48 protein-coding genes, 4 tRNA genes and 3 pseudogenes (2 of these 55 cut by a window edge) are annotated in these 56,717 nt (G+C 69.3%); 25 read left to right on the plus strand and 30 right to left on the minus strand.

All coding sequences use genetic code 11. From position 1 onward, the window contains the following. A protein-coding gene (locus tag ACWD6R_RS09730) for an SDR family oxidoreductase (RefSeq protein WP_451818212.1) crosses the window boundary here: on the minus strand, positions 1-500 show its 5' end (the start). It extends 1,282 nt beyond the left edge of the window; only the first 500 of its 1,782 coding nucleotides appear in the window; it begins with the start codon at positions 498-500; its stop codon lies off the left edge, out of view. After that, a complete protein-coding gene (locus ACWD6R_RS09735; RefSeq protein WP_451818213.1) occupies positions 497-1,348 on the minus strand; it encodes a M24 family metallopeptidase in 852 nt (283 codons plus the stop codon). The genes ACWD6R_RS09730 and ACWD6R_RS09735 overlap by 4 nt, the downstream gene beginning before the upstream one ends. A 272-nt stretch (positions 1,349-1,620) precedes the next feature. Here ACWD6R_RS09735 and ACWD6R_RS09740 point away from each other — a divergent pair, with 272 nt between their 5' ends. The 6 genes from ACWD6R_RS09740 (at position 1,621) to ACWD6R_RS09765 (ending at position 6,584) form a co-directional block, all read left to right on the plus strand. Next, positions 1,621-2,634 carry an ABC transporter ATP-binding protein gene (locus tag ACWD6R_RS09740; protein ID WP_451818267.1) on the plus strand — a complete coding sequence of 338 codons (1,014 nt, stop codon included), beginning with the start codon at positions 1,621-1,623 and terminating at the stop codon, positions 2,632-2,634. Further along, positions 2,624-3,532, plus strand: coding sequence for an ABC transporter permease (locus ACWD6R_RS09745; protein ID WP_451818214.1), 909 nt, complete (start codon positions 2,624-2,626; stop codon positions 3,530-3,532). Before ACWD6R_RS09740 ends, ACWD6R_RS09745 begins: the two co-directional genes overlap by 11 nt. Next, a complete protein-coding gene (locus ACWD6R_RS09750; protein WP_327245346.1) occupies positions 3,529-4,440 on the plus strand; it encodes an ABC transporter ATP-binding protein in 912 nt (303 codons plus the stop codon). Before ACWD6R_RS09745 ends, ACWD6R_RS09750 begins: the two co-directional genes overlap by 4 nt. Before the next feature lie 30 nt (positions 4,441-4,470). Then, positions 4,471-5,190 carry an ABC transporter permease gene (locus tag ACWD6R_RS09755; RefSeq protein WP_451818215.1) on the plus strand — a complete coding sequence of 240 codons (720 nt, stop codon included), beginning with the start codon at positions 4,471-4,473 and terminating at the stop codon, positions 5,188-5,190. 296 nt (positions 5,191-5,486) lie between these two features. Continuing rightward, complete coding sequence (locus ACWD6R_RS09760) at positions 5,487-6,182, plus strand: hypothetical protein (protein ID WP_451818216.1); 696 nt, start codon at positions 5,487-5,489, stop codon at positions 6,180-6,182. Positions 6,183-6,496: 314 nt separating this feature from the next. Beyond that, positions 6,497-6,584: transfer RNA gene (locus tag ACWD6R_RS09765), tRNA-Ser, on the plus strand. 315 nt (positions 6,585-6,899) lie between these two features. On the opposite strand, the gene ACWD6R_RS09770 is transcribed toward ACWD6R_RS09765, so the two are convergent. The 9 genes from ACWD6R_RS09770 to ACWD6R_RS09810 form a co-directional block, all read right to left on the minus strand. Then, positions 6,900-7,697 (minus strand): HAD family hydrolase, encoded by a 798-nt coding sequence (locus ACWD6R_RS09770; RefSeq protein ID WP_451818217.1) that lies wholly within the window; start codon positions 7,695-7,697, stop codon positions 6,900-6,902. Next, a complete protein-coding gene (serS, locus tag ACWD6R_RS09775) occupies positions 7,694-8,983 on the minus strand; it encodes a serine--tRNA ligase (RefSeq protein ID WP_451818218.1) in 1,290 nt (429 codons plus the stop codon). The genes ACWD6R_RS09770 and serS overlap by 4 nt, the downstream gene beginning before the upstream one ends. 663 nt (positions 8,984-9,646) lie before the next feature. Then, positions 9,647-10,582: a prephenate dehydratase gene (gene pheA / locus ACWD6R_RS09780; protein ID WP_451818219.1), complete on the minus strand. Its 936-nt coding sequence runs from the start codon at positions 10,580-10,582 to the stop codon at positions 9,647-9,649. Positions 10,583-10,609: 27 nt separating this feature from the next. Next, entirely contained in the window at positions 10,610-11,920 is a 1,311-nt protein-coding gene (gene efeB, locus ACWD6R_RS09785; protein ID WP_451818220.1) for an iron uptake transporter deferrochelatase/peroxidase subunit, read from the minus strand. A 26-nt stretch (positions 11,921-11,946) separates the two neighbouring features. After that, positions 11,947-13,893, minus strand: coding sequence for a copper resistance CopC/CopD family protein (locus tag ACWD6R_RS09790; protein WP_451818221.1), 1,947 nt, complete (start codon positions 13,891-13,893; stop codon positions 11,947-11,949). A 14-nt stretch (positions 13,894-13,907) separates the two neighbouring features. Continuing rightward, positions 13,908-14,357, minus strand: a complete 450-nt coding sequence (locus ACWD6R_RS09795; protein WP_406420970.1) for a copper chaperone PCu(A)C — start codon at positions 14,355-14,357, stop codon at positions 13,908-13,910. After that, positions 14,354-15,007 (minus strand): SCO family protein, encoded by a 654-nt coding sequence (locus ACWD6R_RS09800; RefSeq protein WP_451818222.1) that lies wholly within the window; start codon positions 15,005-15,007, stop codon positions 14,354-14,356. The genes ACWD6R_RS09795 and ACWD6R_RS09800 overlap by 4 nt, the downstream gene beginning before the upstream one ends. A 151-nt stretch (positions 15,008-15,158) precedes the next feature. Then, positions 15,159-15,905, minus strand: a complete 747-nt coding sequence (locus ACWD6R_RS09805) for a YcnI family copper-binding membrane protein (RefSeq protein WP_451818223.1) — start codon at positions 15,903-15,905, stop codon at positions 15,159-15,161. Between the two features lie 181 nt (positions 15,906-16,086). Continuing rightward, positions 16,087-16,908, minus strand: a complete 822-nt coding sequence (locus ACWD6R_RS09810; protein ID WP_451818224.1) for a hypothetical protein — start codon at positions 16,906-16,908, stop codon at positions 16,087-16,089. A gap of 227 nt (positions 16,909-17,135) precedes the next feature. On the opposite strand from ACWD6R_RS09810, the gene ACWD6R_RS09815 reads away from it, so the two are divergent. Further along, a complete protein-coding gene (locus tag ACWD6R_RS09815; protein WP_451818225.1) occupies positions 17,136-17,684 on the plus strand; it encodes an ATP-binding protein in 549 nt (182 codons plus the stop codon). 40 nt (positions 17,685-17,724) lie between these two features. Here ACWD6R_RS09815 and ACWD6R_RS09820 read toward each other — a convergent pair whose 3' ends face one another. Both ACWD6R_RS09820 and ACWD6R_RS09825 read right to left on the minus strand, forming a co-directional pair. Then, positions 17,725-19,197 carry an aminopeptidase P family protein gene (locus ACWD6R_RS09820; protein WP_451818226.1) on the minus strand — a complete coding sequence of 491 codons (1,473 nt, stop codon included), beginning with the start codon at positions 19,195-19,197 and terminating at the stop codon, positions 17,725-17,727. Between the two features lie 125 nt (positions 19,198-19,322). Beyond that, a complete protein-coding gene (locus tag ACWD6R_RS09825; protein ID WP_451818268.1) occupies positions 19,323-20,810 on the minus strand; it encodes a PP2C family protein-serine/threonine phosphatase in 1,488 nt (495 codons plus the stop codon). 476 nt (positions 20,811-21,286) lie between these two features. On the opposite strand from ACWD6R_RS09825, the gene ACWD6R_RS09830 reads away from it, so the two are divergent. Next, positions 21,287-21,970: a bifunctional DNA primase/polymerase gene (locus tag ACWD6R_RS09830; RefSeq protein ID WP_451818227.1), complete on the plus strand. Its 684-nt coding sequence runs from the start codon at positions 21,287-21,289 to the stop codon at positions 21,968-21,970. 357 nt (positions 21,971-22,327) lie between these two features. Then, positions 22,328-22,828: a hypothetical protein gene (locus tag ACWD6R_RS09835; RefSeq protein ID WP_451818228.1), complete on the plus strand. Its 501-nt coding sequence runs from the start codon at positions 22,328-22,330 to the stop codon at positions 22,826-22,828. A gap of 250 nt (positions 22,829-23,078) precedes the next feature. On the opposite strand, the gene ACWD6R_RS09840 is transcribed toward ACWD6R_RS09835, so the two are convergent. The 3 genes from ACWD6R_RS09840 to ACWD6R_RS09850 form a co-directional block, all read right to left on the minus strand. Further along, positions 23,079-24,044: a DUF5926 family protein gene (locus tag ACWD6R_RS09840; protein ID WP_451818229.1), complete on the minus strand. Its 966-nt coding sequence runs from the start codon at positions 24,042-24,044 to the stop codon at positions 23,079-23,081. 272 nt (positions 24,045-24,316) lie between these two features. Next, complete coding sequence (locus ACWD6R_RS09845) at positions 24,317-24,916, minus strand: ATP-binding protein (RefSeq protein ID WP_451818230.1); 600 nt, start codon at positions 24,914-24,916, stop codon at positions 24,317-24,319. Between the two features lie 53 nt (positions 24,917-24,969). Continuing rightward, positions 24,970-25,797, minus strand: a complete 828-nt coding sequence (locus ACWD6R_RS09850) for a glycerophosphodiester phosphodiesterase (protein WP_451818231.1) — start codon at positions 25,795-25,797, stop codon at positions 24,970-24,972. Positions 25,798-25,994: 197 nt separating this feature from the next. Here ACWD6R_RS09850 and ACWD6R_RS09855 point away from each other — a divergent pair, with 197 nt between their 5' ends. Next, positions 25,995-27,455: a S1C family serine protease gene (locus ACWD6R_RS09855; protein ID WP_451818232.1), complete on the plus strand. Its 1,461-nt coding sequence runs from the start codon at positions 25,995-25,997 to the stop codon at positions 27,453-27,455. Between the two features lie 230 nt (positions 27,456-27,685). Here the strand turns inward: ACWD6R_RS09855 and ACWD6R_RS09860 are convergent. The 3 genes and pseudogenes from ACWD6R_RS09860 to ACWD6R_RS09870 form a co-directional block, all read right to left on the minus strand. Then, a pseudogene (locus tag ACWD6R_RS09860) lies at positions 27,686-27,781 on the minus strand (NUDIX hydrolase); the annotation flags it as partial. A gap of 71 nt (positions 27,782-27,852) precedes the next feature. After that, complete coding sequence (locus tag ACWD6R_RS09865; RefSeq protein ID WP_451818233.1) at positions 27,853-28,122, minus strand: hypothetical protein; 270 nt, start codon at positions 28,120-28,122, stop codon at positions 27,853-27,855. 6 nt (positions 28,123-28,128) lie between these two features. Then, on the minus strand, positions 28,129-28,470 hold the full coding sequence (locus ACWD6R_RS09870) for a hypothetical protein (RefSeq protein WP_451818234.1): 342 nt from the start codon (positions 28,468-28,470) through the stop codon (positions 28,129-28,131). Positions 28,471-28,812: 342 nt separating this feature from the next. On the opposite strand from ACWD6R_RS09870, the gene ACWD6R_RS09875 reads away from it, so the two are divergent. Beyond that, positions 28,813-28,899 (plus strand) — tRNA-Ser (locus tag ACWD6R_RS09875). Positions 28,900-28,961: 62 nt separating this feature from the next. Here the strand turns inward: ACWD6R_RS09875 and ACWD6R_RS09880 are convergent. Then, the gene (locus tag ACWD6R_RS09880; protein WP_451818235.1) at positions 28,962-29,861 is read right to left on the minus strand and encodes a bifunctional DNA primase/polymerase; all 900 of its coding nucleotides are present in this window, start codon (positions 29,859-29,861) and stop codon (positions 28,962-28,964) included. 369 nt (positions 29,862-30,230) lie between these two features. On the opposite strand from ACWD6R_RS09880, the gene ACWD6R_RS09885 reads away from it, so the two are divergent. The 8 genes from ACWD6R_RS09885 to ACWD6R_RS09920 all read left to right on the plus strand — a co-directional run bounded on the left by ACWD6R_RS09885 (position 30,231) and on the right by ACWD6R_RS09920 (position 38,569). Next, on the plus strand, positions 30,231-30,542 hold the full coding sequence (locus ACWD6R_RS09885; RefSeq protein WP_451818236.1) for a hypothetical protein: 312 nt from the start codon (positions 30,231-30,233) through the stop codon (positions 30,540-30,542). 202 nt (positions 30,543-30,744) lie between these two features. Continuing rightward, complete coding sequence (locus ACWD6R_RS09890) at positions 30,745-32,016, plus strand: acyl-CoA dehydrogenase family protein (protein WP_451818269.1); 1,272 nt, start codon at positions 30,745-30,747, stop codon at positions 32,014-32,016. After that, positions 32,013-32,966, plus strand: coding sequence for a bifunctional MaoC family dehydratase N-terminal/OB-fold nucleic acid binding domain-containing protein (locus ACWD6R_RS09895; RefSeq protein ID WP_451818237.1), 954 nt, complete (start codon positions 32,013-32,015; stop codon positions 32,964-32,966). The genes ACWD6R_RS09890 and ACWD6R_RS09895 overlap by 4 nt, the downstream gene beginning before the upstream one ends. Before the next feature lies 1 nt (position 32,967). After that, complete coding sequence (locus ACWD6R_RS09900; RefSeq protein WP_451818238.1) at positions 32,968-34,128, plus strand: acyl-CoA dehydrogenase family protein; 1,161 nt, start codon at positions 32,968-32,970, stop codon at positions 34,126-34,128. Then, a complete protein-coding gene (locus ACWD6R_RS09905; protein WP_451818239.1) occupies positions 34,125-34,520 on the plus strand; it encodes a MaoC family dehydratase in 396 nt (131 codons plus the stop codon). Before ACWD6R_RS09900 ends, ACWD6R_RS09905 begins: the two co-directional genes overlap by 4 nt. Then, the gene (locus tag ACWD6R_RS09910; protein ID WP_451818240.1) at positions 34,517-35,683 is read left to right on the plus strand and encodes a lipid-transfer protein; all 1,167 of its coding nucleotides are present in this window, start codon (positions 34,517-34,519) and stop codon (positions 35,681-35,683) included. Before ACWD6R_RS09905 ends, ACWD6R_RS09910 begins: the two co-directional genes overlap by 4 nt. A 168-nt stretch (positions 35,684-35,851) precedes the next feature. Beyond that, positions 35,852-36,496, plus strand: a complete 645-nt coding sequence (locus ACWD6R_RS09915) for a SigE family RNA polymerase sigma factor (RefSeq protein ID WP_451818241.1) — start codon at positions 35,852-35,854, stop codon at positions 36,494-36,496. 381 nt (positions 36,497-36,877) lie between these two features. Beyond that, complete coding sequence (locus ACWD6R_RS09920; RefSeq protein WP_451818242.1) at positions 36,878-38,569, plus strand: long-chain fatty acid--CoA ligase; 1,692 nt, start codon at positions 36,878-36,880, stop codon at positions 38,567-38,569. 267 nt (positions 38,570-38,836) lie between these two features. Here the strand turns inward: ACWD6R_RS09920 and ACWD6R_RS09925 are convergent, their stop codons facing one another. From ACWD6R_RS09925 to ACWD6R_RS09935, 3 genes are all read right to left on the minus strand, one after another. After that, complete coding sequence (locus ACWD6R_RS09925) at positions 38,837-39,058, minus strand: winged helix-turn-helix domain-containing protein (protein ID WP_451818243.1); 222 nt, start codon at positions 39,056-39,058, stop codon at positions 38,837-38,839. Positions 39,059-39,699: 641 nt separating this feature from the next. Further along, positions 39,700-43,779 carry a PAS domain-containing protein gene (locus ACWD6R_RS09930; RefSeq protein ID WP_451818244.1) on the minus strand — a complete coding sequence of 1,360 codons (4,080 nt, stop codon included), beginning with the start codon at positions 43,777-43,779 and terminating at the stop codon, positions 39,700-39,702. 204 nt (positions 43,780-43,983) lie between these two features. Beyond that, positions 43,984-44,457, minus strand: coding sequence for an SSI family serine proteinase inhibitor (locus tag ACWD6R_RS09935; RefSeq protein ID WP_451818270.1), 474 nt, complete (start codon positions 44,455-44,457; stop codon positions 43,984-43,986). A 196-nt stretch (positions 44,458-44,653) separates the two neighbouring features. Here ACWD6R_RS09935 and ACWD6R_RS09940 point away from each other — a divergent pair. Together ACWD6R_RS09940 and ACWD6R_RS09945 are read left to right on the plus strand one after the other, a co-directional pair. Then, positions 44,654-44,744, plus strand: a tRNA-Ser gene (locus ACWD6R_RS09940). Between the two features lie 205 nt (positions 44,745-44,949). After that, positions 44,950-45,022, plus strand: a tRNA-Arg gene (locus ACWD6R_RS09945). Here the strand turns inward: ACWD6R_RS09945 and ACWD6R_RS09950 are convergent. Further along, positions 44,981-46,042 carry a tyrosine-type recombinase/integrase gene (locus tag ACWD6R_RS09950; protein WP_451818271.1) on the minus strand — a complete coding sequence of 354 codons (1,062 nt, stop codon included), beginning with the start codon at positions 46,040-46,042 and terminating at the stop codon, positions 44,981-44,983. The genes ACWD6R_RS09945 and ACWD6R_RS09950 overlap by 42 nt on opposite strands. Between ACWD6R_RS09950 and ACWD6R_RS09955 the strand changes: the two are divergent. Beyond that, a pseudogene (locus ACWD6R_RS09955) lies at positions 45,980-46,819 on the plus strand (hypothetical protein); the annotation flags it as partial. The gene ACWD6R_RS09950 and the pseudogene ACWD6R_RS09955 overlap by 63 nt on opposite strands. Positions 46,820-46,832: 13 nt before the next feature. Here ACWD6R_RS09955 and ACWD6R_RS09960 read toward each other — a convergent pair. Beyond that, complete coding sequence (locus ACWD6R_RS09960; protein ID WP_451818272.1) at positions 46,833-47,336, minus strand: NUDIX hydrolase; 504 nt, start codon at positions 47,334-47,336, stop codon at positions 46,833-46,835. A gap of 137 nt (positions 47,337-47,473) precedes the next feature. Between ACWD6R_RS09960 and ACWD6R_RS09965 the strand changes: the two are divergent. After that, positions 47,474-47,617, plus strand: a pseudogene (locus ACWD6R_RS09965) (tRNA pseudouridine(38-40) synthase TruA); the annotation flags it as partial. Between the two features lie 56 nt (positions 47,618-47,673). Here the strand turns inward: ACWD6R_RS09965 and ACWD6R_RS09970 are convergent. From ACWD6R_RS09970 to ACWD6R_RS09990, 5 genes are all read right to left on the minus strand, one after another. Continuing rightward, positions 47,674-49,701 carry an acyltransferase family protein gene (locus ACWD6R_RS09970; RefSeq protein ID WP_451818245.1) on the minus strand — a complete coding sequence of 676 codons (2,028 nt, stop codon included), beginning with the start codon at positions 49,699-49,701 and terminating at the stop codon, positions 47,674-47,676. A gap of 47 nt (positions 49,702-49,748) precedes the next feature. After that, positions 49,749-50,849, minus strand: a complete 1,101-nt coding sequence (locus ACWD6R_RS09975; protein WP_451818246.1) for a sugar phosphate nucleotidyltransferase — start codon at positions 50,847-50,849, stop codon at positions 49,749-49,751. A gap of 16 nt (positions 50,850-50,865) precedes the next feature. Beyond that, a complete protein-coding gene (locus tag ACWD6R_RS09980) occupies positions 50,866-52,086 on the minus strand; it encodes a glycoside hydrolase family 113 (RefSeq protein WP_451818247.1) in 1,221 nt (406 codons plus the stop codon). Positions 52,087-52,106: 20 nt separating this feature from the next. Next, on the minus strand, positions 52,107-53,558 hold the full coding sequence (locus ACWD6R_RS09985) for a glycosyltransferase family 2 protein (protein ID WP_451818248.1): 1,452 nt from the start codon (positions 53,556-53,558) through the stop codon (positions 52,107-52,109). A gap of 247 nt (positions 53,559-53,805) precedes the next feature. After that, positions 53,806-55,182 (minus strand): glycosyl hydrolase, encoded by a 1,377-nt coding sequence (locus tag ACWD6R_RS09990; RefSeq protein ID WP_451818249.1) that lies wholly within the window; start codon positions 55,180-55,182, stop codon positions 53,806-53,808. Between the two features lie 542 nt (positions 55,183-55,724). Here ACWD6R_RS09990 and ACWD6R_RS09995 point away from each other — a divergent pair. Then, positions 55,725-56,615: a DUF2797 domain-containing protein gene (locus ACWD6R_RS09995; RefSeq protein ID WP_451818250.1), complete on the plus strand. Its 891-nt coding sequence runs from the start codon at positions 55,725-55,727 to the stop codon at positions 56,613-56,615. Between the two features lie 40 nt (positions 56,616-56,655). Next, positions 56,656-56,717: the 5' end (the start) of an amidohydrolase family protein gene (locus ACWD6R_RS10000; RefSeq protein ID WP_451818251.1), read on the plus strand. Its footprint extends 817 nt past the window's final position; 62 of the gene's 879 nt are visible here — the first part of the coding sequence; it begins with the start codon at positions 56,656-56,658; the stop codon falls past the right edge of the window.

Here is a 56,717-nt window from a genome sequence, read left to right on the forward strand (position 1 = left end):
TTGGCCCCCTGGCCGAGCAGCTGACCGACCCGGCGCGGGGTGGGCCGCGTCATCCGCTGCTTGATCCAGTGACCGAAGTGGTCCAGGGAGGGACCCGACATCGACGTGAAGGAGGCGATCCGGCCCTCGGTGCGTATGACCGTCGCGAACTCCCACGACTGGACCGAACCCCAGTCGTGCCCGACCAGGTGCACCGGCCGGTCCGGACTCACCGCATCGACGACGGCCAGGAAGTCGTCGGTGAGCTTCTCCAGAGTGAACCCGCCTCGCAGTGGCTCCGGAGCCGTCGACCGGCCGTGGCCGCGCACGTCGTACAGGACGACGTGCCACCGCTCGGCCAACCGCGCCGCGACCTGCGTCCAGACTTCCTTGCTGTCCGGATAGCCGTGCACCAGCACGACCGTCGGACGCGTCTCGTCGCCCAGCTCGGCGACGCACAGCTCGATCCCGCCCGTACGCACCCGGCGTTCGCGGAACCCCGGTACATCCTGCAGACTCACGCCGCCACCCTCTCCTCGGCCCAGCGCCGCACATGCGGCAGATCGTCGTCCAGCCAGAAGGCGCTCTGCTCGGGGTCCTTGGAATCGGTGACGACCAGGATCTCCTCGAACTTCGCGCCCGTACCCCGGAATCCGAGATGGGGTTCGACCGCCCACAGCCCCGGCTGCGGCGGGTGGTCGGAGAAGCGGTACGGACTCCACAGCGGAGACCAGCCGTCCCGGTGCCCGTGCACCGCATCGCTGACGAGGCCCTTGAGCGACTGCGTACCGAACCCGAACACCCGCGGTGACCAGCGGCGCTCAGCCACGCGGTCGACCTTGTGGGCGATGACGCCGAAGGGATAGGTGCGGTGCCTGTTGGCGTACCCCTGTTTGATCATCAGGCGCTCGACGTCCTCATAGATCTCGCGCAGCGGACGTCGCTCACGCACCTCGTCCAGGATCAGTGCGCGGTGGACCTCAAGATCGGCAAGGAGCTTGTCGTGCAACGGGTTGAGCCCGAGACAGCCGGAATATCCGATGTCCGCCGTGAACCCCTTGTACACCGGAGCCATGTCGAGGATGAACGGCATCCCGGGCTCCAGCTTCCGGTTGGTCGGGAAGAACTGCAGCGGCACCTTGAAACCGGCGAACGCCGTGCGGTCCCCGAACCAGGCGAACGGGAGATGGAACCAGTCACGGACCCCTCGCTCGCGCAGCCACTCCCGCTGCATCCGGGCTGCCTCGCGCTCCGTCACCCCCGGTTCGAGCCGTGCGGCGACCGCCTCCGCGCAGGCGTACGCGAGGCGTTGCACCTCTCTGAACCCCTGGAGCTCCTGGGGCCGTCCGTCCTTCACCGGTGAGGCCATGCCACCGTCCGTCCCATGCCGTGCGGTACGCGCTCGTAACGTGACACTGATGAATGTGACAATGTCCGGCGGCTGCGTCAAGGGGTGCGCAAGACCTGTGGACAACTCCCCGAGCTCTCCCCTCAGGCCCTGTTCCCGGTCACCGCCCCTACCTTCGTCGTCCTCCCTCGCGGGGTCCCCCTACGGGGCCGTACGACTGGAGGCTGACGCGGATCCAACCGCCTGGTCTGACGACTGGTGTGGCCCGCGCCACTACTGTCGAAGATGTGACTGTGATCGCGACCGAAAGCCTGAGCAAGCGGTTCCCCCGGGTGACCGCGCTTGACCGGCTCTCCCTGGACATCGGGCCCGGTGTAACCGGCCTGGTGGGCGCCAATGGAGCCGGCAAGTCCACACTGATCAAGATCCTGCTGGGTCTGTCCCCCGCCACCGAAGGCCGGGCCGCGGTGCTCGGGCTGGACGTCGCCACCAGTGGTGCGGCCATCCGGGAACGGGTCGGCTACATGCCCGAGCACGACTGCCTGCCGCCGGACGTCTCCGCCACCGAGTTCGTCGTCCACATGGCGCGGATGTCCGGACTGCCGCCGACGGCAGCGCGCGAGCGCACCGCCGACACGCTGCGACACGTCGGTCTGTACGAGGAGCGCTACCGCCCCATCGGCGGCTACTCGACCGGCATGAAGCAGCGCGTGAAGCTGGCCCAGGCGCTGGTCCACGACCCGCAGCTGGTCCTCCTCGACGAGCCGACCAATGGCCTGGACCCGGTCGGCCGCGACGAGATGCTCGGCCTGATCCGCCGCGTCCACACCGACTTCGGCATCTCGGTCCTGGTGACCTCCCACCTTCTGGGAGAACTGGAGCGCACCTGCGACCATGTCGTCGTCATCGACGGCGGCGCGCTGCTGCGCTCCAGTTCCACCAGCGACTTCACCCAGACCACCACGACCCTCGCGGTCGAGGTCACCGACAGCGACGCCCACCCCGACGGCACGGACGCACTGCGCCGGGCGCTCACGGCAGCCGGTGTCAGTCTTCTGGGCCGCGACGGAATCGAGGCGGACGGTCTGCCGGGCGCCGGTCACATCCTGCTGATCGAGGCCACCGGCGAGGAGACGTACGACGTCGTCCGCGACAGCGTCGCCGGGCTCGGACTCGGTCTCGTACGGATGGAACAGCGGCGCCACCACATCGCCGAGGTCTTCCGTACCGAAGGCACCGCAGAGACCGCGGAGACGGTCCTGGCCGGAGCCGCACAGCAGAAGGGGAGCGGTCGCGATGAGCACTGAGACCGGGGCCGTGACCGGGAGCGAGACCACCCGGATCCACAACATCGGGTACCGCTCCTACGACGGCCCGCGCCTGGGCCGCGGATATGCCCGCCGTTCCCTCTACTCGCAGTCGTTGCGGGGCTCCTTCGGACTGGGCCGTTCCGCCAAGTCCAAGGTGCTGCCGATGCTGCTCTTCGGCGTGATGTGCCTGGTTGCGCTGATCATCGTGGCCGTCGCGATGGCCACGCCCAACGCGACGAAGCTCGTGATCAAATACACGGACTTCGCGATCTATCTGCAGGCCGTCATCGGCCTCTTCATCGCCTCGCAGGCACCGCAGTCCGTCTCCCGGGATCTCCGTTTCAAGAGCGTCCCGCTGTACTTCTCGCGCCCTATCGAACGGGTCGACTACGTCGTCGCCAAGTACGCCGCGATGGCATCCGCCCTGTTCATCCTCACCGCGACACCGCTTCTCGTGATGTATGTGGGAGCCCTGCTGGGGAAGTTCGACTTCGCCGACCAGACCACGTGGTTCGGACAGGGGCTGGTGTCGGTGGCCCTGCTCTCCGTGCTCTTCGCCGGACTCGGCCTGGTGATGGCCGCACTGACTCCGCGCCGCGGCTTCGGCGTTGCCGCGGTGATCGCCGTACTGACCATCTCGTACGGAGCGGTCTCCACCGTCCAGGCCATCGCCTGGGGGACGGGCTCGGCGGGTGCCGTGCAGTGGCTGGGGCTCTTCTCGCCCATCACGCTGATCGGCGGCGTCCAGAGCGCGTTCCTCGGTGCCACCTCCGCCTTCCCCGGAGGCGAATCACCGGGCGCCGGGACAGGCATGGTGTATCTGATCGTTGTCCTCGCGCTCGTCGCCGGCTCGCACGCCGTACTGATGCGCCGCTACCGGAGGGTCGGGCTGTGACCACCATCGAGATCGACCACACCTCGCGCTGGTTCGGCAATGTGGTCGCCGTCAACGACGTGAGCATGACCGTGGGCCCCGGCGTGACCGGACTGCTCGGCCCCAACGGTGCGGGGAAGTCCACGCTGATCAACATGATGGCCGGGTTCCTCGCACCGTCGACCGGCAAGGTCACCCTCGACGGCGCGCTGATCTGGCGCAACGAGGAGGTGTACCGGCAGATCGGCATCGTCCCGGAGCGGGAGGCGATGTACGACTTCCTCACCGGCCGCGAATTCGTCGTCGCCAACGCGGAACTGCAGGGACTCGACGAGGCTGCCGCGCAGAAGGCGCTGGCCACGGTCGAGATGGAGTACGCGCAGGACCGCAAGATCGCCACGTACAGCAAGGGCATGCGGCAGCGCGTGAAGATGGCGTCCGCGCTGGTCCACGAGCCGTCCGTGCTGCTGCTCGACGAACCGTTCAACGGGATGGACCCCCGCCAGCGGATGCAGCTGATGGAGCTGCTGCGGCGGATGGGCGCCGAGGGCCGTACGGTCCTGTTCTCCTCCCACATCCTCGAAGAGGTCGAGCAACTCGCCTCGCACATCGAGGTGATCGTGGCCGGACGGCATGCAGCGTCCGGTGACTTCCGGAAGATCCGCCGGCTGATGACGGACCGTCCGCACCGCTATCTCGTACGGTCCAGCGACGACCGCGCCCTCGCCGCCGCGCTCATCGCAGACCCGTCGACGGCCGGGATCGAAGTCGACCTGAGCGAGCAGGCGCTGCGTATCCAGGCGGTCGACTTCGGACGGTTCACCACGCTGCTGCCGAAGGTCGCGCGGGAACACGGCATCCGTCTGCTGACCGTCTCGCCGTCCGACGAGTCCCTCGAATCGGTCTTCTCCTATCTCGTAGCGGCCTGAGTAGTGGCCTGAAAGGAGCTGTGAAGCGTCATGTACAACCCCACAGTCGCCCGGCTCACCTACCGGGCCCTGCTCGGCCGGCGCAGGGCTGCGATCCTCTTCGTCCTGCCCGCGCTGCTGATCGTCATCGCCGTCGCGGTACGGGCGTTCGCCGGGGCCGATGACCAGGTCGCCGCCGATGTGCTGGGCGGTTTCGCCATCGCCACGATGGTGCCGCTGATCGGTGTGATCGCCGGTACGGGGGCCATCGGCCCCGAGATCGACGACGGATCGATCGTCTATCTGCTGGCCAAGCCGGTGAAACGGCCGACGATCATCTTCACCAAGCTGATCGTGGCGATCGCCGTGACCATGGTCTTCTCCGCCCTGCCGACATTCGTCGCGGGCATGATCCTCAACGGCAACGGCCAGCAGATCGCGGTGGCGTACACGATCGCGGCGCTGGTCGCCTCCATCGCGTACAGCGCGCTGTTCCTGCTGCTCGGCACGGTCAGCAGGCATGCGGTGGTCTTCGGCCTGGTCTACGCGCTGGTGTGGGAGGCGCTCTTCGGCAGCTTCGTGCCCGGGGCACGCACGCTCAGCGTGCAGCAGTGGTCGCTCGCGCTTGCCGAAAAGGTCGGCGGGGAAGGCGCGATCACCTCAGAGGTCGGACTGCCGCTCGCGACGGTTCTGCTGGCGGCTGTCACGGTGCTCGCCACTTGGTACGCGGGTCAGAAACTGCGCACGCTGAAGCTCGCCGGCGAGGAGTGAGCCGAAGGGCTCTGCTGCCCCTTGTGTCCGTCAACCCCTGCCCTTCGGGCGGGGGTTGACGCATGAACGGACAGTCGTACGCGTAACTGTACGGTTATCGGTTCGTTGTTCAGGGGGCGTGGAGGCAATGAGAATCCGTGGCGTCGTAGCGTTCGTGAAATTGGGGATTGCCGACTCCGGCGAGGCGGTGCCGGCCGGGTCGGTCATTGGGTGAGTGGCAACCGTGAGCGTCCTCCGCCCCTGAAGCCCGGGGAGAGGGCTGTCCATCGTCGTTTTCGCGAACGTAAGGCATGCCCATGCCCACGGAAGTCGCCCTGCTCGAATCGCGCGCGCTGCGCGTCGAGCAGATGGGGCGCGTCGACGTCCTCGACAAGGTCAAGAGCCTTGTCATGCTCCCTGACGGAATTCACGTCCGCACAGAGGATGTGGCTCGTTACTTCGAAGTATCCACAGTCTCTGTCAGAAGGCTGACTGACCGGCACCACAAGGAGTTCGCGGAGAACGGCATGTGCGTGCTGCACGGTGCTGAGCTGCGATCTTTCCATAGCGACATCGAGTCGCTATGGAAGGGTGAGGGGGTGAAAAGTTATCCACAGGCTGCCACTCAGCTGAGGCTGTTCACCCGTAGGACCGTGCTCAATGTCGCGATGCTTCTTCGCGATAGCGACATCGCTCGGTGCGTCCGCACCTATCTGCTCGACGCGGAGGAGGATCTGCGGGCGGGGTACGCCTCGCTCGATCGGCGCGTCACTCGCGTCGAGAGCTGCCTGGCCGGAGTCGGCTCGGCGCTCCAGGAGCTCGGGCCGGTACTCAACCGGATGTCGCACCGGCTCGACAGCCTCGACCGCAGGCTGGAAACCACGAATCGGGTCGTCGGCGCGATGAGTGTCCGGCTCGGGGACATGTCCGAGGACATCGTCCGTATCGATGCGCGGATGGACGACTTCGTCCGTCAGCTCCAGGATCTGCGACGTCACCGTAGGCGCCGCTGATTACCGTCCGCCGCTAGCTGTCCGCCCACGGCCAGGCGTACGTGGGCCGGGGGCGGACAACGAGCACGCCCCGTCGGTCGTCGCCGCTCGAATAATGGGTGGCGGACAAGGACGGCGCCAGGCACAGTGATTGAGGAAGGCACGCCACAGGACCGGGAGAGGAGCGCGACGATGACTGAGAGTACGAGTCCGTCGAGTTCCCACCAGGGCGGGCTGGAGCAGGCGCCGGAGTAACCATCACTTCACTCCGCTGAGCCGCTCCCAGCAGGACGCCCGGGGCGGCTTTTTTGCGCGCATCGCGCGGCCGCCCACCCGGAGGATTGGCCGAGTGGTAAGGCAGCGGCTTGCTAAGCCGTGGTCGGGGCTGTCGACCCCGCGCGCGTTCGATCCGCGCATCCTCCGCACAGACACCCGGCGCGGACAACCCCGCGCCGAGGCCGCACACGATCACGGGCCGGGCGCATGCCTGCACCCGGCCCGTGCTTCTCCGCGTTCACGTGGTCTGCGGAGCCGCCTGGTGCCCCTCCCGGCAGGCTTTGCCCCGTCGCGTCGTCCAGCACGCCCGCTCGCCGCGTTGGCCACAAGCCCTGGTAGCGCCTTCCCCAAGCTCTCAACTTTGTTCGAGCAGGGGAGACCCCACTGGGGGACGTCCGGCCGCCTTGCGATCGCACGCACTGGACGACGCTCCTCATGGGGCAAACATTGCCGGTCACGGCACTAGAGCAGCCGCTCCAGCACCACAGCGATGCCATCGTCCTCGTTCGAGGCGGTGATCTCGTGCGCGACGGCCTTCAGGTCGTCATGCGCGTTGGCCATCGCGACACCCCGCTGCGCCCAGGCGAACATCGGGATGTCGTTGGGCATGTCGCCGAAGGCGAGTGTGTCCGCCGCCTTCACGCCCAGCCGGCGCGCCGCCAGCGAGAGCCCGGTCGCCTTGCTCAGCCCCAGCGGCAGGATCTCCACCACGCCCGGGCCTGCCATGACCACGTCCACCAGGTTGCCGACGGCCCCACGCGCTGCGTTCGCCAGTGCGTCGTCGTCGAGTTCCGGGTGCTGGATGTAGACCTTGTTCAGGGGCGCGGACCACATCTCGATCGCGTCCTTCACGAAGACGGCCGGCAGGGGCCCTTCCTGTACGCGGTAGCCGGGACCGACCAGCACCTCACCGTCGAGCCCGTCGCGGCTCACCGCCAGCGCCAGCGGCCCGACCTCCGCCTCGATCTTGGCGAGCGCGAGGCCGGCGAGCTGGCGGTCCAGCGTCAGCGACGTCAGCAGCTTGTGCTCGCCCGCGTGGTAGACCTGCGCGCCCTGGCCGCAGACCGCGATGCCCTGGTAGCCCAGGTCGTCCAGGATGTGCCGGGTCCACGGGACGGCCCGCCCGGTGACGATGATGTGCGCGGCGCCGTCCGCGGTGACGGCGGCCAGTGCCTCGCGGGTGCGCTCGGAGACCGTGTCGTCGTTACGCAGCAGCGTCCCGTCGAGGTCGGTGGCGACGAGCTTGTACGGGAAGGTCACTTGGCGACCGGTTCCAGGACCTCGCGCCCGCCCAGGTACGGACGGAGCACCTCGGGGACCCGTACCGAACCGTCTGCCAGCTGGTGGTTCTCCAGGATCGCCACGATCGTGCGCGGTACGGCGCAGAGCGTGCCGTTCAGCGTGGCGAGCGGTTGGAGGACCTTCTTGCCGTCGCGGGTGTCGCGCATCCGGACGGAGAGGCGGCGCGCCTGGAAACCGTCGCAGTTCGATGCGGACGTCAGCTCGCGGTACTTGCCCTGGGTCGGGATCCACGCCTCGCAGTCGAACTTCCGGGAGGCCGAGGCCCCCAGGTCGCCGGTGGCCACGTCGATCACCTGGAACGGCAGCTCGAGGCCGGTGAGCCACTGCTTCTCCCAGTCCAGAAGACGCCGGTGCTCCGTCTCGGCGTCCGCCGGGTCGACGTACGAGAACATCTCGACCTTGTCGAACTGGTGGACGCGGAAGATGCCCCGGGTGTCCTTGCCGTACGTACCGGCCTCGCGGCGGAAGCACGGCGAGAAGCCCGCGTAGCGGAGCGGCAGCTTGTCCGCGTCGATGATCTCGTCCATGTGGTAAGCGGCGAGCGGGACCTCGGAGGTGCCGACCAGGTAGTAGTCGTCCTTCTCCAGGTGGTACACGTTCTCCGCGGCCTGGCCGAGGAAGCCGGTGCCCTCCATCGCGCGCGGGCGGACCAGCGCGGGGGTCAGCATCGGGATGAACCCGGCCTCGGTGGCCTGCGCGATCGCGGCGTTGACGAGGGCGAGCTCCAGCAGCGCGCCGACACCCGTCAGGTAGTAGAAGCGCGAGCCGGACACCTTGGCGCCGCGCGCCATGTCGATCGCGCCGAGCGCCTCGCCGAGCTCCAGGTGGTCCTTGGGTTCGAAGCCCTCGGCGCCGAAGTCGCGGATGGTGCCGTGCGTCTCCAGGACGACGAAGTCCTCCTCGCCGCCGACCGGCACGTCCTCGTGGACGATGTTGCCGAGCTGCAGCAGCAGGCTCTTGGCCTCCGCGTCGGCCTCGTCCTGCGCCGCGTCGGCCGCCTTGACGTCGGCCTTCAGCTGCTCGGCCCTCTTGAGCAGCTCGGCGCGCTCCTCGGGAGAAGCCTTGGGGATGAGCTTTCCGAGCGATTTCTGCTCGGAACGGAGTTCGTCGAAGCGGACACCGGACGACCTGCGCCGCTCGTCGGCGGAGAGAAGGGCGTCGACGAGCGCGACGTCCTCTCCACGGGCGCGCTGGGAGGCGCGAACACGGTCGGGGTCCTCACGGAGCAGGCGAAGGTCAATCACCCCTCCAGGCTACCGGTGTGCGCTTCCGTAGCTCGAACCGATATTGCCAAGCGTGTCACTTTGCCCGAATTGCCGGAATTGGTAAAAGGGGGGAATCGTCGCCCGCGATCGATCCCGGCTGTCAATAAGGAGCCCCTATTCCCCTAAATGGGGCAGAAAGGGCTTTCGCCCTTGACGTATCAGCCATGCGCGCAGGGGGAGTTGGGGGCGCTTGTCCACAGGGGTGGGAAGTCCCCCAGGGTTATCCACAGGCTGTGGGGGAGATCTGTGGACACAGGAAGAGATCATTCCGAAAGCCGCATGAGGGCTCATGGAATCCCCGTTCAAACTCACTGCACACACTCATTCGGGTGGGAATTCCTCGCCCTAAGGAGTTGATCAATGGAATTGAGATGACACGGGCGGCCTGTAGCCCTGTGGGTGACTGTGGGGCGAATGGGGCGATTTGTCGACCATGTCATATTGAGGTGTCGACTTGTCCCCAGGTCGAGAACCGCCCCTGTGGATAACTCTTGTGGATTGTGAAAATCGGCAGGTAATACTGGCGATGTGCGCACGCAGCCGGGCAGGGAACCCAACCCCGCTATTGGACCAGGCGTCGGGCCAGGTCGTCAGCGCCGGCCATCACGCCAGGCCAATCAGGCCCGATCGTCCGGTTCCCGGTCAGGCGCGGCCGTCCTGGACCCGGGCCAGCCAGTCCGAGGCGTCCGTGAACTCCCTGTCCGACGTCCCGTCGCGCAGCGGTCGCACGTCCTCCGGCGCCACCCCCGCACGCGGATACGAACCGAGGAACCGCACCTTCGGGCAGATCCGCTTCAGCCCCATCAGCGCCTCCCCGACGCGACGGTCCGCGATGTGTCCCTCGGCGTCGACCGCGAAGCAGTAGTTCCCGATGCCCGCCCCGGTCGGCCGCGACTGGATCAGCATCAGGTTCACCCCGCGCACCATGAATTCCTGGAGAAGTTCGAGCAGTGCGCCGGGGTGGTCGTCGCCCAGCCAGATGACCACCGACGTCTTGTCCGCGCCGGTCGGCGCCGCGGGCCGGGCAGGGCGCCCCACCAGCACGAAGCGCGTCTGCGCGTTCTCCGCGTCGTGGATCTCCGTCACCAGCGGTTCGAGGCCGTAGGTGGCCGCCGCGAACTCACCGGCGAAGGCGGCGTCGTACCGCCCTTCCTGTACCAGCCGCGCACCGTCCGCGTTGGACGCGGCCGACTCCCATACGGCCTCCGGCAGATGGGCCGCCATCCAGTTGCGTACCTGTGGCTGTGCCGCCGGGTGCGCGGTGACGGTCTTGATGTCGTGCAGCTTGGTGCCGGGCCGCACGAGCAGCGCGAAGGTGATGGAGAGCAGCACCTCGCGGTAGATCATCAGTGGTTCGCCGGTGGTCAGCTCGTCGATGGTCGCGGTGATGCCGCCCTCGACGGAGTTCTCGATCGGTACGAGGGCGGCCGCGGCAGCCCCGCTCCGTACCGCGTCCAGAGCCGCCGGTACGGAGACCATCGGGACAAGTTCCCGAGTGGCGGCTTCCGGGAGCGTACGGAGGGCGACCTCGGTGAAGGTGCCTTCGGGACCGAGATAGGCGTAGCGCGTGGCGGACATACCGTCACCCTAATGCGCCTTGCCCGCTCAGGACTCCAGGAGCCGCTGCCCCACGTATTCCCCTTTCGCCGCACCGCCCGGCACTGCGAAGAGGCCGCTCGCCTCGTGCCGGACGAACGGCGACAGCGCATCGCCCCGGTCGAGTTTGCGCTGCACCGGCACGAATCCCTTCAGCGGATCCGCCTGCCAGCAGATGAACAGCAGCCCGGCATCGGGAGTGCCGTCGGCCGCGATGCCGTCGTGGTACGAGAAGGGGCGCCGCAGCATCGCAGCCCCGCTGTTCCGCTCGGGGGAGGAGATCCGGGCGTGGGCGTTGCCCGGGATCAGCAGCTTGCCGTCGGGGCCCGCCTTGTCGAGGTCCATCGGGGTGGTCTCGGTGCCACCGCTCAGCGGCGCGCCGTCCGACCTGCGCCGCCCTATGACCCGCTCCTGCTGCGTCACCGGGAGTTTCTCCCAGTCGTCGAGCAGCATCCGGATCCGCCGTACGACCGCGTAGGACCCACCGGCCAGCCAGGTGTACTGCGCCTCGTCGCCCGCCTTCGGCTGAGACGGTACGAAGATGCGCCGGTCGAAGTCGCTCTCCGAGGGTTTCGGGTTTCCGGTGCCGTCGATCTGCCCCATCAGATTGCGGGCGGTTGCCGGCGCGGCCGTGGCCCCGGGGGTGCGGTTGAAACCGTTCATCTGCCAGCGGACCCGGGCCGTCGTGGCGGCCTCCTTCTGGATGGCGCGCAGCCCGTGGAAGGCGACGAGCGCGTCGTCGGCGCCGATCTGCACCCAGAGGTCGCCGTGGGAGCGCTTGGCGTCGAGCCGGTCGGCGGAGAACGGCGGCAGGGGATCCAGCCCGGGCGGCCGGTGGTCCGCCAGGCCCGTGCGTTCGAAGAAGGTGTGCCCGAAGCCGAAGGTGATGGTCAGCGAGGAGGGGCCGGCATCCAGCGCGATCCCGGTGTCGTGGTCCGTACCGTCCGCGCTGCCCCCACTGAGGGGTTCGCCGGCCATCAGGCGCTGGGCCACGTCCGACCAGCGGCGCATCAGGGCGGCGGCTTCCTTCCGCCCTGCACCGGGCGCCAGGTCGAAGGCGATGAGATGGCCACGTGCTTGAAGCGGAGTGGTGATCCCCGGTTGGTGTTTCCCGTGAAACATTGCCTCGGTCGAGCCGACCGTCGTCAGTGCTGTCGGCTCGTCGGGGCGGGCTGCGGCGTAACCGATCGCACCGCCCGCCGCGCCCAGCACCAGTCCGGTCGCACCGGCCACACCCACGCTGCCGAGCAGCCGCCGCCGGGAGATCTCGCCGGTGGAGCTCTCCCCGTTGCTTCCGGTCTTCTTGATGTCTGTGCTCACGTTGCTGTCTGTGCTCACGATTCCGCTCAGCCGATCTTCACGTTCTTGCCGATGGTGGTCTGATCGATGTCCGACGTACGGACGGTCACCGCGACCTTCCAGTCGCCCGCCATCGGGATCTGGACGCCGCTCGCTGTCCAGTGCCCTTCGGTGAGCCGGTCGGGGAGGATGGGCAGCGGCCCGATGCCCTTGGACTTCAGGGTGAAGGCGAGCTTCACCTCGGGGACGTCCATGGGCTGTCCGTCTGGTCCGTCGATCCAGAGGTGAAGCCCGTTGGCGCCGGTTCGGCCGGGGTCGATGTCCATCCGGACCGTGCCCTTGCCGTTCCGGCCTCCGGTGTCGAACGGCAGGCTCAGCGTGACGGGTCCTTCGGCCGCGGGCGCGGATGCGCCGGTCGAGGCCCGGGCCGCTTCCTCCTCGGTACGTCCCGGCTCGGTCGAGGTCAGTACGGTCGTCACTGCCAACAGCGCCACCGCGACGCCCACTTCCGCCAGCACGGAGCGGCGGAGTCCGGACCGCTCGGAGTCGGCATCGCGGATCCGCTTCTTCGTGGCGGTTGCCACTGCGGCTTTCTGCCGGGCGAGCTGGGCGGCTCGTGACGGGTCCTCGGACTCGTCCGCAGGTTCGCTCTCCACCTCGGCGGAGGCATCCGCGTCCATCTGGGGGTCCACCGCGGTCCCGGCCTCGGTCGGGGCCGCCGTCAGCCGAGCCGTCCATCGCCGCGAGATCCACGCGACCCCGACCAGTACGGCGACGAGTCCCACCTTCGCGAGCAGCAACTGCCCGTACCCCGTGCCCGTGAGCGCGGACCAGGAGCCCACCTGGCGCCAGGACTGGTAGAGCCCGGTCGCGGTGAGCACGAGCACGCTGCCGAACGCGATACGGGAGAAGCGCCGTACCGCCGTGGCTCCGATGTCCGGCGTCCGGTACAGCGCGACCAGGAGTGCTGCGAGTCCGCCCAGCCAGGCGGCGCCGGCGAGCAGATGCAGCACGTCGACCGGCATGGCGATGCCGGGCTGGATCCCGGTCGAGGCGTGCTCGGTGAGCGCCCACGTCCCGGCGATCCCGGCGGCGATGACCGCGCCGCCGATGGCCAGTCCGAACGTGAGGTCCTTCTTCTCCCGCTCGTCCTCGCGTTTCGCGTACGCCCCGAACAGGACGGCGATGAAGAGTGCGGCGGCCCCGAGCAGCAGCAGCCGTGAGACCAACGCGGCCCCGGGCTTGGTGTCGAGCACGGCCTTCAGGCCGTCCAGGTCGAAGGCGTCCGCGAGCTTCCCGGAGCCGGTGTACGGGCTCCGCAGCAACAGCATGGCCAGGGTGGCTGTGGTGAGGGTCAGCCAGCCGCGCACGACCAGACGCTGCAGCGGGCGCGCGCCCGCCCCGCGCTGCCAGCAGGCCAGGACGAAGGCCGCGCCACCGGCCAGCACGATGAACCCGGCGTACGCGGCGTACCGCGCGATGCCGTAGAGCGCGCCGACCAGGCCACCGCCGGCCTGGTCCGACGGGAGGGCGACGGTGGTCTGGGAGGGGGCCCCGATGGAGAAGGTGAAGGCACCGGAGACCGGGTGGCTGTCCGCGGAGACTGCCTGCCAGGCCACGGTGTACGTACCGTTGGGCAGCCCGGAGTGGAGCGTGACGCCGTACTTCACGGTGGAGCCGCTCTGCAGATCACGCGGAGCCGCACCGGTGTCGGCGCGCTTGCCGCCGGGGTCCAGGACCCGGATGGAACCGTCGCCCATGGCGACCTGTTCGGAGAAGGTGAGCGTGACCTCCTTGGGTGCGGTGGCGACCACCGCCCCGTCCTGCGGATCGCTCCCGGTGAGCGCGGCATGTGCGGACGCGGGTGCCGCGCCGCCCAGCAGCAGGCCCGCCACCATGGTGACGAGCGCGGCGAGGAGTGCGGCCGCGGCGAGTGGCCGACGCATCGGGGGCACGGACGGGGACGGCCCGAAGTGCGGGGCGGTGGCTGTCATGGTGTGTCAGTCCCTCACTGCTTCTTCGGGTTGTGGGTGGTCTCCTTCACGGGAAGGTCGACCGTTATCGGGTCGGCCTTCTCGAAGTGCAGTTCCACGGTCACCGTCTCGCCCTGCTTGGGGCGCTCCTTGAGCGCGGTGAACATGATGTGACTCCCGCCGCGCTCCAGATCCAGCTCGCCGTCGGCGGGCACCTCGAAGGACGTCACCATGCGCATCGTCTGGTTCTTCGTCTCGTGGATCGTGACGTGGTCCGAGAGCGGGCTGGTGACCGACGTGAGCCGGTCGGAGCTGCCGCCGGTGTTCCGCACGACGAGGAAGCCCGCCGCCATGTCGCTGACGGGCTGCGGCATGAACGCGCCGGTCACCTTCAGCTCGGGCTTGCTGTCCGAGGCCGAGCATCCCGCAAGCGCCAGCCCGGTGGTGAGGGCGAGGGCGCCGGCGAGGGTGGTGCGGCGGTTCACGGAGTCTCCCCCTTGATGATCTTGGGGAGGTCCTGGGTGTAGTCGTCGGGCGAGGTGTCCTCGCTGTACAGCACGTACCCCTTGTCGGTCTTCGGGGAGAACGCGATGACCTGCGACCCGTGCATCGAGACGACCGTGCCGTCCTTCTCCTTTTTCGGCGGGTCGATGCCGATGCCGATCTGGCGTGCGCCCGCCTGGATGGTCGGGAAGTCGCCGGTGAGGCCGATGAAGGAGGCGTCCTGGGCCTTGAGCCAGCTGCCCAGCGAGGGCGGGGTGTCCCGCTCGGGGTCCGTGGTGACGAAGACGACCCGGAGCTTGTCCTGGTCGGCCTTGGGCAGGGACTTCTTGGCGATGGCGATGTTGCTCATGATCAGCGGGCAGACATCGGGACAGTTGGTGTAGCCGAAGTAGATGAGCGTCGGCCTGCCCTTGGTCTGCTCACGCAGGTCGTACTTCTTGCCGTGGGTGTCGGTCAGGACCAGATTCGGCTTGGTGAACGGCTGGTCGAGCACGGTCGCGGCCTTGGTCTTCGCCTCGGCGGAGACATCGGCGATGGGCTTCTTGGCACTGTCGTCGCCGCTGCCGCAGGCCGACAGGGTGAGTGCGGCCGCGGCGACGAACGCCGCGACCAGCACAGTCTTCTTACGCATGGATCGCTGATTCCTGATGGGTCGGTGAAAACGGGGGGGGGGGGGGGCTCGGGGCCCTCTTCCGGATCAGGCCGGGCTCCTGGGCCCGGGACCGCGTGTCTGCGGCCCGATCCGGAAGAGCGGCCTGATCCGAAAGTGAGGGCCGGGGGTCTCAGACGTTGCGGCGGCGGCCTGCGAGGAAGCCGAAGGCCACCCCCGCGATGCCGATGGCGATGCCTACCACTCCGAGGACACGAGCGGTGGTGTCACTGGAGGACGAGGCGGTAGCAGCTTCCGTGTGCTCGTCCTTCGCCTCGTCGGCGGTCGCCGCACCGCTCTTGTCGTCGGCGGTGCTGCCGTGCTCGTCGGTGGTCGCGGCGGTCAGCTTGAGGACCGGCGCCGGGCTCTCGGGCTCCTCGGCGCCGTCCTTCTGCTCCTCGATCCAGCGGACGACTTCCTTGTTGTCGTACGTCTGGATGGCCTTGAAGACCAGTTGGTCGGCGTCCTCGGGGAGCTGGCCGACGGAGAGCGGGAACTGCTGGAACTCGCCCGGGCGGATACCGAGGTCGTTCTTGCTGCCCTCGGCGGTCCAGGTGACCTTGGAGACGGCCTCGTTGATCTTCTGGCCGTGCATGTCCAGCGGCTTCGCCAGCTTGCTCTTGGTGACGTCGATCTTCCAGCCGGGCACCGGCTGCGGCATTACGGAGGCCAGCGGGTGGTCGGTCGGGAAGTTGACCTCGAGCTTGGTCGTCGAGGCGTCGTCGCGCTCGTTGGGGACCTTGAAGTTGATCGTGGCGTAGCCGCCCTTGGCTGCCTCTCCCTGCGGTTGCACGCTGACGTGCGCGGAGGCCGTACCGGCGAGGATCAGCACGGTGGAGGCGGCGACGCCGCCGACCAGGGCGATGCGGGAAACGTTCATGGCAGGAATCACTCCACAGAAGCACGAAGGAAGGGTGGTCCGCCGCACAGGTGCGCGACGGCATCGCGACACCTCTTCCTCACGTGCGGCGTGCGTGCACCGTGCTGGGCGGGCGCCACCGGGCATGGACCGGGTGATGACCGCGAACGGTTCGTGCGTGCTACAAGCGGAGGGCGTCGCGTCAGGCTGCGAGGGTGAATACGGACGGAGGCCCGCGCCTGATCACCTGGTGCTGCAGTGGATCGCCGGTGACCGGAGCCGGTGCGTCGGCTGCGGTACGGGAGGTGCGCGGCCCGGTCGCCGCCTCAACCGGGAGACCGGCCCGCAGCGCTCGTACGAGAACGAGCGTGGCCCGCAGCGCGCGCAACCGGGCCTCGGCCGCGAGCTGCTGGGCCCCGTACGCGGACAGCCTGGCCAGCTTGAACAAGGCGATCTCGCCGCGCCGCAGCAGCCAGCCCGTGGCCAGCGCGGCCAGCAGATGGCCGAGCAGCATGGGCAGGCTGGGCAGCAGACCCGTGAGCAGCCCGGCGAGGGTGGTCGGGTCGGTTCCGGCGGCGGCCATGGACTGATGGTCCATGCCTGTCACCGTCGCCGGATCGATGCCCGCGTCGCTGACGATGCGGTGGGCTTCGGCGGCGTTCAGCTGCGCCGGTCCGGCGCCGCACACCAGGCTTGCGGCGAACCGGATCAGGGAGCCGTCGTCCGCCGCTGCCTGCGTCGGCGTACCGGACGCGCTGTGCGTGCCCAGCCCGAACAGGGTGTGCAGGACGAGCTGTCCACCGGCCAGGGCGGCGGCGATGGACGGCAGGGAACGCTCGCGTCCGGCGAGCGCCACCACCACCGCGAAGACTCCGAGGAAGCCTGCGAGCAGCGTCCACCAGGGGACGCTGGCGCAGGAGGCCAGTGCATGCCCTGCCGCGGACAGCGCGACACAGACCGCGGTGAACACCGCGGCCCTCAGGAGCCGCAGACCGGCTCCGGCGCGTGCGACAGGCGTAGACATGGCCGGGCCATCATCGCACTGCGCCCCGGGAATCGGTACGGCAGGTCCGGAAGGTCGCCTTCCGCCCGATTGGGTGCGCGGCGTTCCTGCTGTCGGGCCTGGCATACACGGGTGCTCCAAGTGCGGGTATCCGCCGAATGAGCGGTTTCACATCAGGTCTGTGCTTACGAACCGCCCGGTGCGGCAATACGTATCGGTATGTCGAGCCGCAGCCAGGAGGCTGGAGCATGAGCATGTGGTGGTCACTCCATTTGCGGCGCGAAGCTGCGAGCGTTCCGCTCGCCCGTCGTTTCCTGCTCGGCACCATGGAGACCGCCGGCGTGGATCCGGACATCTCCTTCGATCTGTCGGTCGCGCTCAGCGAAGCCTGTGCGAATGCCGTCGAGCACGGCGGGGACCGGAGAGACGCCGGCGACGTCGACGCCCCCGGGGCCCCATGGGACACATGGGACGCCTGGGACGAGCAGTCCGGTTCGGCCTCCGGGCAGTACCGGGTCACCGCGTATCTGGACGGCGAGAAATGCCGTATCGAAGTCGCCGACTCGGGGCCCGGTTTCCCCGCGCGGTGCGCGCTTCGCACTGCTGATCAGCCGCAGTCGGATCAACATCAACAGCAGTTCCTGCCGCCCGTCGGAGCCGAGGACGGCCGGGGGCTCTGTCTGATCGAGCAGCTCGCCGACCACGTCCACTTCGGCAACCGCCCGGGCCGTGGCGCGGTGGTGAGCTTCGACAAGGTTCTGAAATGGCGGGAGGGCGCCCTGCTCATGGTGTCCTGAGCAGGGCGCCCTCCGGCGCACGGGCGCGGATTCCCGGTGGTCAGCCCTTGAGCTGGGCCATCCAGGCCTCGATCTCGTCGGCCTGGCGCGGCAGCTTGTCGGAGAGGTTCCGGTTGCCGTCCTCGGTGACGAGGATGTCGTCCTCGATCCGGACGCCGATGCCGCGGTACTCCTCCGGCACGGTCAGGTCGTCGGCCTGGAAGTACAGGCCCGGCTCGACGGTGAGGCACATGCCGGCCTCCAGCGTCCCGTTGACGTACGTGTCCGTGCGCGCGGTGGCGCAGTCGTGGACATCCATGCCGAGCATGTGGCCCGTGCCGTGCAGGGTCCAGCGGCGCTGGAGACCCAGCTCCAGGACCTTCTCCACGGAGAGGTCGCCCAGCAGGCCCCAGGCAACGAGCTTCTCGGCGAGCACGCGCTGCGCGGCGTCGTGGAAGTCGCGGAAGGCCGCGCCCGGCTTGACGGCGGCGATGCCCGCCTCCTGGGCCTCGTACACCGCGTCGTAGATCTTCCGCTGCAGCGGCGTGAACGTGCCGTTGATGGGAAGGGTCCGGGTCACGTCGGCGGTGTAGAGGTCGTTGGTCTCGACGCCGGCGTCGAGGAGCAGCAGTTCGCCGGAGCGAACGGGGCCGTCGTTGCGCACCCAGTGCAGGGTGGTGGCGTGCGGGCCGGCCGCGCAGATCGAGCCGTAGCCGATGTCGTTGCCCTCGACGCGGGCGCGCAGGAAGAACGTTCCCTCGATGTAGCGCTCGCTGGTGGCCTCGGCCTTGTCGAGGACCTTCACGACGTCCTCGAAGCCGCGCGCCGTGGCGTCGCAGGCCTTCTGCAGCTCTGCCGTCTCGAAGGCGTCCTTGATCAGTCGCGCCTCGGAGAGGTAGATCTTCAGTTCCTCGTCGCGCTCCGCGGTGACCTTGTCGGTGAGCGCGGCCTCGATGCCCGCGTCGTGGCCGCGGAGGTTGCGGACCGGGCCGGTGGCCTCGGCCAGCGCGGCCGGGAGCTCGCGTACATCCTTCGCCGGGAGGCCCAACAGCTGCTCGGCCTCGGTGAGGGAGTGGCGGCGGCCGACCCACAGCTCACCCTGGCCGTCGAGCCAGAACTCGCCGTTCTCCCGGTTGGAGCGCGGCAGCAGGTAGATCGTCGCCTCGTGGCCGTCGTCCTTCGGCTCCAGGACGAACACACCGTCCTGGGTCTGGTCGCCGGTGAGGTACGCGTACTCGGTGGAGGCGCGGAAGGCGTACTCGGTGTCGTTGGCGCGGGTCTTCAGCTTGCCTGCGGGAATGACCAGACGCTCGCCGGGGAAGCGGGCGGACAGTGCGGCGCGGCGGTCGGCGGTGTGACCGGCCTGCGCGATCGGCTCGAGGCCGTGCAGCTCGGTGTCGGCCCAACCCGACTTCATGCCGGCGGCGAGCTCATCGGAGACGCCCGGGTACAGGCCGTTCTTCCGCTGCTTGACCGTCTCGTCTTCTTCGGTCTCCGGGTTCTCCGGGTTCTCCGGGATGAGCTCCTCAGACACGACTTGACTCTCCTTGATACGACACTGGATCTCGTCCATCGTACGGGCGCACGGAAGGGAGCCCAGGGCCGTAGGACCTCTTACACACGGAAGCCGGAAGACACCACTCAGCCGAAATGATCGGTTCAGTCGAAGCGTGCGGCGAGGATCACGACGTCCTCCGTGCCGTCGGCCTGGTCGAGCCCGTCCGGAAGGACGGTCCGCAGGACATGGTCGGCGACGAACCCGGCGTCGTGGCGCAGCGCCCTCGGCACGCTCGCGGCTGCCGAGTGGAGCCGTGCGAACGCCCGGTCCATCGAGTCGCCGGTACGGCGCAACAGCCCGTCGGTGTAGAGCAGCACGGTCTCGCCGGGCGCCGGGGCGATTTCCACGCTCGGCGCTTCCCAGCAGGCAAGCATGCCCAGCGGTGCGGACAACGAGGTCTCGACGAACTCTGTGCGCCGGTCGCCGATCACCAGCGGCGGGGTGTGCCCTGCGCCGGCCAGCAGGATCCTGTGGCGGGCGGGTTCGCAGTAGGCGAAGAGCGCGGTCGCGGACCGGGCGGGTTCGGTCAGCCGCAGCAGCAGTTCCAGATCGGACAGGACGGCGACCGGATCCTCGCCCTCCATCACCGCGTACGCCCGCAGGCCCGCCCGCAGCCGTCCCATGGCGGCCAGGGCGCTCGGCCCGGAACCGCCCACCGAACCGACGGCGAGACCGAGTGCGCCCTCCGGCAGCGCCAGCGCGTCGTACCAGTCACCGCCGCCGCGCGGTGCCGTGCGATGGCGGGCGGCCAGCTGTACGCCGGTGACCCGGGGCAGTCGGCTGGGCAGCAGCTCCTCCGTGATGGTGGCGACGTCGGCCCTGGCCCGTTCCAGCTCCAGCAACCGGGCCAGATGCTCACTCGCGTACCCGGCGTACAGGCCGACGAGATGACGTTGGCGCTCCAGCGGCTCGGCGGGCTCGTCGTACAGCCAGACGGCTGCGCCGAGTCGTCCGGTCGCGTCGGTGGTGATCGGCAAGGCGTAGCTGGCGGCGTATCCGAGCCGGGCGGCGACCTCGCGGTGGCGGGGGTCCACGCTTGCGTCGCCGAGAAGGTCAGGGCTGGTCAGCGGGGTTTCGGTGGCCGGAAGACCATCCAGGATCCGTCCGTACGAGGTGGCGCTGCGCGGCACCGTCTCGATGTGCCCGAGCTCGGCATGGGCGAGCCCGAGACCGATGGTGGAGACCGGGCCGCGACGGTCGGAGGGTTCGAACACGATCAGTCCGCGGCGGGCGCCGACGAGAGCCGCGCCGGCATCCAGCAGTTCGTGCAGTGCGTCGTCGAGGGTGCTGGTTCTGGCCAGTCGCTCGGTGAGTTCATGGAGCGTCGTGAGGTCGGACACCCAGCTGGCCAGACGGTCCTGGATGAAGGCTCCCGGTGCGGCGGCCACATCGGCCAGGGGCCCGGCAGTGTGCGCTGAAACAGGAACCATGGGATCGATTCCAGCCACTTTCGGCAGGTGAGGGGCGCTCATGGCAACCGGCTTTCCGACCAGTGCGTTTCGTCGAATAGCATCGCAAACCCCCATGTCATTCTGCGCCGCTATCAGTGCATCCACATGTACACGCACAAGTGAGCCGATGTCCAGCATTGTCCCTACGGCATTTGTGGTGTCCATGGGACCACCAAGTTGGCCAAAAAATGCACCCTATGGCGGCTAATTGCGGTCGACTGGGTCTGGCTCGACAGGGGGTGCCTGCGGGGTGAAGTCCCGGCGGGAGCGTCATTCCGGGCCTGCGGGGTACGTAATCGGTGAGGAACCACGGGCAGTTCCGGTCGCCCCCGGAACCTGGCAGAGAGCCCGGGCGTCCTCACTACGACGACCGCGCCCCACCCCCGAGTGGCGGGGTTGTGCACCATCGGACGGCAGGCGCGACGCGCGCTGCCCCTCGCCATGCTTTTGGCTGGACCTGGCTCAGCTCGACTCGGCTCACGCTCGGTACCGACGGGTGACCCCGTACCGCAGACATAGAGAGCATGTACGCACGGTGAAGTACTGCACACGTGATGTGACGCACGCGTGATGTGATGTGGCCCTCGGCGTTCAACGGAAAGGAACGAGCGCTCATGCGCGAGATCCTCGGAAGGCGACGCAGGCTCCGGCTCCGGCGCAAGGCAAGGCCCGCTCAGCTCGACGCGGCCCTGACCTGCGCCACTGCATGGCAGTGGCCCGTGCTCCCCGGAGTGGGACTGGACGCAGCCGGTGGCCGCGGTGACCGTGGCCGCGGCTGTGCCTGCCCCGATCCCGAGTGCGCCGTACCCGGCGCACACCCCTTCGACCCCGGTCTCCTCACGGCGACCACCGACGAGCGCATGGTGCGCTGGTGGTGGAACAACCGGCCGACCGCGCCGATCGTGCTGGCCACCGGTGGACGTGCCCCGTGCGCTCTGAGCCTGCCGGCCGTGGCCGGTGCCCGGGCGCTGGCCGAGCTCGACCGCATGGGCATGCGGCTGGGCCCGGTGGTGGCGACACCGACGCGGTGGTCGCTGCTGGTCGCCCCGTACACCCTCGAACGGCTGGGTGAGCTGTTGCATGCCAAGGACTGGGTCCCCAGTTCGCTGCGCTTCCACGGCGAGGGCGGCTATCTCGTCCTTCCCCCGTCGGGGGTGGGCGCGGGACAGGTGCGCTGGGAGCGGGCTCCGCTGCCCGGCTCGGCGACGCCCTGGCTGCCGGACGTCGAAGCCGCCCTGGACGCACTGGTCGAAGCGAGCACCAGCGCTCCCGACGGCGGCAGCCGGCTCGCTTACTGACGGGCGCGGCTGTCGGGGCCGGCGTACGAGCGGTTCGGTGGACGGCCAGGGGCGGATCGGCTCACTCCTTCGGGTGTGAGCCGGTCCGGGTTCTGCGGTGCGCGGGTGTGCTCCACCCGGGTACCCCCATGACGCCGATATCTTCGGCGCAGCGTCAGGAATTCCCGTCGGCCGACAGGTGGGACCACCATGAATCTCCGCATGATCGTTATGGCGGGTGTGGTGGTGCCCGCCGTCGTGCTCCCGCTCGTCGCTTCCGCGGAACCCACGGAAAGCCCCGATTCCGTACCCGGCCATGCAAAGTCTGATGTCGACGGGCTTTCTGATGCACCTTCCGAAAAAGGTTCGGAGGGTGTTATGGGCACTGCCGCAAAGGGATCTTCGGACGGGAGTTTCGGTGTCGGACTTCTGTCCGATATTGACCGCTCCCGTGAGGTCGGTGAGGCCAGGGTGGTCCCCGGATTCGGCGTCGCCACCGGCCCCGGCACTGCCGGTTCCGCTCCGCGGATCGTTGCCCGCTGCGGACCCGAGCTGATTTCCCCCGAGGGCGTCGAGGCGCAGACCTGCGTCATGACCGAAGGCCGGGACGCCTGGGCGCGCAGCTCGTACCGCAATTCGACGGGTGGCGAACTCCGGTCCGTACTCATCCTGATGGGGCCCGGCGGCCGGACCGTCGAAGTGCGCTGCACAGTGGACGCACAGGATGAGCCGGGGGTCTGCGAAACGCCTCGCCGCTCGTCGCACGGAGGTCCCGACGCGTACACGGCAGTGGCTGAGTACGCGGGTGAGGGGGCGGCCGAGGAGGCTCCGCTCCTGCTGAGGGCCGGTTCCAATCCGGCGTCCCCTGCGGCGGGTTGACGCCGGTCCGCAGCTGCTGTGCGCCGGGCGCCGTCCGCTCCGTGGACCGCGCCGCGCGCCGAGTCCGGGCATGAGAATGCCCGATCGCTGGCGACGGGGGATGCACCAGCGACCGGGCTTCTAGAACCGTAACAAGAGATCTGCCGTTCGCAAATTCGATCTCGCTTATTCGGACAGCGATTTACCTGCGGGTACGAAAGGTGTGACGTGAGTCACCGGGCGGCCCGCGGCGGTCGTCACATCCGCACGGTCAGCTGAGCGTCACCTGGCGGTTGGTGAGCCCGCCACGGGCCCGGCGCTCCTCGGCGGTGAGCGGGGCGTCCGAGGCGAGCGCCGTCGTCAGCCGCTCCGCGAGCTCGGCTGCGGGCTTCTCGCACTCCTCCGCCCCCATCGCGCTCGGCAGGTCCCAGACCGGAACCATCAGCCCGTGCGCGCGGAAGGAGCCGACCAGCCGGGTCCCTTCGCCGAGCGAGGAGGTGCCGGCGGCGTGCAGCCGGGCAAGCGCGTCGAGCAGCTGCTCCTCGGGGTGCGGCATGACCCAGCGCAGGTGGTTCTTTTCCGGGGTCTTGCACCAGTACGCGGCGTCCACCCCGGAGAGCAGAACGGTCGGGATCGCCGCTTCGTTCGCGCGTTCCAGGGACGCGGACACCTCGGGCGTGGCGTTCTCCGCGTCCGGGACCCAGAACTCGAAGCCGGAGTGGACGACCGGCTCGAACGCCGCTTCCGGGTCGAGCAGGTCCTGCAGGCGCGGACCGTCGGCCGGCACGCGGCGGGCGGCGACGGGCGAGCCGGGCTCGGCGGCCAGTGCACGCTGCAGGGTGTCCGCGAGGTCTCGGCTGAGGTCACCGGAGGAGGTGTCGTTCTGCAGGGCGACAAGAACGGAACCATCGTCGCGGCGCAGCGCCGGCCAGGCCATCGGCAGCACGGTCGCGAGCGTCACGGACGGCACACCCTCGGGCAGCCCGTCCTTGAGTGTCAGTTCGACCGTGGCGGCGGGCACCAGCTCGCGCAGGGCGACCCAGTCGCACTCACCCGCCAGGCCCTCGAAGGGGCGGTGGACCAGCTCGGTCACGGCCTGGGCGGCGGCGCGGCCGTGACACGCCTTGTAGCGGCGGCCCGAACCGCACGGGCAGGGCTCACGAGCCCCGACCACCGGGATCTCGCCGTCCTTGAGTTGCTGCTTCCCGGCCTTGGTCTGAGGGCGCTTCTTGGCCATGGTGGGCTTTCTCCCGATTGCGAAAGTGCGGTCTGGGCCGCGAGCCTAGCCGCCCGTGTCGGGTACGGGGCACAGACGCCCGGGTGCCTGCGTGTACATACGCCGGAAGGTCGGCCGGGACACCGGTCGGCACGCGTGCCGGTACGCGGTCCGCCTGCCGGTACGCGGTCCGCCTGCCGGTACGCGGTCCGCCCGCCGGTCCGTACGGGGGTCCGTCCGCCGGGTGGCGCCTCTGCCTTGCGTCCGGGCGGCGCGCAACGGATGTGTCGGCGTCAGCCCGCGTCGTCGAAGGCGTCGGCGAAGTCCAGCCCGTCGAGCCCCGGCACGTGTCCGTTCCCGGCTCCATGGCCCTCGCTGACCACCACCCAGACGGTGACCTCGCCGGACGAGCTGTCGCGTACGCCCCACTCCTCGGCGAGCGCGCTGATGATGTTGAGCCCGCGTCCGCCGCGCGCCGTCACTGAAGGAGTGGCCGGAATCGGTCTGGTGGGACCGCCTCCGTCCGTCACCTCGACGGTCAGTCCGCCTGTTCTGTCGACGCGCCATGCGGCGCGGACGTCACCGTCACCCACATCCGTGTGCCGCCCCAGCGGCCTGCCGTGTCGACAGGCATTGCTGAGAAGTTCGGAAAGGATCAATACGGCATCGTCGACGACCGAATCCGACACCCCGTAGCTGCGCAATTGCTCGCGCATCCGGTGCCGCGCCTGGCCCACGCCCGCAGGGCCATGGGGTACGGCCATGCTCGACGACGTGGGCACTTCCTGTGCCACCACCAACGCCACCCCCGAGACCTCCTTTGCCCCACGCCACGGAGTGAATGCCCTCCTGGGCTGGGCCGGAAACCGGCCAATGGTCTGCCAGTGACGCACTCGCAACGATCGAATACGGACCGAATGCGCCGGTGTACTCCCTGTAACTGATGTTAAAGATGACCCAGTTGCGACAGGACTTGTTTTGGGCGATTCGTGATGATTGCCTCGACGCCCAGGCGGGTGCAGAGCTCGACGTCCTCCGGTTCATTGACCGTCCAGACGTGCACGCGGTGGCCCGCGCGGTGCAGTCGCTCGATGTAGCCGGGGTTACTGCGTACGATCCGCAGGCCCGGACCGGCGATCCGGGCACCGGCGGGCAGCCGCCCGTCGCGCAGCCGCGGCGAGACGAACTGCATCAGATAGACGGTGGGCAGGGTGGGTGAGGCGGCCTGGATGCGGTGCAGGGAGCGTGCCGAGAAACTCATGATCCGTACCGGCGAGGGGCAGTCCGCCGGTGGCGTGTCGAACTCGTACCGCTTCAGGAGGTGCAGCAGCCGTTCTTCCACCTGGCCGGCCCAGCGCGTGGGGTGCTTGGTCTCGATTGCCAGTTGCAGGGGGCGCCCGGCGGCTCGCGTCTTGACGACCAGCTCGAGCAGCCGCTCCAGAGTGAGTACGGAGGTGAGCTCGCCCGGCACCGGGTCCCAGTCCGGAGACTCCTCGCGGTCCTTCCAGGAGCCGAAGTCGAGTGCGGCGAGTGCGGAGAGCTCCAGGGCGGAGACGGCACCCCGCCCGTTGGACGTGCGGTTCACCCGGCGGTCGTGGACGCAGACGAGGTGGCCGTCGGCGGTGAGGCGTACATCGCACTCCAGGGCGTCGGCGCCGTCCTCGATCGCCTTCCGGTATGCGGCCAGGGTGTGCTCGGGCGCGTCGTCGGACGCTCCGCGGTGTGCGATGACCTGGATGGGGTGGTGCGGGGTGTGCTGCCGTGCGTGGGTCACCACGTCATCGTGTCACCGTGGGGCGACGGGCGCGTGCACCTCGCAACGAGGGACCGTTTTGCCGGATATAAAGATTGGTGTGCGGACGCACAGGTCCTGCTTACAGTGGCCTGACAGGTCATGGGAAAAGCTGGCTCCAGGCACGTGTACAGCGGATCTCTTGCCGAAACTGATGAGGAACCGAGGAGTAAAGAGCTGTGAGCACAGAGAACGAGGGCAACGAGGGCACCGCGGCTCAGGCCGTTCCGTCCGTTCCGTCCGCACCTCCCGTGCCGGCCGCTGCTCCTGAGGGCACGCCTGCGTCCCCGCCGGCGCCCGCGAGCCCGGAATCGTCGGAGGCGACGGCAACGGAGCAATTCCAGCAGCCGGAGCAGCCGTCTCAGCAGCCGCAGCGCTCGAATGACTGGCCGCCGCCGCAGTCCCCGCCCGCGGGTGCCTGGCCGCCGCCCCCGCCCGCTGTTCCCGCGTACGCCCACGGTGCGGGTGGTGACGGTGGTCCCGTTTGGGGCGCCCCCGGCCGGCCGCAGACGCCCGAAGCCCCGCGAAAGCGGCGAGGTGGCGGCCTGGTGGCGGCGGTGGCAGTGGCGGCGCTCGTGGCGGGCGGCATCGGCGGCGCCCTCGGCTACTGGGCGGCCGACCGGAACGACAACAACTCCTCCGGTTCGACCACGGTCACGGCGTCCAACCCTCAGGTCCTCAAGCGCGATCCCGGTACGGTCGCGGGCGTCGCGGCCACGGCGCTGCCGAGTGTGGTCACCATCAACGCGCAGAGCGGCGACGGCGAGGGCGGCACGGGCACCGGTTTCGTGTACGACAAGGAAGGCCACATCCTCACGAACAACCACGTGGTGGCCTCCGCGGCGAACAGCGGCCAGCTCACGGCGACGTTCTCCAACGGTAAGAAGTACGACGCCGAGGTGGTTGGCCGCGCGCAGGGTTACGACGTCGCGGTGCTGAAGCTGAAGAACGCACCGTCGGGTCTTACGCCGCTCGCCCTCGGAAACTCGGACCAGGTTGCGGTCGGTGATTCGACGATCGCGATCGGTGCGCCATTCGGTCTGTCCAACACGGTCACGACGGGCATCATCAGCGCCAAGAACCGCCCGGTGGCCTCCGGCGACGGTTCCGGCGGCAGCAACTCGTACATGAGCGCACTGCAGACCGACGCCTCGATCAACCCGGGCAACTCCGGCGGTCCGCTGCTCGATGCGCGCGGTGCGGTCATCGGCATCAACTCGGCGATCCAGTCCACCGGCAGCAGCGCCCAGTCGCAGGCGGGATCCATCGGCCTCGGCTTCGCGATCCCGGTCAACCAGGCGAGGAATGTCGCCCAGCAGCTGATCAAGACCGGTCAGCCGGTCTACCCGGTGATCGGTGCCACGGTCACGATGGACGAGAAGACCGGCGGAGCGGTCATCTCGGACCAGGGCTCGGGCGGCACCCCGGCCGTCTCGCCGGACGGTCCGGCGGCCAGGGCCGGTCTCAAGGCGGGCGATGTCATCACGAAATTCAACGACTCGGTGATCGACAGCGGCCCGACCCTGATCGGCGAGATCTGGACCCACAAGCCGGGCGACAAGGTGACGCTGACGTACAAGCGCGACGGCAAGGTGTCGACCGCCGAAGTCACCCTGGGACAGCGCAAGGGCGACAACTGACCGGACCGGCTGTCCGCAGTCAGGAAAGATGCAGGTGAGGGGGGTGCCGAGCGATTCGGTGGCCCCCTCGTGCGTCCCACGGTGCAGCCGAGGCGGTTGCGGCCACTCGTCCGCAGGGCGCGGTAGTCGTTCAGTTCGTGTCGATGCTGCGGATGGGTGCCGATTCGTCGTGTGTATCGCGGCCCGGTTTGGGGATGCCGGCCTCGATGGCCGCGGGGGCTACCGACCCGGTGAATCAGGGGCTTGATGGGTCCAGGACGCCACCCCGTCTCCTCCAGGACTTCGCGGGCCGCCGCCTCCTCCGGGGACTCGCCCTCCTCGACCAGGTCCGATGCAGAGTCGGACGCGGGTTCGGTTCTTTTCGCGTCAGTGTGACGAGATGGTCTTGCGACACCGTTCAGTCGGGCAGCTTCATGCGCCTGCGGTGCAAGGTCCTGTGCCGTCCCTTTGCCCCGTCAATGAAGACGAAACGCCAGATGAATCGAGGGGTGACGGCGAGGATGACAGCGACGACCGCAACCCCCAGGCCGGCTCCAGCACCGAGGACGCACACGCGGCTCAGCCAGATGTGATGGTGGCCGTCGGCCCAAGCGCCAAGCAAGGCTGCCCCGAAGAGGAGCGCAGCGCCAGGGACGGCAGCGAGGGCGAAGAGCAGGCGGACACGCATGGTGATTCACCTCCGCCGCTCTTCGCGCACCAGGCCGCCACGGCGTCCCCGCCACCGCCAGATCCCCCCGGCCAGTACCGAGGCGAACACCAGCGGCCCGGCGACACAGCGAATAAGGACCGCCGGCCAGCCCAGCTCCTTGATTCCCATCCAGCTCACCACCTCGGCGATGAGGGACACACCCAGCACCACATAGCCGACGCCGCAGGTGCGGATGGCCCACGTGGGACCTTGCATGATTTTCGGAGACTGCTGGGGTCGTCGTGCACCTGTCCAACCCAGCCACACGCACCCCACCCCCAGGACCGACATGAACACGATCGCGGCCCTGTCCAGCAGCTGGAACATGGTCCCGAGCATCCACCCCACCACCTCACGCTCATCCGCTCAGCGCCGGTTGGCAGCCCATCCGGCGCTGAGCACCCGCCATGATGACTGTCCGACCGGGCTCGCGCGCCTGCCCAGCATGGCAAAGAGGTCACGTCTCGGCCTTCCGGCGCCCGGCAATGAGCCTCACCCGCCCCTCACCTCTGGCCGGACCAAGCCGAAGACCTTGAGCGTATGGGCAGGTCTGCGCCCGGCGCGGTGAGGTTCCTTCGTTCTCAATGGACCCCGTGTGGACCACGACCCCCGCGCGCCGCGTGAGGCCGGTACGCTGTACCCGCTCCGACCCCGGTGGGCTGGGGCGAAGGTGGGTTGCCCGAGCGGCCTAAGGGAACGGTCTTGAAAACCGTCGTGGCAGCGATGTCACCGTGGGTTCAAATCCCACACCCACCGCACCACCTGTGAAGGGGCGTCCGAGAGGGCGCCCCTTCTGCGTGCCTGCCCGGCATGTCCGGTCAAGACGACCGGTCGGGGCTGCCCTCCGGGCCGGCGGGGCGGCCGGAGGTGAGGCGGGCGGCCGAGGCGATGGTGGCGCGGGCTTCGTGTTCGGTGAGGCCGGTGCGGACGGCGGCCCTGGTGAGGGCATCCGCGAGGGCGTCGCCGAAGCCGTGTTCGTACGCACGGCAAGCTGCCCAGAAGAGGCGGGTGTTGCGCTGTCCTTCGTGTGCCGCGAGGACGAACTGGACCAGGCCCTGGCCGTGGTGGGGGCGGGGCGAGGGGTGGTGAGGGCGCGCGGGGGGTGTGAGCAGCCGCAGGAGTGCGCGGGGGCAGGGGGCCGGGGAGAGATCGGCGGCGCCAGGGGCGAGTCGGTAGGTGCCGCCGGTGGTGACCGAGCCGGGGCCGACCAGGTAGCCGCCGGCACCGCGGACGTCGATGCCGGGGGCGAGGCGGCCGGCGGAGTTCGGTACGGGCACCCCGGGCGGACCGGTGAGCCAGATGTGGCGCCCGCCGCTCGGTGTGATGACCGTGACAGTCGGCGGGATGGTGAACAGATGGTGCAGGGCCAGCTGCTGGAGGGCCGCGGCGGAGTCGTTGCGGCCAGAGGCGTCGATGTCGAGGTCGATGCCGATGAGGTGGTGCGGGGCCCGTCCGCAGGCGATGCCGTAGCCGGTGGCCCACGGAGCGGCGGCGAACAGGGCTCGTACGGCGGCGGGGTTCGTGGTGGCGTCATGGACCCCGTGTCCGGGAAGGCCGCAGGCGCCTCGGCAGCTGACCGGCCGGTCGTCACCGCGGTGGGGGGAGCGCAGGGCGGGGAGCTTGGTGGCGGACAGCGGGATGACGGGGAGTCCGTGCTCGGCGGCGGAGAGCGCGTGGGCGAGGGCCAGGGTGGCGGTCTGCCGGTCGGTGATGGCCATACTCTATTTTCGTACAGGTGTTCGAGAAAGGGAAGGAGGCGAAGTGGGATCGGCGTGTCGATGGGTGGGCTTGGGGGCGCCCGGGGGTCGATGGGGCGGATTGGCGGAAAATGTGCCGGAACGCTTTTCCTCCGGGGGTGCGCGGGGTCGCGTGGTGCGGATCCATGCGTGGGGGGTGTGAACCGGGGCTTTGAGGGCGTGCGGGAGGTTTATCGGGTGTTCCTCATGCTTGCGGGGGAATCGTGGATCATGGGTGGTTCATGGGGGATTCGGTGGGCAACTTTGGTCTCGCGACGTCGTGACCAACACCGGGGCGGTCGGCCAACCGCCTTGGGACAAGCTGCACTTCCGGTTCCTGGAGGAATTGACATGGCAAGCATCCGTACCGCTCGCGCCCTCGCCGCCGTTGCCGCACTGCCTCTCGCCGCCGCACTCTTCAGCGGCGTGGCCCAGGCCGACAGCGGCTCGTTCGCGAACGATGGATCGAACGCGGGTGTTGCGACGATCAGCGGCAGCGGAGTCGGTGGGGACAACTTCGGTAATTCGTCCACGTCGCAGCAGCAGGCCACCGGCTCCGGGGCGTCGAACCGGAGCAACTCGGCGCAGGTGAACGGCTCGGCTTTCACCGTGATCGATCAGTCCAATAAGAGTATCGCGGTGAACTTCACCAATCTCTGGTGAGCCGGGGGCCGGTCGGGGGGCCGGGGCGCGGCGGGGTGAACAGCGGCCTGTGCGAGGACACTTCGGTTTCCCTGCGCAGGCTGTTCGCGTTCCGGAGGGTGCGGGCGGGAGTGTTCGGGCGCCGCCGACCTTGACAGCGATCAGCAATCTGACGGACAGTCAGAAACCTGATCCGTACGCCCGCGTCCGGGAGGCCGCCGCCGTGCATCTCGCCCCGACAGAACGTCAGCAGCAACTGCGCGTCGAACTCCGCACGTATTTCCGCGATGTGACCTCCGGGACGGATCCGACCGCTCGAGCCGACGCGGCCCCCGGGACGGACGGAACTCCTGGCGCGGAGGGGAAGCCCAGGCCCCGGGCGGCGCCCGAGGACCCGGTCGAGCAGCGTCGGCTGTTGCGGCGTATCGGTGCCGACGGAATGCTCGGGCTCGGCTGGCCCGTCGAGTACGGAGGGCAGGGCCGCGGACCCGACGAGCAGTTCGTCTTCTTCGACGAGGCGTACCGGGCGGGCGCACCCGTGTCCATGGTCACGCTCAACACCGTCGGCCCGACGCTGATGAGGTACGGGACCGAGGCGCAGAAGGAGTATTTCCTCCCGCGGATCCTGAGCGGGGACCTCGTTTTCGCGATCGGCTACAGCGAACCCGAGGCCGGCACGGACCTGGCCGCGCTGCGGACCAGGGCGGTGCGGGACGGAGCAGGTACCTCCCGCTCGAGCGAAGCCGGGAGTGGGGGCGACTGGGTGATCGACGGGCAGAAGATCTTCACCAGCAATGCGCAGAACGCGGACTGGATCTGGCTCGCCTGCCGTACGGATCCGGAGGCGCCCAAACACAAGGGCATCTCGATCGTCCTGGTTCCGACGGACGCACCGGGCTTTTCCTGGACCCCGATCGAGACCGTGGGCGGACTGACCACGACGGCCACCTATTACGACGGGGTCCGGGTGCCCGCCACGAACCTGGTCGGCGAGGAGAACGGCGGCTGGGGACTGATCACCAACCAGCTGAACCACGAGCGGGTGGCGCTCGCGGCGATCGGGATGCAGGCCGAGGATTTCTACGAGGCGGCGCTTGCCTTCGCCCGCACCCCCGATCCGGCGACGGGGCGGCGTCCGGTTGACGAGCCGTGGGTGCGGTCCCGGCTGGCCGAGGCGTATGCCCGGCTGGCGGCAACCCGCCTGCTCAACTGGCGTCTGGTGGGGGACGTCGGGGCGGGCTCGGTGCCCCCCGGGGATGCGAGCGGCGTGAAATTCGTGGGAACCGAATCGGCCGTCGAGGTGTATCGAATGTGCCAGGAAATCACGGGCGAGGCCGGGATGGTCAGGGGCGGATCGCCCGGCTCCTTCGGGGACGGGGAGCTGGAGCGGATGAACAGGGCAGCGCAGATCAATACCTTCGGGGGCGGGGTGAGCGAGGTGCAGCGGGAGATCGTCGCGACGATGCGGCTCGGCATGAAGAGGGGGAAGCGGTGACGGACGCAGGGGACCAGTTCTACGGGAGGCTCAAGGCGTACGAAGGGCGCGCGGCCGCCACGGCCGGCGTCGGCAAGGACCTGGTCAACGAGGCGATGATCAGGCACTGGTGCGAGGCGATGGGGGACGGGAATCCCGCGTACGTGGGGGCGGGGGCGATCGCGCCGCCGACGATGCTGCAGGCGTGGACGATGGGCGGTCTGTCGGGGCACACCGACCGGTCCGGGGCATACGACGAGCTGTTCGGCCTGCTCGACGGTGCCGGGTACACCTCGGTGGTCGCGACCGACTGCGAGCAGGAGTACCTCCGGCCGCTGCGGCCCGGGGACCGGATCACTTTCGATGCGGTGATCGAGTCGGTGTCGGAGCGGAAGACGACGAAGCTGGGGACGGGCTATTTCATCACCACGCGGATGGACGTCCGAGCGGCCGGTGAACCGGCCGGGACGCATCGCTTCCGGATCCTGAAGTACACGCCAGCAAGGGGGAAAGGGGGGCAGCGGGGTGGAGGCCGTGGGTTGAGGCAGGGCGGCCGGAGTCTGCGGCCGAGACCGGTGATCAACCGGGACAACGCCGGTTTCTGGCAGGGCGTCGCTGAGCACAGACTGCTCATCCAGCGGTGCCGGGAGTGCGAGACCCTGCGTTTTCCCTGGCTCCCCGGGTGCAATGAGTGCGGCTGCCAGGAGTGGGACACGGTCGAGGCGAGCGGCGAGGGCACGGTCTTCAGTCACGTCGTGATGCATCACCCGCCCTTCCCCGCCTTCAGCACCTCCGACGACGCCGGGCCGTACGCGGTGGCGCTGATCGAGCTGGTGGAGGGCGTGCGGATGGTCAGCAATGTGGTCGGTGTGCCCTACGACAAGGTGCGGACGGGAATGTCGGTGAGGCTGGAATTCCTGCGTACGGACCCCGAGTTGGAGCTGCCGGTCTTCCGGGGGAGCGAGGGCTGACATGGACTTCACGCCCACGGAGGAGCAGGGCGCGGCACAGGGGCTCGCCGCGCAGATCTTCGGTGACCTGGCCACGCACGAGCGACTGGCCGCCGCAGGGTCGGGGACGGATGCCGAGCTGTGGAAGGAGCTGTGCGCAGCCGGGCTCACGGCCGCCGTCGAGGAGATCGGGCTGCTGGGTCTGGTGCTGCTGTTGGAGGAACAGGGCAGGACGACCGCGCAGGTGCCGTTCGCCGTGAGCTGTGTGTACGGGCTGCTCGCCGTCGCCGACCACGGTACGGACGAACAGCGGGAGCGACTGCTGCCACCCCTGCGGGACGGCACGGCCGTGGCCACCGGAGCGTTTCCGGCACGCTCCGGTCTACGGACCGACGGGGAAGGGCGGCTGAGCGGCGTCGTGCCCTATGTGCCCTGGCTGCGGGACGCCACACTGGTGCTCGTGGCGGATGCGGACCGGGTGCTGTGGGTCGTGCGGACTGCCGATCCGGGCGTGGTGGTCGTGCCGGTGGAGACGACGGCGCCGTGGTCGGCGGCGCGGCTCGTCCTGGACCGGGCTCCCGGCGAGCGGCTCGGCGGGCCGGGGCCGGGGCCGGGGCCGGAGCTGAGCCCCGAGCCGAGCCCGGAACCAGAAGCAGAAGCAGAAGCAGAAGCAGAAGGGGGAACGGGCCGGGAGCCGGAAGCGGAGACAGGAGAGGCAGCGGCAGCAGGGATGTACGGGGCGGTGCTGGCCGCGAGCCGGACGGCGTTCGCCGGATTGCAGGCCGGGGTGTGCGCCGGATCGCTGGCCCGAGCGGTCGCCCACGCCACCACCCGGGAGCAGTTCGGGCGCCCGCTCTCCACCAACCAGGGGGTGCTGCTGCGCGCAGCCGACGCCCATATGGACACCGAGGCGATACGGGTCACGGCGTACGAGGCGGCATGGCGCCACGACCAGGGTCTGGCCTACGGCGCCCAGGCTCTCACTGCGGCCTGGTGGGCCTCGGAGGCCGGCAAGAGAGTCGTACACGCCGGACAGCATCTGCACGGCGGTACGGGCGCCGATCTCGACCACCCCGTCCACCGTCACTTCCTCTGGGGCCGTCAGCTCGACTCCTATCTGGGATGCGGCAGTGAAGTGCTCGAGGAACTGGGTGAGTTGCTGGTGAAGGAGGGATCGCAATGAAGGTCGGCGAGGAGCTGGCACCGCTGGAGATTGCGGTGACCAGCACCCTCATCGTCGCGGGTGCCGTCGCCTCCCGCGACTACCAGGACGTGCACCATGACGCGGAGCTCGCGCAGCAGAAGGGTTCCCCGGACATCTTCATGAACATCCTGACGACCAATGGCCTGGTGGGGCGGTACGTCACCGACCACTTCGGGCCTTCTGCGGTGCTCCGCAAGGTCGCCATCAGGCTGGGGGCACCCAACTACCCGGGAGACACCATGGTGTTGAGAGGCACCATCACGGCCCTCGATGACGCCGGGACGGCCGAGGTGACGGTCGTCGGCGCCAACGGGCTCGGCAGTCATGTCGCCGGCACGGTGACTGTCAGCGTCCCGGAGGGATCGGCATGAGTGTGCGCAGGGTCGATTCGCTCGGCGGCCGGGCAGCAATCGTCGGGATCGGGGCGACCGAGTTCTCCAAGGATTCCGGGCGCAGTGAACTCAAGCTGGCCGTCGAGGCGGTGCGAACCGCCCTCGACGACGCCGGGCTGACCCCCGCCGATGTCGACGGTCTGGTCACCTTCACCATGGACACCAGCCCCGAGATCACGGTGGCCCAGGCGGCCGGCATCGGAGAGCTGTCGTTCTTCTCCCGCATCCACTACGGCGGCGGGGCGGCCTGCGCGACCGTGCAGCAGGCGGCGCTCGCCGTGGCGAGCGGGGTGGCCGATGTCGTGGTCTGCTACCGCGCCTTCAACGAACGCTCGGGGCGGCGTTTCGGATCCGGGGTGCAGCACCGGGAACCCACCGCCGAGGGGACGGCGCTCGGCTGGAACCTCCCCTTCGGGCTCCTCACCCCCGCCTCCTGGGTGGCCATGGCCGCCCAGCGTTATCTGCACACCTACAACCTGACCCCGGAGGCCTTCGGCCATGTCGCGGTCACCGGCCGGCGCCGTGCGGCGCGCAACCCGGCGGCGTACTTCTACGAGAAGCCGATCACCCTCGCCGACCACGCCGCGTCGCGCTGGATCGTCGAACCGCTGCGGCTGCTCGACTGCTGCCAGGAGACCGACGGCGGACAGGCGATCGTCGTGACCAACGCCGAGCGGGCGAGGGACCTTCCGCGTCCGCCTGCGGTGATCGTCGCTGCCGCACAGGGCGCAGGGCGGGCGCAGGAGCAGATGACCAGCTTCTACCGTGACGGGCTGACCGGGCTGCCGGAGATGGACGTCGTCGCCAGGCAGCTCTGGCGTACCTCCGGACTCACCCCTTCCGACATCGATGTGGGCATTCTCTACGACCACTTCACCCCCTTCGTGCTGATGCAGCTTGAGGAGTTCGGCTTCTGCGGGCCGGGCGAGGCGGCCGACTTCGTGGCGGACGACGCGCTGCCCCTGAACACGCATGGAGGTCAGCTGGGGGAGGCGTATCTGCACGGGATGAACGGCATCGCAGAGGCGGTCCGGCAGATCCGGGGCACATCGGTGAACCAGATATCCGGGGCGGCCAGAACCCTGGTCACAGCGGGCACAGGGGTGCCTACCTCCGGGCTGATTCTGGGCACCGACGATTGACCGTGGGGCAGGAGCGGGCCTGTTGTCTCAGGGGGCGACCCTGAGTCCTGATGACGAGCTCTACTCCTCCAGGAGGTGGGGCCGGCCCTAGGCCTACAACCTGAGGCGGACGTGGCTTCGGGACCTGGGGCCGATCCCCCGGGTAGCACCCGCTCCTAGCGTGGACCTATGACCACGCCAGTCTGCACGGGCGCCTCCAGAGGGGCCACTGCCGCCACCGGACACGCGCCGCTCACCTCGCCGGCGTCGCACACGCAGCATGCGTCGCATGGTTCACCGGGATCGCACGGTTCGTATGCGGGGCGGGCGCCCTACGCTCCCTATCCGTCGTTCTCGTCGTTCGTGCGGGCGCGGGGGCCCGTGCTGCTGCGTACCGCGCGCTCGCTGACCGCGAACCCGAGCGATGCCGAGGATCTGCTGCAGACCGCGCTCACCAAGACGTACGTCGCGTGGGAACGGATCGAGGATCACCGGGCGCTCGACGGCTATGTCCGCCGGGCCCTGGTGAACACCCGCACCTCGCAGTGGCGCAAGCGGAAGGTGGACGAATTCGCCTGCGACGAGCTGCCCGAGCAGGAGACGGCTCCGGCGCCCGATCCGGCCGAGCAGCAGTCGTTGCACGATGCGATGTGGCGAGCCGTGCTGAAGCTCCCGGACCGGCAGCGGGCGATGGTCGTCCTGCGCTATTACGAGGATCTCAGCGAGGCGCAGACGGCCGAGGTGCTCGGGGTGTCCATCGGCACGGTCAAGAGCGCGGTGTCACGGGCGCTCGGCAAGCTGCGTGAAGACCCGGAGCTGACCCCCGTCCGCTGACCCCGCGAGCCCGTCCGTTTGCGATCCGGCTCAACCCCGCGAGACCGCAGGCCTGTGAGCCCCTGTGAGCTCCTCTGTGCCCGCATAAGCCGGTGAGCCCGCGTGAGCCCGCGATCCGGCCAGTCCGTGAGCTCGTGAGTTCACGACCCCGCTCGTCGGCGACCAGGCCCGTCGAAGTTGACGAATGGATGGAAGACATCCAGGTCACCGGCGAATTCCGGTCCTCAATCCCGGGATTCCGTGCCCCGGGCGCTCCGCCGATGCGTGCAGGAGAAGTCGACAGACACCGATTCGTATGCCCGGGACTAGTGACATACCACTTGGTATGTGCGCAGAATCAGCGGAACCTTACTGCCGCGTAGCGCCCACCGGGAGGACGCCGTGCTGAGCACCATGCAGGACGTACCGCTGACTGTCACCCGCATCCTGACGCATGGGATGACGATCCATGGGAAGTCGCAGGTCACGACCTGGACCGGCGAGCCCGAGCCGCAGCGGCGAAGCTTCGCCGAGGTGGGGCGCCGTGCCGCGCAGCTCGCCCACGCCCTGCGCGACGAGCTCGGTGTCGTCGGCGACCAGAGGGTCGCGACCCTCATGTGGAACAACGCCGAGCATGTCGAGGCGTACCTGGCGATCCCCTCCATGGGTGCCGTGCTCCACACGCTCAACCTGCGGCTCCCCGCCGAGCAGCTGATCTGGATCGTCAAGCATGCCGACGACAAGGTCGTCATCGTCAACGGCTCGCTGCTGCCGCTCCTCGCGCCGCTCCTCCCGCAGCTGACGTTGATCGAGCATGTGGTAGTCGCCGGGCCCGGTGACCGTTCCGTGCTCGACGGCGCCGCGCCGCGGGTGCACGACTACGAGGAGCTGATCGCCGGCCGCCCGATCAGCTACGACTGGCCGGAGCTGGACGAACGTCAGGCCGCCGCCATGTGCTACACCTCCGGTACCACCGGCGACCCCAAGGGAGTCGTCTACTCCCACCGCTCCGTCTACCTGCACTCCATGCAGGTCAACATGTCGGAGTCGATGGGGCTGACCGACAAGGACACCACGCTGGTGGTCGTCCCCCAGTTCCACGTCAACGCGTGGGGCCTGCCGCACGCGACGTTCATGTCCGGCGTCAACATGCTGATGCCGGACCGGTTCCTGCAGCCCGCCCCGCTCGCGGACATGATCGAGCGCGAGAAGCCGAGCCACGCCGCCGCCGTTCCCACCATCTGGCAGGGGCTGCTCGCCGAGGTCACCGCCAACCCGCGCGATCTGACGTCGATGGCCCGCGTCACCATCGGCGGCGCCGCCTGTCCGCCCTCCCTCATGGAGGCGTACGACAAGCTCGGCGTCCGTCTCTGCCACGCCTGGGGCATGACCGAGACGTCGCCGCTCGGCACGATGGCCAACCCGCCCGCCGGGCTGACTGCGGAGCAGGAGTGGCCGTACCGCATCACCCAGGGACGATTCCCGGCCGGAGTCGAGGCGCGACTGGTCGGCCCCGGCGGCGAGCATCTGCCCTGGGACGGAGAGTCGGCCGGTGAGCTGGAGGTCCGCGGTCCCTGGATCGCCGGTGCGTACTACGGCGGCGCGGACGGCGAGGCGCTGCGCCCCGAGGACAAGTTCAGCGAGGACGGCTGGCTGAAGACCGGTGATGTCGGCGTCATCAGCGAGGACGGCTTCCTCACCCTCACCGACCGCGCCAAGGACGTCATCAAGTCCGGCGGTGAGTGGATTTCCAGTGTCGAGCTGGAAAATGCCCTGATGGCGCACCCGGATGTGGCCGAGGCCGCCGTCGTTGCGGTCCCGGACGAGAAGTGGGGCGAGCGTCCGCTGGCGACCGTCGTTCTCAAGGACGGCGCAATCGCGGAATACGAGGCGCTGAAGGCGTTCCTCGCCGAGTCCGGCATAGCGAAGTGGCAGCTGCCGGAGCGCTGGTCGATCATTCCGGCGGTGCCGAAGACCAGCGTCGGAAAATTCGACAAGAAGAAGTTGCGAGCACTGCATATGTCTGGAGCGCTGGACGTCACGACGCTTCCGTCGCAGGTCAGCAAGGGCGCGGAGGCCCCCGCAAAGGACTGACGCATGCTCAGATATGGCCCACCAGGGCCACCAGGGGCCCCGGTTCGCCGGGGCCTCCGGCATGTCCACCAGGACCCCCAGGAAGGGGCCCCAGGAGGCCGCCTAGGCGTCGCCCTGGTCGACGACGAACGACCCTTGCCCCTGCGACCTGCAACGCTACCCGCCTTGACCGTTGACGCCACTGGCGTTCACGTGGGCCTCCCAGGGCCCGCAGGGCCCCCACGGGGGCACGCGGGGCAACACGTGCCACCGCAGGGCCCGCAGGCTTCACAGGACGTACGTCCCCATGCCTTTCTCGGCCCGCGTCAGACCCTCCGCCTTTACGGTCTCCATGGCCCGTTGGGCCGTCGAGTTGACCACGCCGAATTCAGTGGCGATCTGCACCACGCTCGGCACCTTCGAGCCGGGCGGGTAGGTGCCGTCCTTGATCCGCTGAATGATCACGGCGGCGATTTGTGGCCACATGGCCCGGGTGCGGTCGATCTCCATATGCCCAGGGTCAGTGCACTGGAGTGCCCTTCGCATCCTGAGTGCGCTTCGGTACACTCCGGTATACCTCACCAAAGAGGCGCCCCGGCAGTGCTGTAACGCCCCGGGGCCGGTCAACGCTGATAGGAGTGAAGGCAGTTGGAAGAGTACCCGGATCGAACAACCCTCGAAGGAAACCCGCACAGGCTTGCCAATGTGGCGGCGACGGTAGACACGACCGACGCCAGCCAATGGGAGTACGCCACATTTGCTCCCAAGGGCGAGACATGCCCAGCTTGCTTGAAGTCGATCAAGTCGCTTGAGCGGGTGAAGCGGGGAACCATTGAAAGGCAGTCGGGCCCGCCTTTCGTCGTCTACCGGCACATCACGTGCCCAGGGGAGTGACCGCCCATGCTGAGTATCCCGACGCCCGCAATGCCTATCACTATGACTGCTGAATGGCGCCGTAAGCGCCGCGAGGAAAGCGCCCGCGCCGAGACTGAAGAGGGGCGGGAGGGAAAGCCCCGGCACGTTAGGGACGGCGAGTCTCCCCTCGCCTAGCGTGTCGGTACGGCCCCATCGGTTCCCCATGACCAAGTACACCTAGGGCGGTGCGGGAAGTCCCGTACCGCCCTCGTCCGTCGTCGGCGACGACAACTGCCTCAGTTCGTGCCGATCTTCGCCAGCAGGTCGACGATGCGGGACTGGACCTCTTCGCTCGTCGAGCGTTCCGCCAGGAAGAGCACGGTCTCGCCGGAGCTGAGCCTCGGCAGCTCCGCCCGGTCGATGTCGGCCGAGGTGTAGACGACCAGCGGGGTCCGGTTGAGATGGCCGTTCGCGCGCAGCCAGTCGACGATCCCGGCTCGGCGGCGGCGTACCTGCATCAGGTCCATCACCACCAGATTCGGCCGCATCCGGGTGGCGAGGGAGACGGCCTCGCTGTCGGTCGAGGCGCACGCGACCTGCATGCCGCGGCGTTCCAGCGTCGCCGTCAGCGCCACCGCGATTTTCTCGTGCTCCTCGATCAGCAGTACCCGCGGCGGGTGCTGCTCGCTGTCGCGGGGGGCGAGCGCTTTGAGGAGCACCGCGGGGTCGGCACCGTACGCCGCTTCCCGCGATGCCTGTCCCAGACCGGCCGTCACCAGCACCGGAACCTCGGCCGCCACGGCCGCCTGGCGCAGCGACTGCAGCGCCGTACGTGTGATCGGCCCGGTCAGCGGGTCCACGAAGAGCGCGGCGGGGAACGCCGCGATCTGGGCGTCCACCTCCTCGCGGGAGTTCACGATCACCGGCCGGTAGCCGCGGTCGCTCAGCGCCTGCTGGGTGGAGACGTCGGGCGCGGGCCAGACGAGCAGTCGGCGCGGGTTGTCCAGCGGTTCCGGGGGGAGCTCGTCGTCGACCGGCTGCGGCAATGGGCGGTTGGCGACCTCGACCGCGCCGCCCGGGCCGTCCAGCGGCTCCGGACCCTCGGCGCCCTCGTCGGGTGCCCCTATGGCGTACGCACGCCCCTCGGCGGCCGGGGCGGAGAGCAGCTGCCCGGAGGCACTGGTGGTGGGCGCGGTGCCGGGCTGGGGGGCGGCGGCCGGTGCGGTGGCCGGCTGCGGCAGGGCGGGCTCCGCGGCGCGCTCGTCCTCGGGCGGGGCGGCGAGCTTACGCCGACGCCCGGCACCGCCGAGCGTCTGGTTCTGCTGGTGCGCGAGGTGCTGGGCGAACGGCACGCCCTGTCCGAGGGTCCGCACGCTGAACGCGCGCCCCTGCGTCGAGTCGGCGGAGGCGGGTGCGGCAGCAGACAGCGGCGCCGACGCGGGCATCGGTGTCTCGGCGGGCAGCGGCTGTCGCCGGGGGTCCGGCGCGGGCTCGGCCACGGGAGCGGGCTCGGGCGCGATGGCGCCCGGACGGCTCTCCGCCGGGCCGGCAGGGGCAGTGGTGGCCGTGGTGTCGGTGGTGTGCCCCGTTCCGGGCCGGGTCAGGTCGTCGCCGGGGGCGTTCAGGACGGCCAGGCCCTGTCCCGAGGTGCCGTTCTCCGGCCGGCCGCCGGGCTGCTGGGGCTGCATGGGCTGCTGCGCGGGTTCCGGCTGTTCAGGCTGCTGCTGGGGCGCGTCCGGGGCGTGACGGGCACGGCGGCGCCCGGTCGGTGCGGGGTGTTCCTGCGGCGGCGTGCGGTGGTTGTCCTGCGGCGTTCCCGCGGCGTCATGGCGTCCGGGCAGCGAGGCGTCCGCCTCACCGGCCGTGGGCGGGATCCGGTCGGCATCGGCGGGCGGGAGGGCGAATGCGGTACGGGGCCCCACCGGTTCGGCCGCGGCGGCTCGGTCCTGCGCGGCCGCCAGCGCCCGGCGAGCCCGTCGCCCGGTCGGCTGCTGCTGTGCCTGATGCTGGGTCTGCTGACCCTGTGGTGTCTGCGGTCGGCCGGTCCGGGACGCGGTCCGGTCCTGCCCCTGGCCAGAAGCGAGGGCCGGGAGGGCCAGCTGGTTCTCGTTGCCCTGGCGTGCCCGTCCACCGCCCGAGGGCACCGGCACGGGCGCGTCGGCGGGCACGCCCTGCGGCGGTACGGTCTGCCCACGCTGCGGACGGTTGCCCACGCCCTGAGCGCCCTCGGCCGCTGTCACCACCGACCCCTCGGACGGCGCCGCGGCCGCGGGCAGCGCCAACGCCTGCCCCGGCTGCTCCACGGGCTGACCGGTGCCCGTCTCGGCCGGGCTGGGCCGTCCCCGCCTGCGACCGGATCCCTCGCCCTGCTGGGCCGGGATGAGCTCGTGGGGCGACTGCCGAGGCTGCTGTGCGGACGGCTGCTGAGCCTGCTGCCCGCCGTGCTCGTCCTGCGCCGCCGCTTCACGACGCGCCCTGCGCCGCCCCGTCGGCTCCGCCGCAGCGGTGTCACCGGACTCGGCCCCCGCAGCGGCCGTCCCACCGCCCACCGGGCTCTCCAGGAAGGCGTCCGTCGACGCGCGTCGCGCCCTGCGCCGTCCGCCGTCCGGCGTCCCCTGCTGCTGCCCGGTCTCCTCGGGCGCAGCCGGAACGGGAGGCGTTCGAGGCGGCAGTACGGTCCCCGCACCCGCGCCCAGCGGCACTTCGAGGACGTACGCGCTGCCGCTCATCCCCGGCATCTCGTGCGTCTGCAGCACGCCGCCGTGCGCCCGTACGATCCCGCGCACGATCGGCTCGTGCACCGGGTCGCCCCCGGCGAACGGTCCGCGCACCTCGATCCGTACGACCTCACCGCGCTGCGCCGCCGCGACGACCACTGTCGAGTCGACGTAGCCGCCGCCCGGCATCATCCGCGCCTTGCCGGTCGAGTCGACCCCGGCGACGTCCGCGACCAGGTGGGCGAGCGCCGTCACCAGCCGCCCCGCGTCCACCTCGGCCTCGATCGGCGGCGCGTGCACCGCGAACTGCGCGCGCCCCGGACCGATCAGTTCCACAGCGCCGTCGATACCGGCCGTCACGACCGAGTCGAGCAGCACCTTCTCCTTGGCCAGCGCCTCCGTCCCGCTGTCGAGACGCTGGTAGCCGAGCACGTTGTCGACGAGCGTCGTCATCCGGGCGTAGCCGGCGGCCAGGTGGTGCAGGATCTGGTTGGCCTCGGGCCACAGCTGACCCGCCGGGTCGGCGGCGAGCGTCGAGAGCTCGCCGCGCAGCTCCTCCAGCGGCCCGCGCAGCGACTCGCCGAGGACGGCGGTCAGCTGTGCGTGCCGGGCGGTCAGTTGTGCGAGCCGCTCGGTCAGCTCCTCCGACTCGGCCGCGGACCGCTCGGTCCGGTCGGCCAGCTCGGCGGCATGCCGTTCGGTCAGCCCGGTGACCTCGGCGGTGTGCTGCTCGGTCAGCCGGGTGACCTCGGCGGTGTGCTGCTCGGTCAGCCGGGTGACCTCGGCGGTGTGGCTCTCGGTCAGCTCGGTCAGCTGCGCCGTGTGCTCGTTGGTGAGTTCCTCGTACGGCCGGCGGTCGGTGAACGTCATCACCGCACCGACCAGCTGGTCCCCGTCCCGGACGGGCGCGGTCGTCAGATCGACCGGCACCTGCGCGCCGCTCTTGGACCACAGCACCTGCCCGCGTACCCGGTGCTTGCGACCGGACTTGAGCGTGTCGGCGAGCGGCGACTCCTCGTACGGGAACGGCTCGCCCTCCGCACGCGAGTGCAGAATCAGCGGATGCAGCTCCTGGCCGCCCAGGTCGCTGGCGCGGAAGCCGAGGATCTGCGCGGCGGCGGGGTTGACCAGGACGACCCGGCCGTCGGTGTCCGTGCCGACGACCCCCTCGGCCGCGGCCCGCAGGATCATCTCGGTCTGCCGCTGCGCACGGGCCAGCTCGGCCTCGGTGTCGACGGTGCCCGACAGATCCCGTACGACGAGCATCAGCAGCTCGTCGCCCGTGTAGCTGCCGTTGTAGCCGGCCTGGAAGTCGTTGTACGCGGCCTGCCCGTCCTCCAGGCCGGCGCTGGTGACCTCGACCGGGTACTCGTTGCCGTCGGTCCGCCGCGCGATCATCCGCGTCGGCTTCGTCCGGCCCCGCTCGTCCGCCGCCTCGGGCCTGCGCATCGACCCCGGGATCAGCTTGGAGTCGAACTCCGGAAGCAGATCGAGGAGGCCGCGACCGACGAGCGCGGTGCCCGGCGTCTCGAACATTTCGAGGGCGATGGTGTTGGCGTTGACGACCGTGCCGTTGCAATTGACGAGCAGCAGCCCGTCAGGGAGGGCGTCGAGTATGGCTGCGAGGCGAGCAGCGCCTCGGGATGGCCTGCTGCTCACGACGACGCTTCCTCCCTGGTTACCGCACCTTGCCGACAGCGGGCCCCATCTTGCCCCTCGGGCCGCAGGCTGTCACTGGAGGAGTCTAAAGGCAGAGGAGGGGCATCCGACGGCGGATGCGGGGGAGCTCTCACCAAGGTTCTGTGCATACCGTGTACGACCCCTGCCCCTGACGTGTCCCGTGACGGCCCCGGCCACCCCGGGTCACCGGACATTCGGGAGCACCGGCCGCAGGTTGTTCCAGCGTGCGATCTCGCATCCGTTGGTCCGGTCGAAGGCGGCGTCGACACGCTGCCCGTGCCAGGTTCCGGTGACCCGGGCCGTGGCCGATCCGCCGAACTGCTGGGTGCACATGGTGCCGGCGGGCACCGGACGGAAGGGGTTTCTGCCGTCACCCGTGGGCTCCCCCAGCTCCGCGAGCCGGCCGCACGCCTGCTGCGCCACCGGGTGGCTGCCGCCGGAGGGGAGGCACTTCAGTTCGTACACGCCGTCGGCGGCGCGGTCTCCGGAATCCGAGACCGTGACCGTCAGCTGGGTCTTCCGGGCGTCGTCGTGGCCCTGGAGCGCCGGTACCGGCAGCGGGAGGGGCAGCGGAAGGTGGCCGGTGGCAGCGGCCGGTGCGGCGGCGGACAGCACGGCGAAGGATGTGACAGCGGTGAGGGCGAGGCGGCGCAGCATGCGGGCTCCTGTGGACGTGTGGAAGACGGAGAGGCGGTACCCCGTCATCACTAACGCTCCGCATGCCCCGGCGTTGCGCAACCCGAAGGCTTTGCCCTGGCGGCCGACGGCCTAGTACCGTAGGCGGCGATTGGTGAGGCAGTGCTCAGCTGTGTCATCATCTGCACGCACCACTCGCGTTCGCGCGGGGTGTGCTGGAGGCGTCGCCTAGTCCGGTCTATGGCGCCGCACTGCTAATGCGGTTTGGGTCTTAAAGCCCATCGAGGGTTCAAATCCCTCCGCCTCCGCTTGATCACTGAAGCCCCGTGCCACTGGCCGGGGCTTCAGTCGTATCCGGATGAGGCGCGCGTCCGCGACGGCGCGTGCAGAGGTGGCCCAACATGGCGTTTCCGCAGGTCAGGGGCGGTTTGGGTAATGGATTTCGCGTGACGGCGCAGGTCATGTAATGTTGTTCCCGCAACGCCGACCAGGCAGAAAAGCCCGGAACGCCAAGCACTCGTAGCTTAACGGATAGAGCATCTGACTACGGATCAGAAGGTTGCAGGTTCGAATCCTGCCGAGTGCACAGCAGACCAGAGGCCCTGTGGATCAATCCACAGGGCCTCTGGCTTTCGAACGCCGAGCGCTGAGAGTCGAGCCGCACGAAGGTGTAGATGTCCATGGTCACTCGGATCGAGCTGTGGCCGAGGACTTCCATGATCATGCGGGCGTCGGCGCCCTGTTCGTGGAGGAGCGACGCGCAGGTGTGGCGCAGGTCGTGGAAGCGGACCTTGCGGACGCCGGCACGGATGCACAGTGCTTCGAAGGAACGGTTCAGGTTGCGCGGCTCGATAGGGGTCCCGTTCCTGGTGGTGAAGGCAAGGCCGTGGCCAGTCCCCTTCCACTTGCTGCCCGCTGCCTTCCGGTCGGCGATCTGCTGGGCGCGCTGAGCAAGGAGCGCGGTCACGCACTCCGATGGGAGGGCCACGCGACGGGCCGAGCGCTGCGTTTTCGGCGCGACGATCAGCAGTTCACCGCCGACCCGCTGTAGGGCCTGCCGGACGGTGAGGACGCCTTCGTGAAGATCTACGTCGGACCACCGCAGCCCCAGTAGCTCCCCCCTTCGCAGGCCGGTACGGACCGCCAGTTCGTACGTGGCCCACAGCCGGTTGTCTCGGGCCACCGCCAGGAGCTGACGCCCCTCCTTCACCGTGAGCGGTTCGATCTCGCGCTTCGTTCCCATGCTCAGCTCCACGTTCCGGGCCACGTTGCGGGGCAGCTCGTCCTCACGCACGGCGTGCTGTAGAGCGGCACGCGTGATCACCAGCAGGAAGCGCACGGTCCGATCTGACGGCAGCTTCTTGCAGCACTTTCCGAGGGCGCAGCATCGCCGCTTGTGCTCCGGCCGCTTCTTGTCCTTGCTCTGCGCGCAGCACTGGCAGGTGACGGCCGTCTTCGCGAGGAACGCGCGTATGTCGCGGGCGGTGAGCCGGACCAGCTTCTTCTTGCCGAACTCCGGGGTGACGTAGTTGCGCACGAGGGACGACGCGACGGCCAGCACGGCGGCGAGGCTCTTCGGCCAGCCATCGTCGGTCAGCTCCGACATGTGGTCGGACTCTTGAAGGAGAGCCGACCACCGTCCATCCAGAACGGCCTGTACGGAATCGCGGCCGAGTTGGCGCGCCTCACCGGCTGGACGTATTTCGACGCCCGCCAGTACAACCAGGCCCGCGCGTACTTCACCGAGGCCCTGCAGCTGGCCAAGGAGATCGACGACCGGCAGTTCATGGCCAATGTCCTTGCCTGCATGAGCTTGCAGGGGACCTACCAGGACAAGCCCGCGGACTCTCTGGCGCTCGTGACTGCGGCCCAGGATCAGGCACGCTCAGCCCTCGACACCACTCCACGCGTCATGTCGATGTTGTCCATGCGCGAGGCGTTCGCCCACGCCACCCTCGGCAGCCAGGCCTCCACTCACGCGGCAATCACCGAAGGCCATCGCCAGTTCGAGCAGATTCAGCCGAGCGACCCGGACCCTTCATGGGTGACGTACTTCGACGAGCCGAAGCTCATCGTCGACACCGGCATTGCCCATGGTCGGCTGGGCGAGGTAGCGACTGCTGAACCCTTGATTGCGGATGCACTGCGTCGGGAGGACCGCACGAACCAACGCGGCCGTGCGTTTCACGCGTTCTGGCTGGCTCGCACGCAGCTGGACCAAGGCAAGCTTGACCAGGCGTGCCACACCGCCACGCAGGCTCTGGAGCCCGCGTCGGCGGTGGCCTCGGCGCGAGTGTCAGGCCATCTCAGGGAGTTCTACGACCAGTTGGCCCCGCACAGGCAAGAGCCCGTAGCCCTGGCCTTCGAGGCCCGGCTACGGTAAATCCTTCCACCGGTCAGCGGAACGCTTCATCCATGAGCAGGTAAAGGAGACCGACAAGAGATCCGCTGCTCACGATCTCGCGGCGGTCGATCATGCCCCGCACCTCGCTGAGGGGGATCCACTCGATGCGATCGGACTCGTTCTTCTCGGTGGGCGGTCCGACGTGGGTCGCGCCATCCGCGCGGAAGACGTGGTGCTGAGAGTCGGTGATCCCGTTGGCCGGCTCGGCGTAGATCAGGGGCTTGATGGGGCCAGGGCGCCAGCCCGTCTCCTCCAGGACTTCACGGGCCGCTGCCTCCTCCGGGGATTCGCCGTCCTCGACCAGGCCCATGGGCAACTCCCAGGCCCACGAGTCTGTGATGAAGCGGTGCCGCCACATCATCAAGACCTCTTGGCGATCATTGACCACGGCGGCCACGGCCAGGTGCCGGAGCCGAACGACGTGGTACTCCCAGCGACGACCATCCGGCTGCTGGACGTCTGTCAGACAGAGATTCACCCAAGGGTTGGTGTAGATCTGTCGCTCACCGTGGGTCTTCTACTGCATGTCTGCGGCCCCTCTCGATCGAACTCAAGCATCGCAGAGCGCAACGAAGCAGCAGCCGGGGTCCACGACATTTTGTGTCAGAGTGACGAAATGGGCTGTCTGCTTGGGACTGGCCCGGAAAAGTGCTGGCCGCCGGGGTGCGGGACAGCGCCGTGCATGTGGTGCGGCCGCATGGGCTGACGCTGGAGGAAGTTGCTTATCCCGCCGACGAGTTGCTGATGGAGCGGCAGCGGCAGGCGCGTCGGGTGCGGGTCCGGGGGCAGTGGCGGGCCCGCCCCGGCAGGGGCGGGCCGGGTGGGGACGCGAGCTATGCCTTGTCCAGGATCTCCTTCAGGGCCGGCTCGAGGAACGGCTTCAGGGTCTTCGAGTACGACGACGTGATATGGCTGTTGTCGAAGTAGACGACCTGGTCGCCGATGACCGCCGGGCACACGTCCGCGGCGCAGAACGCGGGCGTCGTGTCGATGATATCCGCGCCGTACTTCTCGGCCACTTCCCGCTCCATGGCGCGGAACTCCGTGTACTCCAGCGCCTGCCACTGCTTGCGGTTGCAGAGGGTGATGTTGTCGATGTGTGTGGCGAGACAGTCGGGGATGTTCTGGCCGGGCTCCGGGGTGTCCGTCATGTAGACGAGCTTGGCGCCGGTCTCTTTGAACACTTTGAACGAAGCCTCGGCGCCGGCCCGGTTCGCCTCACCGCGTATTCGGTCGGCGATGACCACGAAGTCCGGGTGCATCTTCTTCAGCTCGGCGAAGGCCGACTGGCGCCAGCTGTCGCACTCGCTGTACTCCCGGTTCACCCCGGGGTAGAGGATCTGGTAGATCTCCGGTGAGCAGCCGCCCTTCGTGATGGTCACCATCCGTACGCCGAGTTCCTTGCCGATCTCGTTGTACAGGTCACCCCACTGCCAGGCGTGTGAGTCCCCCATGAGGACAAGGGTCTTCGAGCCCTTCGGGTCGCCGATGACACAGTTGTCGCGCATCACGAACTTCTTGACGTCGAAGTTGTCGATGCAGCCGTGCTTGGTCATGTCCTTGGGCGTGGCCTGCAGAACGCTCTGCACCGTAGCGGAGAGCTGTGTCTGGCGTACGGCGTCCTCGACCGACGCCTCGCTGGTGAACCCGGCCGCGACCGTGTTCGACGAGGACGAGGTCGCCAGGTGCAGTGGGACGATCGTGGCCAGGACCATCGCCCCGGCCGTGCCGGCGGTGGTGAACCCACCGGTGAAGACGCCCTTCCAAGGGCGGGCCAGCAGTGACACGTTCTTCTTGAACTTGCGCTCGACGGCGTAGTGCAGGAGGACGGCCACCAGGAACGAGAGGACGACGACACGCATCCGCTCCTCGAACGTGAAATCCCGGTCGGTGATGGACGGCCAGAGCACCAGGAGCGGCCAGTGGGTCAGGTACCAGCCGTAGCTGACGTTGCCGACGAAGTCGAGGACGGGATTGTCGAGCAGCCGCTCCGCGCCGAACCGGGGATTGGCGCAGCCACCGGCGATGACCATGACGGCGCCGATGACCGGGCCGGCCACCGCGTAGCCGGGCAGCGGCGTCTCGTCGGAGATGAGCATCGCGGTGACGAGCGCGGTGCCGAGCCCCAGCCACGAGATGACCGCGGCCAGACCGGTGTTCATGCGGGAGACGAGCGGAGCGGCGAGGGCGAGCAGGACGCCGCAGGCGATCTCCCAGATCCGGGTGTGGGTGCTGAAGTACGCGAGCGGCTGGTTCACGGGGGTCTGCGACCAGCCCAGATAGAACGACCCGGCGATGACGGCCATCAGGAACAGCGCGACCAGGGCACGGTTGCGGAAGATCTTGCGGCTGATCCAGACCACCACGACGAGGATGATCGGCGCGGCGACGTAGAACTGTTCCTCGATGCCTAGCGACCAGAAGTGCTGATATGGGGTCTGCGACCCGTCGTTGGCGAAGTAGTCGGTGCCGTTCTCGACCAGGCGCCAGTTCATGAAGCTGAGGGAGGCGCTGAGACCGTCCTCCATGAAGGCGCGGAACCTGAGCGGGCTGCCGTACATCCATGCCAGGACCGCGGTGCCGACGATGACGAGGGCCATGGGCGGCGTCAGCCGGCGGAAGCGGCGTGCCCAGAACTTGGTCAGGGACACCCTGCCCGTCTTGTCGATCTCGGCGAGGAGCTGGCCGCCGATGAGGAAGCCGCTGAGCACGAAGCTCACGTCCACGCCGCCGTGGATGTCGAGTATGCCGCAGTGCATGCTGACCACCATCATGATGGCCACGGCGCGCAGTCCCTGAATGTCCGGCCGGTACTTGCGAAGACGCTCTGTCTGCGCGGCCGTTGAGCGATGGCTGGTCACGGTTCTCCAGTAGCTGTGCGGTCAAGCCGTTCTGCAGGCAGACGAGTTCAGTGGACCGTCGGGCAGGCGACAGCCGTACCGCTGACGCGCACCCCTCGGGCGGGAATGCGGATGCCGCACGACAGCCGCAGCTGGGCGGGCAGCTCGTTCTGCGCGCCGACGTGCGAGTGGCAACCCACCACGACCTCGTGGAGGAACGATTCGCTGCCGATCGAGGAGTCGTGGTCCACCACGGACTCGTGGATCCGGGCGCCCTCGGCCACGGTGACGCTCGCGCCGATGATGGAGCGGTCGACGACCACGTGCGGACCGATGACGGCGTGCGGGCCGATCGTCGAGCCGCCCGTGACGTGGGCGGTCGGGTCGACGACGGCCGTGGGATGGATCAGGGCCTCAACCGGCCTCTCCACGAGGGGCGAGGTCGCCCTGCCGGTGACCAGGTCGGCGGAGCCGTGGACGAAGGCCAGCGGCGTACCGAGGTCGCGCCAGTAGTCCTCCGTGGTGTGGCCGAACACGCGCCGCCCCTGGGCGACGAGCTGCGGGAAGGTCTCCTGCTCGACCGAGACCTCGCGGTCGGCCGGGATGGCGTCCAGGACGGACGGGCTGAAGACGTAGCAGCCGGCGTTGATCTGGTCGGTGACGCACTCCTCGGGCGTCTTGGGCTTCTCGAGGAAGGACAGCACCCGGCCGGCCTCGTCGGTGGGGACGAGACCGAAGGCGCGCGGGTCGGGAACCCGGGTGAGATGCAGGGTCACATCCGCTTCCCGGTCCACGTGCCGCGCCAGGATGGCGCCCAGGTCCACGCCGGACAGGATGTCGCCGTTGAGGATGAGGACCGGCGCGTCCGCCGAACCGCCGCGCAGCAGACGCGCGGCGTTGCGGATCGCCCCGCCGGTGCCGAGCGGGACTTCCTCGACGGCGTAGGAGATCTCCAGATCCTCAGAGAAGACCTTGAACTCCTCCTCGAAGAGGCTGGCGAGATACGAGGTGGCGAACACCACGTGCTCGACGCCCGCGTCCATCAGCTTGGCTATCTGGTGCCGGATGAAGGAGGAGCCCGCGACGTTGAGCAGCGGCTTCGGAGTGTGGTTCGTCAGCGGGCGCAGGCGAGTTCCCTTGCCGCCCACCAGGATGATGGCTTCTTGCATGATTGCCTCCGCTCGGTCAGCTTGTTGTGGCGGTCTTGGGTCCTGCGTAGTCAGAGGTGAAACAGGACTTGATGGCCTTCTCGGAGAGGGGGCGTCCGGCGAAGTCGAGCCGGGAGGCAACCTTGTCGTCGGGCTTGGTGTTCGGGTCGTCGTCGAACCACAGCGACCACCAGTAGATGCCCTGCATCTGCCGGTCCTGGACGACCTGGCAGACGGCCTTGTACCAATTGGCCTGCACCTGGGGGTTGACGGCGCGCCTGGCATAGAAGTCACCGGGAGCGTGGTATGCGCCTTTCATGGCGCCGATGCCGGTCTCGGAGACGAGGATGTTCGGCAGCGGGCCGGTGGCCTTCTTGTCCAGCCAGTCGTTCAAGCCCTCGACCAGGTCCTCGACGGGAGCGGTGTCCGGCACCTTGACGGGGAAGTAGGCGTCGATGCCGAGGTGGTTGACCGGCATGTTGATACGGCCGGAGACGTAGTTGTCCCAGTTGGCGTCGTAGGCAACCTCGCCGGAGAAGGTCTTCTCCGCGGTGGCGACCAGGGAGTCCCAGCCGGGGTCGCCCTCCATCGAGTTCAGCTCGGCGCCGATGACGAAGGTGTTCGCCTTCTCCTCCTGGGCGACCTTGAGGTACGGGGCGAGGAAGGTCCGGTAGGAGCGGAACCAGGCGGAGCGGGAGGCGGGCTCGATGTTGCCGCGCCAGCCGGTCGGCGGGTCCAGGGCGGCCTCGTCCATGACGGGGCGGACCGTCGTGCGGAAGCCGGCGTCCTCAAAGACCTTCAGGACGCGCCGGAGGCGTTCCGGGGCCGGGGTCCGGGCTCCGGCCTTCGTCACGTCGGACGTACGGCCCTCGGTGAAGAAGGGGAAGGAGAGTGACACCGAGTTGGCGCCCAGGCCGACGAGGTACTTGGCCTGCTTCTGGGCCTGCGCCTCGATGAACGCGTCGGATCGTTTCTGCTTCTCCTCCTCCCAGTAGATCTGCACACCCCACTGGGCCGCGCCCGGCTTCCAGGGCCTGGCCACCCTGAGGGCGTCGGCGGTGGACGGGGCGGAGCTCTTCGGCGTACCGGCCGTCGGGGCGGCGGAGCCGGACTCCGGGGAGTCACCGAGGACGATCTTCGGAAGCACCGAGCCCGACTCCCAGCGCACCGGGTGGTCGCCGAGGACGAAGGGGGTGCCCAGCACGATGGTGAGGACGGTCACCGGGAAGATGGCGAGCAGGGGAAGTCGCGAGCGCATGTCAGTTGTCTTCCGGGCAGTCAGGCGGGCTTGGCGATCACGACGAACTTGTTCTCCTCGCGCCGGACGAACTTCAGGAAGCCCATGAAGCCGCCGAGTCCTTCCAGCACGGAGAAGACGGGGATGAGCGCGACCACGACGATCGGCTCCCACCACTTGCGCCGGCCGCCGACTGACGCGAGCGCGTTCAGCCGCAGCCCCTCCCAGTACGTCCAGATGACGTAGGCGAAGTTGAGGGCCCACAGGATGACCACGGACTGGGTCACGGGCGAGGTGTTCATGTCGTTGATGAGCCAGCCGAAAACCAGCACGGCGGCGATGTGCTGGAGCGGGCCGAGGATCCAGGTGGTCACGCAGATCGAGAGGAACCAGCGGTAGCGCCAAGGGACGGCCTTGTTGAAGCAGAGGGCGACCAGGCCCCAGGCCCAGCGGTCGCGCTGCTTGACGAAGTCGCGGGCGGTGGCGGGGGAGGCGCCGTAGCAGCGGCCGTTGAACCAGTCGCTGCGGCCGGGGTAGCGGCGGCTGAAGGTCAGCGCGAGGCGGGCGTCCTCGACGATCTCCTTCGGGCCGAAGTCCCAGCCGATGGTGGCCTCGATGGAGGCCCGCAGCACCAGCAGCTCGCCGTGCACGCCGGCCGCCGGGGTGCCGAGGCCGGTGAGCGCCCGGAACCGGGCGATGTCGTCGGCGGGGCGCACCGCGTCGGCGAGCCAGGTGAAGAGGTTGACCGCGTTCTCGCGCGGATACGTGAGGATGCCCTGGGCCATGTGCTTGGCCTCGTCGGGGTGGGCGCGGCGCTGCCGGTTGATGAACTGGGCCAGCGACGAGGCGGTGTCCGGGCCGACGCCGGTGTCGTCGTCCATGTGCAGCACCCACACGTGGTCGAGCGCTTCGCCCTCGTCGATGCGCAGCTCGTGGGCGTAGTGGTTGGCGCGGGCCTTGAAGCGGGTGCCGTTGGCGGGGACGTAGGCCTTGGGAACCGTGATGACACGGATCAGCGGGTGCGAGTCGGCGAGCAGGTCGATGGCCTCCGCCGCCTCGCAGCCCTCCTCGGTCAGGACGTCGACCCGCATGTACGGGAACCACTCCGGCAGGTGCTCGACGTAGGAGAGGACCGAGCGCTCCAGGGCCGGGTGGGTGTCGTGCCGGCCGATGGTCGGCACCAGGACGATCAGGCAGTCCTCGTCGACGCGGGCGGGCGGGGTCATCTCGTCCAGGCGCCGCACCCGGCGGCGGATGAGCAGGGCCCCCTGGATGCCGACCAGCACGCCGACCACCGGCAGGGACCAGACGACGGTGAGGGCCCAGCTCAGGGGCGAGGAGCTCGGTCGGTAGGACCAGAGGCCGAACGCGACGAGCAGGACGAGCGGCAGCAGGAAGGGCAGGATGCCCGGCTTCCAGGAGGCGGTGCGCTGCGCCAGCTTCGTGTTGTGCCGCGCATGCGGCACACCCCCGTCGACCAGTGTGGATGCCATGACGACTGCGGAACTCCCGTGAGATCAGAGGACGCGTCGAGGCAACGGCAGATTCTGACCAAGGCACGCACACCGGTGCACACCGCGGCATTCACATCAAGTTCCTGCCCCCGACGCCTTCTTCGGCGGTTCGGCCACTCGCCGCTCAGATGCCCCCCAGGCGCCCAAACCACTTGCCGAACAAGAATCTTATCTTCACATATATGTACGAGATGAGGAATGGGTGCGAGAAGAGTGTGTTTAAAACTTAACCAAGTGGACTCTTGTTCGTTGATCTCCAGTCGGCGGCGGTGATCACCCGGGAGGAGCCGTACGTCTGCTTCACATCGTCCGCGGTGTTCTTGTGCCGGGGCTCGGAGACGTTGTCGTATGTCAGCGCCTGCCCCCACACCGTCCACAGCACCCACGGCGTCCGGGTCAGGGTCCGAGGCTGGTGCACGTTGAGCGGCACATGGAAGGACTCGGCGACGATCCGCGGCCTGGCGTACTCCTTCAGGCCGCGGTACCAGACCTCGGTCCACCCGCCGCCGCCGAACGGCCGGGTCGGGCTCCCGCTGTAGTCGTCGACGCCCACGACGTCCACGTAGCCGCCGCCCGGGTAGTAGACCCCGGGCAGTCGGCCGTAGGTGCCGTCCCAGGAGTTCGGGGACCACACGAAGACCAGGTTGTGCAGGCCGCGCCGGCCCACCAGGAAGTCGTACGTCAGCCGCCACAGCCTCCGGTACGCGGCCGGGTCCTGCCCCGCCCACCAGAAGCCGTGGCCGGGCGCCGTGTTCATCTCGTGGTACGGCCGCAGCAGCACCGGAACGTCCCGCCCTGCCAGATAGCCCAGGTGGTCCGCGAGATACCCGAGGTCGTGCAGCAGAGCCCCGTGCTCGGCGGTGCCCTCGGTGACCACCCGGCTGAACCAGCCGGGGTCCCGTGCTGCCGGCGAGTTGCGGCGCAGCGTCTGCGCGAAGCCCTTGACCGGGCTGCCCGGGTACGGCTGGTGGAAGGAGAACCCGACGAGGCCCGCCGGGGCGCCGCCGTTGTGCGGCAGGGCGACCTCGGTACCGGAGGCGCAGTCCGTGTGGGTGCCCGAGGGGTGGTACGAGCCGTCGGCCGGCCGGGGCAGACCCGCCCACACGCCGACCGCGAGGTCCACGGCGTCCTCCACGTACCCCCACTGGGGGCGGCAGCTCGGCCAGGCACGGGAGTAGGAGCGCGGCTCGCCCACGGCCCAGCCCGGACGGTTGTAGCCGGGGCCCAGGTCGAGCTCCACGAAGGCGGGCAGGCGGCCGGTGATGTCCTGGGCCTTGCGGTAGTAGTACCCGGGCTGCTTGGTGCCCCGGTAGTCGCCGTACTCCGCGTTGTACCGCTCGTTGTGCAGCTCCACGTGCTGCCCGATCACGGTCCGGCTCGGTCGGCCCCGCCGCGCGTCGTTCTCCAGCCCGGCCAGCAGCGCATACACGCGCCGCGCCGCGTCGGTCGCGTCGGGATCCCGGTGCCGCAGATCGGTGGGCACGGTCTCCGGCGCCCGCCCGTCGTCCCCGGCCCCCCGGCTCAGGGCCCACAGGGCCGCGGGCGCCCCCACCGCGACGCCGGCCGCGGCCCCGAGCAGCCCGACCCGCCCTCGCATCCGCATTGGTCCCCCCCTTGGCCCGGCGACAAGGGGGAGCGTCTCACAAGGAGACGGCGGGCCGGCGGGCGAGTGCCCTGCTTCAAGCTCTCCCGACACGTGCTCGTAAGTGACGGCAGCCTTGACGGCAACGACGGCACACGGACGCGCCTGATCGCTAATCTGAGCGAGCGGATCACGAGGCCGCCACCCCTACGTAAGGCAGGGTGCCCGATCCTACGGATCAGAAGGTTGCAGGTTCGAATCCTGAAGTGCACAGCAGGCCAGAGGCCCCGAGGAGACTTGAGTTCTAGTGGTCGTTGCAACATCCCAGCTCAAGGGATGCGATGGACTTCGAGATACGCAAGGACCGGGGGCCTTTCGCGTTGTCCCTGCAGGAGTCCGTTCAGCAGTCCGTTCAGCAGTCCGTACGGCAGTCCGTACGGCAGTGAACTGCGTCAGTCTTCGGCGGGAGTTGTTTGCGCATGGGATGGCAGGGCCGGCATGGCGGGCGGCACCCGGGTACGGGGCGGACGTGGCCAGGGGGCGTGGAGGGCTTGTCCCCGTCTGTGGTTTCCACGGGGGGCTGGCGGTGCAGTGGGCTGCGGTGGCCCGAGGGCGCCGACGCGCCGGTGCTCGGGTGGCTGGGGGACGCGGCGCGGGTGAGTGTCCTCGGGTACGGGAAGGAGCTCGGGTTCCGGGCAGCGGGTGAGCGGCACTGTGTGGGGGCACGGGGGAATGTGTGTCCGCTGGGGGCTCTGGTGTCCGGGCGGAGTACCGGGGCGCGGTGCCCGGAGTGTGCGCGGCTGGACCGGGCGCATTCGGTGGCCGCCGACACGATCGCCGACGACCCCCGGACGTACCGCGTCTATCTCGCCTGGTTCGGGCCCGGGATGGTGAAGGTCGGCATCACCGCGGAGGAGCGGGGCGCGGCGCGGCTGCGGGAGCAGGGGGCCGTGGTCTTCAGCTGGCTGGGGCGCGGCCCGTTGATGGCGGCGCGGCGGACCGAGGAGCTGCTCCGTGTGGCGCTGGGGGTACCGGACCGGATCCCGTACGCACGCAAGCGCGCTGTGCGGGCCGTGCTGCCGGGTGCCGCCGAGCGGGTCGCGGAGGTCGAGGAGCTGTACGGGCGGGCGGCGGCGCTGGAGACGGGGGCGGGATGGCCGCAGTCGCTGGAGCGGCTGCTGTTCGATCCCGTCGACCACACAGGGGTGTTCGGACTGGACGGGCCGGTCGAGGTGGGGCGGGCGGTGACCGAGCTGGTGGACGGCGGGGTGGTCGGCGGGCGGCTGGTCGCGGCCGCCGGGCCCGATCTGCATCTGGCGACCGCGGACGGGGTGGTCGTGCTGGACACCCGGCTGATGACCGGGTGGGAGCTGGTGGGGGCCGATGCGCGGTCGGGGGTGACCGTGCCGGTGGTCGACATCGGGGGCGGCGGCGTGCAGGACGGGCTGTTCTGAGATTGTCGGTGCTCCGGGCGGGCCGGGTGAGGAGTGCGCGATGAGTGGCGAGAACAATGACGTGGTGCGGTTCTGGGAGCGCCTCGGGCTGCCGGGGCTGAT

The sequence above is a fragment of the Streptomyces sp. NPDC005151 genome (genome assembly GCF_053599875.1).

Coding starts and splice junctions, on each gene's coding strand:
- ACWD6R_RS09810 (WP_451818224.1), bottom strand. CDS start 16,908: ATGTCTACGCCTGTCGCACGCGCCGGAGCCGGTCTGCGGCTCCTGAGG.
- ACWD6R_RS09830 (WP_451818227.1), top strand. CDS start 21,287: ATGCGCGAGATCCTCGGAAGGCGACGCAGGCTCCGGCTCCGGCGCAAG.
- ACWD6R_RS09745 (WP_451818214.1), top strand. CDS start 2,624: ATGAGCACTGAGACCGGGGCCGTGACCGGGAGCGAGACCACCCGGATC.
- ACWD6R_RS09790 (WP_451818221.1), bottom strand. CDS start 13,893: ATGACAGCCACCGCCCCGCACTTCGGGCCGTCCCCGTCCGTGCCCCCG.
- ACWD6R_RS09835 (WP_451818228.1), top strand. CDS start 22,328: ATGGGCACTGCCGCAAAGGGATCTTCGGACGGGAGTTTCGGTGTCGGA.
- ACWD6R_RS09990 (WP_451818249.1), bottom strand. CDS start 55,182: ATGCGGATGCGAGGGCGGGTCGGGCTGCTCGGGGCCGCGGCCGGCGTC.
- ACWD6R_RS09885 (WP_451818236.1), top strand. CDS start 30,231: ATGGCAAGCATCCGTACCGCTCGCGCCCTCGCCGCCGTTGCCGCACTG.
- ACWD6R_RS09910 (WP_451818240.1), top strand. CDS start 34,517: ATGAGTGTGCGCAGGGTCGATTCGCTCGGCGGCCGGGCAGCAATCGTC.
- ACWD6R_RS09865 (WP_451818233.1), bottom strand. CDS start 28,122: ATGCGTGTCCGCCTGCTCTTCGCCCTCGCTGCCGTCCCTGGCGCTGCG.
- pheA (WP_451818219.1), bottom strand. CDS start 10,582: ATGTCCGCCACGCGCTACGCCTATCTCGGTCCCGAAGGCACCTTCACC.
- ACWD6R_RS09815 (WP_451818225.1), top strand. CDS start 17,136: ATGAGCATGTGGTGGTCACTCCATTTGCGGCGCGAAGCTGCGAGCGTT.
- ACWD6R_RS09975 (WP_451818246.1), bottom strand. CDS start 50,849: ATGCAAGAAGCCATCATCCTGGTGGGCGGCAAGGGAACTCGCCTGCGC.
- ACWD6R_RS09755 (WP_451818215.1), top strand. CDS start 4,471: ATGTACAACCCCACAGTCGCCCGGCTCACCTACCGGGCCCTGCTCGGC.
- ACWD6R_RS09800 (WP_451818222.1), bottom strand. CDS start 15,007: ATGCGTAAGAAGACTGTGCTGGTCGCGGCGTTCGTCGCCGCGGCCGCA.
- ACWD6R_RS09805 (WP_451818223.1), bottom strand. CDS start 15,905: ATGAACGTTTCCCGCATCGCCCTGGTCGGCGGCGTCGCCGCCTCCACC.
- ACWD6R_RS09905 (WP_451818239.1), top strand. CDS start 34,125: ATGAAGGTCGGCGAGGAGCTGGCACCGCTGGAGATTGCGGTGACCAGC.
- ACWD6R_RS09735 (WP_451818213.1), bottom strand. CDS start 1,348: ATGGCCTCACCGGTGAAGGACGGACGGCCCCAGGAGCTCCAGGGGTTC.
- ACWD6R_RS09980 (WP_451818247.1), bottom strand. CDS start 52,086: ATGCGCTCGCGACTTCCCCTGCTCGCCATCTTCCCGGTGACCGTCCTC.
- ACWD6R_RS09825 (WP_451818268.1), bottom strand. CDS start 20,810: ATGCTGGACATCGGCTCACTTGTGCGTGTACATGTGGATGCACTGATA.
- ACWD6R_RS09760 (WP_451818216.1), top strand. CDS start 5,487: ATGCCCACGGAAGTCGCCCTGCTCGAATCGCGCGCGCTGCGCGTCGAG.
- ACWD6R_RS09870 (WP_451818234.1), bottom strand. CDS start 28,470: ATGTTCCAGCTGCTGGACAGGGCCGCGATCGTGTTCATGTCGGTCCTG.
- ACWD6R_RS09915 (WP_451818241.1), top strand. CDS start 35,852: ATGACCACGCCAGTCTGCACGGGCGCCTCCAGAGGGGCCACTGCCGCC.
- ACWD6R_RS09950 (WP_451818271.1), bottom strand. CDS start 46,042: ATGTCGGAGCTGACCGACGATGGCTGGCCGAAGAGCCTCGCCGCCGTG.
- ACWD6R_RS09900 (WP_451818238.1), top strand. CDS start 32,968: ATGGACTTCACGCCCACGGAGGAGCAGGGCGCGGCACAGGGGCTCGCC.
- ACWD6R_RS09985 (WP_451818248.1), bottom strand. CDS start 53,558: ATGGCATCCACACTGGTCGACGGGGGTGTGCCGCATGCGCGGCACAAC.
- ACWD6R_RS09840 (WP_451818229.1), bottom strand. CDS start 24,044: ATGGCCAAGAAGCGCCCTCAGACCAAGGCCGGGAAGCAGCAACTCAAG.
- ACWD6R_RS09880 (WP_451818235.1), bottom strand. CDS start 29,861: ATGGCCATCACCGACCGGCAGACCGCCACCCTGGCCCTCGCCCACGCG.
- ACWD6R_RS09935 (WP_451818270.1), bottom strand. CDS start 44,457: ATGCTGCGCCGCCTCGCCCTCACCGCTGTCACATCCTTCGCCGTGCTG.
- ACWD6R_RS09925 (WP_451818243.1), bottom strand. CDS start 39,058: ATGGAGATCGACCGCACCCGGGCCATGTGGCCACAAATCGCCGCCGTG.